At 37.1% G+C, this 57,671-nt stretch carries 64 protein-coding genes and 1 tRNA gene (1 of these 65 running past the window's edge); 50 read left to right on the top strand and 15 right to left on the bottom strand.

The genetic code is table 11. The features are described 5' to 3' along the window. The 3 genes from DBX25_RS06625 to DBX25_RS06615 form a co-directional block, all read left to right on the top strand. Positions 1-117 carry the 3' end of a hypothetical protein gene (locus tag DBX25_RS06625; protein ID WP_108669997.1) on the top strand. Its footprint begins 378 nt before the window's first position, so 117 of the gene's 495 nt are visible here — the last part of the coding sequence; its start codon lies off the left edge, out of view; it ends in the stop codon at positions 115-117. 94 nt (positions 118-211) lie between these two features. After that, positions 212-284 (top strand) — tRNA-Val (locus DBX25_RS06620). A gap of 129 nt (positions 285-413) precedes the next feature. Further along, positions 414-1,001, top strand: coding sequence for a type II toxin-antitoxin system HicB family antitoxin (locus DBX25_RS06615; protein ID WP_240620190.1), 588 nt, complete (start codon positions 414-416; stop codon positions 999-1,001). 89 nt (positions 1,002-1,090) lie between these two features. Here DBX25_RS06615 and DBX25_RS06610 read toward each other — a convergent pair whose 3' ends face one another. After that, complete coding sequence (locus DBX25_RS06610; protein WP_108669996.1) at positions 1,091-1,453, bottom strand: DUF779 domain-containing protein; 363 nt, start codon at positions 1,451-1,453, stop codon at positions 1,091-1,093. Positions 1,454-1,474: 21 nt separating this feature from the next. Further along, on the bottom strand, positions 1,475-2,992 hold the full coding sequence (gene exaC / locus DBX25_RS06605; protein ID WP_108669995.1) for an acetaldehyde dehydrogenase ExaC: 1,518 nt from the start codon (positions 2,990-2,992) through the stop codon (positions 1,475-1,477). A gap of 558 nt (positions 2,993-3,550) precedes the next feature. Between exaC and hexR the strand changes: the two genes are divergently transcribed. The 8 genes from hexR (at position 3,551) to DBX25_RS06565 (ending at position 10,685) form a co-directional block, all read left to right on the top strand. After that, positions 3,551-4,423, top strand: coding sequence for a transcriptional regulator HexR (gene hexR, locus DBX25_RS06600; protein ID WP_108669994.1), 873 nt, complete (start codon positions 3,551-3,553; stop codon positions 4,421-4,423). Then, complete coding sequence (locus DBX25_RS06595) at positions 4,420-4,947, top strand: TRAP transporter small permease (RefSeq protein ID WP_108669993.1); 528 nt, start codon at positions 4,420-4,422, stop codon at positions 4,945-4,947. The genes hexR and DBX25_RS06595 overlap by 4 nt, the downstream gene beginning before the upstream one ends. Further along, positions 4,944-6,233: a TRAP transporter large permease gene (locus DBX25_RS06590; RefSeq protein WP_108669992.1), complete on the top strand. Its 1,290-nt coding sequence runs from the start codon at positions 4,944-4,946 to the stop codon at positions 6,231-6,233. The genes DBX25_RS06595 and DBX25_RS06590 overlap by 4 nt, the downstream gene beginning before the upstream one ends. 95 nt (positions 6,234-6,328) lie before the next feature. Continuing rightward, entirely contained in the window at positions 6,329-7,408 is a 1,080-nt protein-coding gene (locus tag DBX25_RS06585) for a DctP family TRAP transporter solute-binding subunit (RefSeq protein WP_108669991.1), read from the top strand. A gap of 42 nt (positions 7,409-7,450) precedes the next feature. Next, on the top strand, positions 7,451-8,425 hold the full coding sequence (locus DBX25_RS06580; RefSeq protein WP_108669990.1) for a C-terminal binding protein: 975 nt from the start codon (positions 7,451-7,453) through the stop codon (positions 8,423-8,425). Positions 8,426-8,428: 3 nt separating this feature from the next. Next, positions 8,429-9,076, top strand: a complete 648-nt coding sequence (locus DBX25_RS06575; RefSeq protein WP_157950896.1) for a bifunctional 4-hydroxy-2-oxoglutarate aldolase/2-dehydro-3-deoxy-phosphogluconate aldolase — start codon at positions 8,429-8,431, stop codon at positions 9,074-9,076. A gap of 13 nt (positions 9,077-9,089) precedes the next feature. After that, entirely contained in the window at positions 9,090-9,746 is a 657-nt protein-coding gene (locus DBX25_RS06570; RefSeq protein WP_108669988.1) for an RraA family protein, read from the top strand. Positions 9,747-9,761: 15 nt separating this feature from the next. Next, a complete protein-coding gene (locus DBX25_RS06565; protein WP_205685184.1) occupies positions 9,762-10,685 on the top strand; it encodes a sugar kinase in 924 nt (307 codons plus the stop codon). Positions 10,686-10,726: 41 nt separating this feature from the next. On the opposite strand, the gene DBX25_RS06560 is transcribed toward DBX25_RS06565, so the two are convergent. The 3 genes from DBX25_RS06560 to DBX25_RS06550 all read right to left on the bottom strand — a co-directional run bounded on the left by DBX25_RS06560 (position 10,727) and on the right by DBX25_RS06550 (position 12,345). After that, the gene (locus DBX25_RS06560) at positions 10,727-11,251 is read right to left on the bottom strand and encodes an NAD(P)H-dependent oxidoreductase (protein WP_108669987.1); all 525 of its coding nucleotides are present in this window, start codon (positions 11,249-11,251) and stop codon (positions 10,727-10,729) included. Positions 11,252-11,276: 25 nt separating this feature from the next. Next, entirely contained in the window at positions 11,277-11,819 is a 543-nt protein-coding gene (locus DBX25_RS06555) for an NAD(P)H-dependent oxidoreductase (protein ID WP_108669986.1), read from the bottom strand. Positions 11,820-11,922: 103 nt separating this feature from the next. Beyond that, a complete protein-coding gene (locus DBX25_RS06550; protein ID WP_108669985.1) occupies positions 11,923-12,345 on the bottom strand; it encodes a MarR family winged helix-turn-helix transcriptional regulator in 423 nt (140 codons plus the stop codon). A gap of 426 nt (positions 12,346-12,771) precedes the next feature. Here DBX25_RS06550 and DBX25_RS06545 point away from each other — a divergent pair, with 426 nt between their 5' ends. The 6 genes from DBX25_RS06545 to DBX25_RS06520 all read left to right on the top strand — a co-directional run bounded on the left by DBX25_RS06545 (position 12,772) and on the right by DBX25_RS06520 (position 18,073). Beyond that, positions 12,772-13,470 carry an SDR family oxidoreductase gene (locus DBX25_RS06545; RefSeq protein ID WP_205685183.1) on the top strand — a complete coding sequence of 233 codons (699 nt, stop codon included), beginning with the start codon at positions 12,772-12,774 and terminating at the stop codon, positions 13,468-13,470. Between the two features lie 39 nt (positions 13,471-13,509). After that, complete coding sequence (locus DBX25_RS21610; RefSeq protein ID WP_108669983.1) at positions 13,510-14,337, top strand: methyl-accepting chemotaxis protein; 828 nt, start codon at positions 13,510-13,512, stop codon at positions 14,335-14,337. Positions 14,338-14,361: 24 nt separating this feature from the next. Next, positions 14,362-15,198, top strand: a complete 837-nt coding sequence (locus DBX25_RS06535) for an SDR family oxidoreductase (RefSeq protein WP_108669982.1) — start codon at positions 14,362-14,364, stop codon at positions 15,196-15,198. Between the two features lie 25 nt (positions 15,199-15,223). Continuing rightward, complete coding sequence (locus tag DBX25_RS06530) at positions 15,224-16,255, top strand: aldo/keto reductase (protein WP_108669981.1); 1,032 nt, start codon at positions 15,224-15,226, stop codon at positions 16,253-16,255. A 243-nt stretch (positions 16,256-16,498) separates the two neighbouring features. Further along, complete coding sequence (locus tag DBX25_RS06525; protein WP_108669980.1) at positions 16,499-17,485, top strand: aldo/keto reductase; 987 nt, start codon at positions 16,499-16,501, stop codon at positions 17,483-17,485. Between the two features lie 6 nt (positions 17,486-17,491). After that, entirely contained in the window at positions 17,492-18,073 is a 582-nt protein-coding gene (locus DBX25_RS06520) for a TetR/AcrR family transcriptional regulator (protein WP_108669979.1), read from the top strand. Positions 18,074-18,201: 128 nt separating this feature from the next. Here DBX25_RS06520 and DBX25_RS06515 read toward each other — a convergent pair whose 3' ends face one another. Next, complete coding sequence (locus DBX25_RS06515) at positions 18,202-19,089, bottom strand: hypothetical protein (RefSeq protein WP_157950895.1); 888 nt, start codon at positions 19,087-19,089, stop codon at positions 18,202-18,204. 295 nt (positions 19,090-19,384) lie between these two features. Between DBX25_RS06515 and DBX25_RS06510 the strand changes: the two genes are divergently transcribed. The 11 genes from DBX25_RS06510 (at position 19,385) to DBX25_RS06460 (ending at position 33,916) form a co-directional block, all read left to right on the top strand. Beyond that, the gene (locus DBX25_RS06510) at positions 19,385-19,711 is read left to right on the top strand and encodes a nucleoside triphosphate pyrophosphohydrolase (protein WP_108669977.1); all 327 of its coding nucleotides are present in this window, start codon (positions 19,385-19,387) and stop codon (positions 19,709-19,711) included. Then, a complete protein-coding gene (locus DBX25_RS06505; RefSeq protein WP_108669976.1) occupies positions 19,704-22,124 on the top strand; it encodes a DEAD/DEAH box helicase family protein in 2,421 nt (806 codons plus the stop codon). The genes DBX25_RS06510 and DBX25_RS06505 overlap by 8 nt, the downstream gene beginning before the upstream one ends. A gap of 197 nt (positions 22,125-22,321) precedes the next feature. Then, entirely contained in the window at positions 22,322-23,884 is a 1,563-nt protein-coding gene (locus DBX25_RS06500; protein WP_108669975.1) for a DUF262 domain-containing protein, read from the top strand. 146 nt (positions 23,885-24,030) lie between these two features. Then, a complete protein-coding gene (locus tag DBX25_RS06495; protein ID WP_108669974.1) occupies positions 24,031-24,303 on the top strand; it encodes a hypothetical protein in 273 nt (90 codons plus the stop codon). Positions 24,304-24,387: 84 nt separating this feature from the next. Next, positions 24,388-24,873 (top strand): STAS domain-containing protein, encoded by a 486-nt coding sequence (locus DBX25_RS06490; RefSeq protein ID WP_108669973.1) that lies wholly within the window; start codon positions 24,388-24,390, stop codon positions 24,871-24,873. A 464-nt stretch (positions 24,874-25,337) separates the two neighbouring features. Continuing rightward, on the top strand, positions 25,338-26,780 hold the full coding sequence (locus tag DBX25_RS06485) for a GntP family permease (protein WP_108669972.1): 1,443 nt from the start codon (positions 25,338-25,340) through the stop codon (positions 26,778-26,780). 36 nt (positions 26,781-26,816) lie between these two features. Continuing rightward, positions 26,817-27,602 carry a 3-hydroxybutyrate dehydrogenase gene (locus tag DBX25_RS06480; protein ID WP_108669971.1) on the top strand — a complete coding sequence of 262 codons (786 nt, stop codon included), beginning with the start codon at positions 26,817-26,819 and terminating at the stop codon, positions 27,600-27,602. Between the two features lie 134 nt (positions 27,603-27,736). Then, positions 27,737-29,146: a sigma-54 interaction domain-containing protein gene (locus tag DBX25_RS06475; RefSeq protein WP_108669970.1), complete on the top strand. Its 1,410-nt coding sequence runs from the start codon at positions 27,737-27,739 to the stop codon at positions 29,144-29,146. 139 nt (positions 29,147-29,285) lie between these two features. Continuing rightward, positions 29,286-29,477, top strand: a complete 192-nt coding sequence (locus DBX25_RS06470; protein WP_108669969.1) for a hypothetical protein — start codon at positions 29,286-29,288, stop codon at positions 29,475-29,477. 181 nt (positions 29,478-29,658) lie between these two features. Then, on the top strand, positions 29,659-32,073 hold the full coding sequence (locus tag DBX25_RS06465; protein ID WP_108669968.1) for an immune inhibitor A domain-containing protein: 2,415 nt from the start codon (positions 29,659-29,661) through the stop codon (positions 32,071-32,073). A gap of 145 nt (positions 32,074-32,218) precedes the next feature. Then, positions 32,219-33,916, top strand: coding sequence for an SH3 domain-containing protein (locus tag DBX25_RS06460; protein WP_108669967.1), 1,698 nt, complete (start codon positions 32,219-32,221; stop codon positions 33,914-33,916). Between the two features lie 37 nt (positions 33,917-33,953). On the opposite strand, the gene DBX25_RS06455 is transcribed toward DBX25_RS06460, so the two are convergent. Next, positions 33,954-34,385: a cell wall hydrolase gene (locus DBX25_RS06455; protein ID WP_108669966.1), complete on the bottom strand. Its 432-nt coding sequence runs from the start codon at positions 34,383-34,385 to the stop codon at positions 33,954-33,956. 74 nt (positions 34,386-34,459) lie between these two features. Further along, on the bottom strand, positions 34,460-35,707 hold the full coding sequence (locus tag DBX25_RS06450; RefSeq protein ID WP_108670134.1) for a sensor histidine kinase: 1,248 nt from the start codon (positions 35,705-35,707) through the stop codon (positions 34,460-34,462). A gap of 239 nt (positions 35,708-35,946) precedes the next feature. Between DBX25_RS06450 and DBX25_RS06445 the strand changes: the two genes are divergently transcribed. From DBX25_RS06445 to DBX25_RS06405, 9 genes are all read left to right on the top strand, one after another. After that, the gene (locus DBX25_RS06445; RefSeq protein ID WP_108669965.1) at positions 35,947-36,360 is read left to right on the top strand and encodes an SRPBCC family protein; all 414 of its coding nucleotides are present in this window, start codon (positions 35,947-35,949) and stop codon (positions 36,358-36,360) included. 1 nt (position 36,361) lies between these two features. Then, a complete protein-coding gene (locus tag DBX25_RS06440; RefSeq protein WP_240620189.1) occupies positions 36,362-36,688 on the top strand; it encodes an ArsR/SmtB family transcription factor in 327 nt (108 codons plus the stop codon). Between the two features lie 72 nt (positions 36,689-36,760). Then, positions 36,761-37,240, top strand: coding sequence for a GyrI-like domain-containing protein (locus tag DBX25_RS06435; protein ID WP_108669963.1), 480 nt, complete (start codon positions 36,761-36,763; stop codon positions 37,238-37,240). A gap of 18 nt (positions 37,241-37,258) precedes the next feature. Beyond that, entirely contained in the window at positions 37,259-37,690 is a 432-nt protein-coding gene (locus DBX25_RS06430; protein WP_108669962.1) for a VOC family protein, read from the top strand. 215 nt (positions 37,691-37,905) lie between these two features. Further along, on the top strand, positions 37,906-38,562 hold the full coding sequence (locus DBX25_RS06425; protein ID WP_108669961.1) for a 5-bromo-4-chloroindolyl phosphate hydrolysis family protein: 657 nt from the start codon (positions 37,906-37,908) through the stop codon (positions 38,560-38,562). Then, the gene (locus tag DBX25_RS06420) at positions 38,559-39,722 is read left to right on the top strand and encodes a toxic anion resistance protein (RefSeq protein ID WP_108669960.1); all 1,164 of its coding nucleotides are present in this window, start codon (positions 38,559-38,561) and stop codon (positions 39,720-39,722) included. Before DBX25_RS06425 ends, DBX25_RS06420 begins: the two co-directional genes overlap by 4 nt. A 369-nt stretch (positions 39,723-40,091) precedes the next feature. Beyond that, positions 40,092-40,775 carry a beta-phosphoglucomutase gene (pgmB, locus tag DBX25_RS06415; RefSeq protein WP_108669959.1) on the top strand — a complete coding sequence of 228 codons (684 nt, stop codon included), beginning with the start codon at positions 40,092-40,094 and terminating at the stop codon, positions 40,773-40,775. Further along, a complete protein-coding gene (locus tag DBX25_RS06410; RefSeq protein WP_108669958.1) occupies positions 40,762-41,502 on the top strand; it encodes a hypothetical protein in 741 nt (246 codons plus the stop codon). The genes pgmB and DBX25_RS06410 overlap by 14 nt, the downstream gene beginning before the upstream one ends. A gap of 17 nt (positions 41,503-41,519) precedes the next feature. After that, positions 41,520-42,506: a BadF/BadG/BcrA/BcrD ATPase family protein gene (locus DBX25_RS06405; RefSeq protein WP_157950894.1), complete on the top strand. Its 987-nt coding sequence runs from the start codon at positions 41,520-41,522 to the stop codon at positions 42,504-42,506. Between the two features lie 81 nt (positions 42,507-42,587). Here DBX25_RS06405 and DBX25_RS06400 read toward each other — a convergent pair whose 3' ends face one another. Further along, complete coding sequence (locus DBX25_RS06400; RefSeq protein ID WP_108669956.1) at positions 42,588-43,025, bottom strand: hypothetical protein; 438 nt, start codon at positions 43,023-43,025, stop codon at positions 42,588-42,590. 128 nt (positions 43,026-43,153) lie between these two features. Further along, the gene (locus DBX25_RS21220; protein WP_240620197.1) at positions 43,154-43,768 is read right to left on the bottom strand and encodes a peroxiredoxin; all 615 of its coding nucleotides are present in this window, start codon (positions 43,766-43,768) and stop codon (positions 43,154-43,156) included. A gap of 137 nt (positions 43,769-43,905) precedes the next feature. Between DBX25_RS21220 and DBX25_RS06385 the strand changes: the two genes are divergently transcribed. Then, positions 43,906-44,277 carry a DUF454 family protein gene (locus DBX25_RS06385; RefSeq protein ID WP_108669953.1) on the top strand — a complete coding sequence of 124 codons (372 nt, stop codon included), beginning with the start codon at positions 43,906-43,908 and terminating at the stop codon, positions 44,275-44,277. 24 nt (positions 44,278-44,301) lie between these two features. On the opposite strand, the gene DBX25_RS06380 is transcribed toward DBX25_RS06385, so the two are convergent. Together DBX25_RS06380 and DBX25_RS06375 are read right to left on the bottom strand one after the other, a co-directional pair. Beyond that, complete coding sequence (locus DBX25_RS06380) at positions 44,302-44,742, bottom strand: hypothetical protein (RefSeq protein ID WP_108669952.1); 441 nt, start codon at positions 44,740-44,742, stop codon at positions 44,302-44,304. Positions 44,743-44,744: 2 nt separating this feature from the next. Next, positions 44,745-45,095: an ASCH domain-containing protein gene (locus DBX25_RS06375; protein ID WP_108669951.1), complete on the bottom strand. Its 351-nt coding sequence runs from the start codon at positions 45,093-45,095 to the stop codon at positions 44,745-44,747. 159 nt (positions 45,096-45,254) lie between these two features. On the opposite strand from DBX25_RS06375, the gene DBX25_RS06370 reads away from it, so the two are divergent. Next, a complete protein-coding gene (locus tag DBX25_RS06370; RefSeq protein WP_108669950.1) occupies positions 45,255-46,715 on the top strand; it encodes a PAS domain-containing sensor histidine kinase in 1,461 nt (486 codons plus the stop codon). Positions 46,716-46,766: 51 nt separating this feature from the next. Here DBX25_RS06370 and DBX25_RS06365 read toward each other — a convergent pair whose 3' ends face one another. Then, on the bottom strand, positions 46,767-47,504 hold the full coding sequence (locus tag DBX25_RS06365; RefSeq protein ID WP_157950893.1) for a hypothetical protein: 738 nt from the start codon (positions 47,502-47,504) through the stop codon (positions 46,767-46,769). Between the two features lie 253 nt (positions 47,505-47,757). On the opposite strand from DBX25_RS06365, the gene DBX25_RS06360 reads away from it, so the two are divergent. From DBX25_RS06360 to DBX25_RS06340, 5 genes are all read left to right on the top strand, one after another. Then, positions 47,758-48,222, top strand: coding sequence for a hypothetical protein (locus DBX25_RS06360; RefSeq protein WP_108669948.1), 465 nt, complete (start codon positions 47,758-47,760; stop codon positions 48,220-48,222). 7 nt (positions 48,223-48,229) lie between these two features. Continuing rightward, positions 48,230-48,724: a CBO0543 family protein gene (locus DBX25_RS06355; RefSeq protein WP_108669947.1), complete on the top strand. Its 495-nt coding sequence runs from the start codon at positions 48,230-48,232 to the stop codon at positions 48,722-48,724. Positions 48,725-49,095: 371 nt separating this feature from the next. Then, positions 49,096-50,451 carry an arsenic transporter gene (locus DBX25_RS06350; RefSeq protein ID WP_108669946.1) on the top strand — a complete coding sequence of 452 codons (1,356 nt, stop codon included), beginning with the start codon at positions 49,096-49,098 and terminating at the stop codon, positions 50,449-50,451. A 21-nt stretch (positions 50,452-50,472) separates the two neighbouring features. Then, positions 50,473-51,138, top strand: coding sequence for a DUF2642 domain-containing protein (locus DBX25_RS06345; RefSeq protein ID WP_108670133.1), 666 nt, complete (start codon positions 50,473-50,475; stop codon positions 51,136-51,138). A gap of 24 nt (positions 51,139-51,162) precedes the next feature. Beyond that, complete coding sequence (locus tag DBX25_RS06340; protein WP_108669945.1) at positions 51,163-51,558, top strand: Gmad2 immunoglobulin-like domain-containing protein; 396 nt, start codon at positions 51,163-51,165, stop codon at positions 51,556-51,558. 47 nt (positions 51,559-51,605) lie between these two features. Here DBX25_RS06340 and DBX25_RS06335 read toward each other — a convergent pair whose 3' ends face one another. After that, entirely contained in the window at positions 51,606-52,181 is a 576-nt protein-coding gene (locus tag DBX25_RS06335) for a CBO0543 family protein (RefSeq protein ID WP_108669944.1), read from the bottom strand. Between the two features lie 121 nt (positions 52,182-52,302). On the opposite strand from DBX25_RS06335, the gene DBX25_RS06330 reads away from it, so the two are divergent. After that, the gene (locus DBX25_RS06330) at positions 52,303-52,755 is read left to right on the top strand and encodes an HIT family protein (RefSeq protein WP_108669943.1); all 453 of its coding nucleotides are present in this window, start codon (positions 52,303-52,305) and stop codon (positions 52,753-52,755) included. Then, entirely contained in the window at positions 52,748-53,548 is an 801-nt protein-coding gene (locus DBX25_RS06325) for a PP2C family serine/threonine-protein phosphatase (RefSeq protein WP_108669942.1), read from the top strand. Before DBX25_RS06330 ends, DBX25_RS06325 begins: the two co-directional genes overlap by 8 nt. A gap of 551 nt (positions 53,549-54,099) precedes the next feature. On the opposite strand, the gene DBX25_RS06320 is transcribed toward DBX25_RS06325, so the two are convergent. After that, complete coding sequence (locus DBX25_RS06320; RefSeq protein WP_108669941.1) at positions 54,100-54,570, bottom strand: GNAT family N-acetyltransferase; 471 nt, start codon at positions 54,568-54,570, stop codon at positions 54,100-54,102. A 159-nt stretch (positions 54,571-54,729) separates the two neighbouring features. Between DBX25_RS06320 and paaK the strand changes: the two genes are divergently transcribed. The 4 genes from paaK to DBX25_RS21215 form a co-directional block, all read left to right on the top strand. Beyond that, a complete protein-coding gene (gene paaK / locus DBX25_RS06315) occupies positions 54,730-56,058 on the top strand; it encodes a phenylacetate--CoA ligase PaaK (protein WP_108669940.1) in 1,329 nt (442 codons plus the stop codon). A gap of 84 nt (positions 56,059-56,142) precedes the next feature. After that, complete coding sequence (gene paaA / locus DBX25_RS06310; RefSeq protein ID WP_108669939.1) at positions 56,143-57,102, top strand: 1,2-phenylacetyl-CoA epoxidase subunit PaaA; 960 nt, start codon at positions 56,143-56,145, stop codon at positions 57,100-57,102. A gap of 24 nt (positions 57,103-57,126) precedes the next feature. Then, entirely contained in the window at positions 57,127-57,468 is a 342-nt protein-coding gene (gene paaB, locus DBX25_RS06305) for a 1,2-phenylacetyl-CoA epoxidase subunit PaaB (protein ID WP_108669938.1), read from the top strand. Beyond that, the coding region (locus DBX25_RS21215) for a Phenylacetic acid catabolic protein (protein ID WP_420812925.1) at positions 57,444-57,671 on the top strand (228 nt) is incomplete at its 3' end. The genes paaB and DBX25_RS21215, both read left to right, overlap by 25 nt.

The raw sequence follows: 57,671 nt of genomic DNA, 5'->3' as shown, positions 1-57,671 counted from the left end.
AAAGAAATGTTTCCAGACCGCTATGAATCACAAGTTTTTTCAGATTCAGGCCATTTGGGTGAGTTAGAAGAGGAGATGAATAAAAAGGTTGAGAAGTGGTTAGAGGAATTGAAATAACCATTTTAATAGGGTACATAATAGCTGTTTATGAAGAAAAATAATTGACTTACTACGATTTTAATATTATATTAATAAGTGTCTTACATATCCCGATTCCGTAGCTCAGCTGGGAGAGCGCTACCTTGACAGGGTAGAGGTCGCTGGTTCGATCCCAGTCGGAATCATACTAAAAAGCCGTAAACCTTACAACAAAAGGATTACGGCTTTTTTTCTATTTATAATGTAAAAAAATAGTTGAATATTCATTTTTAAGATGTTACTGAATATCTGGAATAATAGGAGAGTTGATATAAATGGATATAGAAGGAAGCATTGTTAAACAATCATTAAATAAGGCAATGATAAGTTTCGGAAAATTAGTGTATCCAGCATTTATTCAACAGGAAGAGAAAGAAGTTTTTTGTGTTTTTTTCCCTACTCTTTTTCCTGAATCTGGGTGGGAGTATCCGTTATCACGTGGAAAAACCAAACGTGATGCGAAAAAAAATGCACAAAAGGATTTAGCATACTCTTTAGCAGGGTTCTTATATGACAATGAGGAACTTCCTAAACCTATTCCTATTGATGATAATAAGCTTTCTTCTGAAATGGAATTAATCGATATAGAGACATCCTTTGAACCGTATGCGGAAGAAATACAGGAGCATTTAAAAGGTCGCCATTGGCATATTGGCTATTACGTCGAAGAAAATGATGAATATATAGAAGCAATTGGTTTTAAAAATGACAATGGAACATGGGATATTTTTTATGAAGATTATTCAGAGGAAGAGGACCATCCTGATCATACTTTGCTCTTTACCGTTAAACTACATTCTGAAGCCGAGGAAAAATTCAAACAATTTGTTGAAGAAGTAATTCTAAAGCGTCGAGGTCATTGAGGTAAAAGATTGACTTCTTTATGAAGGGATAAAGTGGATTTGGAAGAATAAAGGGCTGTCCACATGTTAGCTGGACAGCCCTTTTGGAATTAAAGAAGCTTCTTCACTTCTTCATATTCTTCGTCTGTATAAACGCGTGATTCAGTAATGAAATGTTGATCTTCTATGCTATCAAGGGAAAAGGTTGCACCTCGACCGTCAATAGCGTTAATAATCAGTTGGGTGTGTTTCCAGTACTCATACTGACTTTTGTGCATGTAGAAGGGGGTATTGCCAATGAGTCCGAGAAGTATGTCCGAACTCCCAAGCATAAAATCTCCCTCTTTATAGCACATTGGAGCAGATCCATCACAGCAACCACCTGATTGATAAAACATGATAGAGCCGTGCGTCTTTTTAATGGACTCTATTAATGTAAGTGCCGCGTCAGTAGCTACCACACGTTCTACCATTTTTTCATCCAACCTTTCGATTTAGAAGAATCCTTGAGCGTCTTTATCGTAGCTTACTAACAAACATTTAGTTTGTTGGTAGTGTTCTAGCATCATAGCGTGGTTTTCACGGCCGATTCCTGACATTTTGAAACCACCGAATGCAGCACCTGCTGGATATTGGTGATAAGTATTTGTCCATACACGACCAGCTTCAATAGCACGACCCGCACGGTAAGCAAGATCACCACTACGTGACCAAACACCTGCACCTAAGCCGTAAAGTGTGTCGTTAGCAATTTCCATTGCCTCATCGAAGTCTTTGAACGTAGTAACACCTAGTACTGGTCCGAAGATCTCTTCTTGGAAGATTCGCATTTTATTATGACCTTTAAAGACTGTTGGTTTGATGTAGTGACCATTTTCAAGGCCTTCAATCGTGTTTTCTTCACCACCGATTAAGCACTCAGCGCCTTCTTCTTTACCAAGTTTGATATAAGAAAGGATTTTTTCTTTTTGCTCGTTAGAAGCTTGAGCACCCATCATTACTTCAGTATCAAGTGGATTACCGATTTTAATAGCTTTCACACGCTCTAATGCACGTTCCATGAACTTATCATAAATGGATTCTTGGATTAGTGCACGAGAAGGACACGTACAAACTTCGCCTGAATTTAGGGCGAACATCACAAAACCTTCAATTGCTTTATCTAAATAGGAATCATCTTGGTTCATTACGTCTTCAAAGAATACGTTTGGTGATTTTCCACCAAGTTCAAGAGTTACTGGGATGATGTTTTCAGTTGCATATTGCATAATTTGACGACCTACAGCAGTAGAACCAGTGAATGCGATTTTCGCAATACGAGGGTTCGTCGCAAGTGGTTTACCAACTTCGATACCAAAACCATTTACAATGTTTAGAACACCTGCAGGAAGTAAGTCTTGGATTAATTCCATGACTACCATGATAGAAACAGGAGTTTGTTCTGCTGGCTTTAATACGATACAGTTACCTGCAGCTAATGCTGGAGCGATTTTCCAAGCAGCCATAAGGATAGGGAAGTTCCAAGGAATGATTTGTCCAACCACACCTAGTGGCTCGTGGAAATGGTAAGCTACTGTATCATTGTTTAATTGAGTAGTACGTCCTTCTTGTGCACGAATTACACCTGCAAAATAACGGAAGTGGTCGATTGCTAATGGAATATCAGCATTCAATGTTTCACGAACTGCTTTACCATTTTCCCAAGTTTCTGCTACAGCGATCATCTCTAAATTCTCTTCAAGACGATCAGCAATTTTATTTAATATACGAGCACGTTCAGTTGAAGACGTTTTGCCCCAAGCAGATTTTGCTGCGTGTGCTGCATCCAAAGCTAGTTCAATATCTTCTACTGAAGAACGAGCTGCCTTCGTAAATACGTTGCCATCTACTGGAGACTTATTTTCAAAATATTGACCTTTAACTGGGGCAACCCACTCGCCACCGATAAAGTTATCGTATTTTTCTTTGAAATGAATAACTGAACCTTCTGTATTAGGATTTGCGTAAATCATAGTTGTATCTCTCCTTAATTATGTAGTGAAAACTAAACCAATGAAAACGATTGCATTAAAAATAACAATTACTCACCTAGGTATGTTGTTTTCTTTTACAATAATGTTCCATTTTGCAGGAAATATCAAGGGGATTTAGCTAGATTTATACAAAAATTTTATATATTACTATAGTAATAAATGGGTTTATAGCTATGCATTCTCTGTGAAAATATTTTTTTCGAAAAATTTGCAACTACTTGTTGGAATAGCTATAACTGCATAGAGTTCACTAGCATGTGTACTAGATAAAGAAGTTCTATCTTTGTTTTCTCTATATCTATCTAAATGGTATAAGCCCTCAAAAAGTTCTCAAAACTTCGCTTTGTGACTGACTCTGCTATTAAATGTAGTTTTACTAACCAGCTTAACTCCTCCAAGTCTAGTATTTTCGTCAGATTACTAGAAAAACCCCTTTAAAATAATTTTTTGGAACCGCTTGCAAACCAATAAAGTTTTTGTTAATCTTTAAATAATCAGAAAATAGTAAATTTACTACATTTTTAAGGTTGTGAGTGTATGGAGAATTGTCATGATATCTTATGTCGTGTACAAAATGAATTGAACGAATATAGCAAAGCAGATCGTAGGATTGGTGAGATTATTTTAGAGGATCCGAATGAAGTGGTGAATTTGAGTATAGGGAAGTTCGCTGCACTCGCAGAGGTCAGTGATCCAACGATAGTAAGGTTTTGTCGCTCTTTAGGGTTTGATGGATTCAAGGAATTTAAGCTGCAACTTGTAAGGGAATTGGCCACTGGAACGCCATTTGTTCACAGGGAAGTCAAGCCTGGAGATACAGCAGTGGACTATATCCAAAAGGTTGGTCATTCTACCATAGAAAATTTATCAAATGTAGTAAATAAACTAGATTCTACAGGAATTGACAAAGCAAGTTTGACTTTAGCTAATGCAAGTTGGATAGAATTTTGGGGCTTTGGTGCCTCGGCTGCAGTTGCAGCGGATGCCTATCATAAGTTTTTCCGTTTAGGTATTCCTTGTAATTCCTATTCAGATTCTCATATGCAAAGTATGTCAGCGAGTGTAGTAAGGCAGGACTCGGTGGTAGTGGCCATTTCACATACGGGTAGATCAAGAGAATTAATTAAAAATGTGCGTTTGGCAAAAGAGTCAGGGGCCTATGTTATTGGGATTACTTCACCGGGATCACCTCTTGCAAACGAATGCTCACAAGCTCTTTGTGTGGATCTGGATGAAGATACAAATGTATTCACTCCACTAATCTCGAGACTTGCTCATCTATTAATCTTAGATATTTTAGTGGTGGGGGTATCCCTGCTGCGTGGTCAGAAAGTGACAGATCGTCTAAAGCGGATGAAAAAAGCGTTAGCGCAAAAAAGATTGCAAGAATGGGGTGATTATGAATCATGATTAAGCGATTAGAACAAGGATTTATCAAGGTTAATCATTTTGCATTAGGTTTAATGATGTTTGGAATGTTCGTCCTTGTTTTCACCAATATTATCACGAGATACTTTTTTAGCTACTCCATCAACTGGGCAGAAGAATTGGCACGATATCTAATGGTTTGGACTGCCTTTCTTGGGGCAGGGCTTGGTATGCGTGAAGGTAGGCATGTTGCGATTGAAGTCCTACATGATTATTTGCCAAAGCAAGTAAGACCTTTCTTGCGTGCGTTCGTCGGATTGATCATCATTACATTCATGGCAATCTTAGCCTACATCGGCTACAAGTACGCTTCAGTGACTATGGTACAACAAAGTCCAGTATTAAGGTGGCCAATAGGACTCGTCTATATGGTGATCCCAATCGGTGCTATTATTTTTATCCTTCAGTTTATTACGGTTTTTAGAGATTACATGGAACAACCTGCTATAGATACAGTTTCTGATACGGATATGGATGATGAAGAGGAAGGAGGGAAAAAAGAATGACAGTCGTATTGATGACGGTATTTTTCATCGGAATTATAATCGGCATTCCTATTGCTCTTGTAATGGGGATTGCTACCTTGGCTGCGATATTTGCGGATGGGATGCTACCACTAGAAGTATTACCACAAACATTATTTAGTGGAATCGATTCTTTTCCTATGATGACTATTCCTTTCTTTATGCTAGCGTCTGACTTAATGACGGGTGGACGTTTGACGGATATGCTAATCAAGTTTTCGAAAGATCTATTCGGTCACATTCGAGGAGGTTTAGGTCATGCGAATGTACTAGTAAGCGTCATGTTTGCGGGTATTAGTGGATCTGCTTTAGCAGATGCTGCTGGTCCAGGCGCAGTCATCATGAAAATGATGCGGAAAGAGGGATATGACAAATATTATGCCGGAGCTTTAAGTGCAGCTTCCTCAGTAATTGGGCCCATCATTCCTCCTAGTATCCTAATGGTCATATACGCCTTAACGGACGGAAAAACAACGGTCACAGGTTTGTTTTTGGCCGGAGTATTACCAGGTGTTCTTTTAGGTTTAGTATTAATGGCTGCAAACCATATCATTTGTGTGAAAAAAGGATATTCAAATCCATCTAAAAGAGTTTCTATGAAACAACTTTTAAAAAGTTTTTTGAATGCGCTTCCAGCTTTGGTAGTACCCATCATTATATTAGGTGGAATTCGAATTGGAATCTTCACTGTAACTGAGGCTGCTGCTGTTGCTGTTGCTTACGCATTATTTGTTGGCTTGTTTGTAACAAAGGCTTTAACGATTAAGAACATCCCTGGAATCGTGGTGAAAAGTGCCATTATCACTTCATCAGTTCTATTAGTTATTGCAATGGGTTCTGCTTTTTCATGGGCACTTACATATGCTCAGGTCCCTCAGCATGTTGCAAGCTGGATGATTGGATTGACAGATAATAGATTAATAGTTCTATTCTTAATTGCTCTGTTTGCATTAATCACTGGAATGTTCGTTGATACAATTCCAGCCATGATTATTCTAGCTCCTATCTTATCGCCAGTGGCAGCCCAGTATGGCGCTGATCCTCTTCAAGTAGCCATGATCATTGTATTAAGTTTGGCAGTAGGTATGTTAACACCGCCATCCGCTCCATTATTGTTTGTCATAAGTTCGGTAGGACGACTCAACTTCAGTCGCCTTTCTATAGCAGTACTTCCTTTAATACTTGCCGAATTAGTTGTCATTTTACTCATCATCTTGATTCCGGAGGTCAGCACAGCGATCCCCAATCTATTTGGGTATTTACAATGAGTTACGTTTTTCTCAATGGGGGTGATGTGTTAAGAAACATATATAAAAATCATTTGGCTAATACTTATTTTTCTATTAAAAAGGGGGATATTTGAATGCGTAAGCCTTTAATGATGGTCATGATGGTTATTGCATTAATAGGGATGATTTTAACGGGATGTAAGGATTCTGAAACAGCATCAACGAAGGAGCCAGCAAGTAAGCCAGCATCGGGAACAAAGACTAATAAAGATGCAGTGGTTATACGTTATGCGCATTTCCAGCCTGCTGGGTTGGATCAACCAAAACAAGCAGCAGCACTAGCGTTTGAATCATATGTAGAGTCACATACAAATGGGGAAGTTCAAGTTGAAATTTATCCTGCTAGCCAGCTAGGTGATGCGGATACAGTGTTAGAAGGTCTTAAATTAGGCTCCATTCAAATGGGAGTAGTTCATGATGGTCCAATCTCCTCTTTGTATCCTCCAATGGGTGTATACAATATGCCGTTCTTATTCAAGAATCAAGGGGAAGCATGGTCAGTATTTGATGGGGACTATACAAAAAATCTAGCTGAAGATATGAAGAAGCAGACGGGTATTCGTTTACTAGGTCTCGCTGACAATGGTATTCGTCAATTTACCAACAGCAAAAAAGAGATTAAGAGTGTTGCAGATATGAAGGGACTTAAAATGCGTGTACAACCAAGTCCGCTATATGAAAAGTTAGTGCAAGGTACTGGTGCTAGCCCATCAGCGATTGCTTGGACAGAGTTACCAACAGCTCTTCAACAAAAAGTGGTGGATGGTCAAGAAAACGGTGTAACGAACATTTTGGCAGCAAGCTTATTCCAGACACAAAAACACGTAACGTTAAGTAACCATGTTTACAGCTTCCATGCTTACATGATTAGTGATGCCTTCTTCTCTAAGTTAACACAAGAGCAGCAAAAGGTTGTGCAAGAAGGTGTTGATATTGCGAAATGGATTCACAGAGGGATGACTGCGAACCAAGATATGAATGCAGGAGCGATCCTGTCAGAAAAAGGGATGAAGGTAACAACTCTAACACCTGAAGCAGTTGAGGAATTCCGACAAGCTACTCAACCTGCAGTTGCAGACTGGATGAAAGAAACAGTTGGAGAGAAATGGGTAGAAGATTTACTAGCAGAAGTTGAAGCATTAAGAAACGAATAATACAAATCTACTAAGTTTGAAAATTGGAAGGATGGAAGAGATTTGGCTGAGAACCCTCGTTTAAAAATCGTAATCATTAATGCCAACTATCCTAATTATGAAGCAGAGAAGGAAGAGCTTTCTTCCTTCCCTGTTGATATTACTCATATTAACACTAGTTGGAATTCAGAAGATATCATTCCTGCAGTAAGATTGGCTGATGCCATTTTAGTACGTGAAACACCGTTAAATGCAGAAGTGATTCAAACCATGGAAAAATGTAAGGTCATTGTTCGTTATGGTGTTGGTGTAGATAATATTGATTTATCCGCGGCTCGTGATAAAAAAATCTTTGTCGCCAATGTACCAGATTATGGTAGTGAAGAAGTAGCTGATCATGCCGTTGCGCTCATGTTTGCTGTTGCTCGTAGAGTAGTAACACGAGATCGGGATGTACGAAAAGGAAGATGGAACGTAGGAGACCAAGAACCAGTCTTTTCGTTCAATGGAAAAACCCTAGGTGTTGTAGGATTTGGAAGGATAGGTCAAACTTTTTGCCGAAAAGTTTCAGGACTTGGATTTGGACGAATTTTGGTAAACGATCCTTTTGCTCAAGAACAGAAAGATTCTATTGAACTTGTGGACCTTGAAACACTGTGTCGTGAAGCCGATATTATCTCTTTACATGCTCCACTCATGAAAGAAAACTATCATTTGATTGATAGTGGTAAGCTGACTTTAATGAAACCAAATACAGTCCTCATTAATACATCAAGGGGTGGACTGATAGATGAAAATGCCTTAACGGAAGCGCTATTACAAAAGCAAATATTTGGAGCAGGCATCGATGTTTTTGAAACAGAACCTCCTAATTTAGACAATCCACTTTTCAATCTCGATAATGTGGTCGTCACTGATCATACAGGCTGGTATTCAAGAGAATCTCTTCAAGATTTACAAAAGAAAGCGGCTCGGGAAATAGTTAGAGTCCTTTCAGGGGATACACCAAAATCTTGGGTTAACCGTTGGGAGGATTGAATAGTGCAAACATATGGAGTGTCTGATGTATTAGAAAAGCTATCTGATTATAAAATCGTACCCGTAATAAGAGCTAACTCTTCAGACATTGCTTATACGGCGATTAAGTTATTAAAAAGTGTAGGATTTCAAACCGCTGAAATTACTATGACTGTTCCAGGGGCAACTGATTTAATGAAGGAATTTTCAAAGGATCAAGACTTACTGATCGGTGCAGGAACAGTTGTGGATCTTCGTGCAGCAGAAGAGTGTATTAACGCTGGTGCACGATATATTATTTCCCCTTTTATCGTTGAAGGACTTCCAGAACTATGTAGGGAAGCGGGAGTAGCTTGCATTATGAGTGGATTAACACCTACCGAGATTCATACGGCGTGGAGTCGGGGGAGCTCGGCTGTAAAGGTATTCCCTGCTAATTCGATTGGAGGACCCGGACATTTAAAGGCGATGAAAACGGTACTCCCTACCATCCCATTAGTTCCGACTGGTGGAGTTAATTTAAGTAATATCAATGAATACCTAGGAGCTGGCGCATCTTTCGTAGGTGTGGGAAATGACTTAGTGAATACAAGCATGTTGGAACAAGGAAATTTTGAATATATAGCTGAATTAGGAAGTAAATTCATTCGTAAAGTAGATAGACAGAACTAAAGGAGGAATAAACATGAGTTATTCAAAAGAGGTTATTGAAAAATTTTACGGAGTGGCATCAGCATCCGTGGCAGATGCAGTCGATCAAGTAGTGGGAAAAACAGGATATATGGATTTTGAAATTAAGCCTAGAATTAATGACCGCAAAGTTGTTGGTCCTGCAGTAACAGTGAAAGAAGTATTTACAGAGGAAAAATTACCGCCGGTACATGCGTTAGAAGCAATCGATGAATCTCCAGAAGGCAGTGTTGTTGTTATTGGTCTTGAGGGGAGTGATCGAAACGTTGCGGTATGGGGCGGATTAATGACAGCTGGAGCTTATGTCAATAACTTAGCTGGCGCGATTTTAGACGCTGGAGTTCGCGATGTGACGGAGATTAAAAGAGACTATGGGTTCCCAGTCTATTCTAGAAGCATCTCTCCAGGGACAACAGTCGGAAGATACAAAACAGAAGCACTAAATGTTCCTGTTGAATGTGGTGGAATCACGGTTCATCCTGGTGACTTGATTGTTGCGGATCTAGATGGTGTCGTTGTTGTGCCAAAAGCCCATGTTGAAGAAGTTCTTGAAAAAGCGATTGAAATTGAAGTAAGAGAAGCAGAGCAAACGAAGCTAATTAAAAGTGCCAAATCTCTTAGAGCTGGCATTGAGCAGTATAACAGAATCTAGGAAGGAGGATATACCTTGGATATTCTCGCAATTGGTGAACCATTAATGGAATTTAGTGAGATGATTGGTTCTGAAAAAAACAGCTATTTACCTGGCTATGGTGGTGATACATCTAATTTTGCCATTGCTGCAGCACGTCAAGGAGCGAGTGTAGGTTATCTGACAAAGGTAGGAAAGGATACATTTGGTGATCAGTTCCTTCAATTATGGAAGGAAGAAGGAGTGGACACAACCTTCGTAAGGCAAGACGCTAATGCGAGCACCGGTATTTACTTTATCACCCACACTCCGGAAGGTCATCAGTTTGCTTATTACCGAAAGGGGTCAGCGGCTAGTCTGCTAAAACCGGAGGAAATAACGGAGGAAGCCATTCTCCAGTGTAAACTGCTTCATGTTTCTGGAATTAGCCAAGCAATCAGTGAATCGAGCTGTGATGCGATATTCAAAGCAATTGAAATTGCCCGTGCCAATAATATCTTAATTTCTTACGATGCGAACCTTCGATTGAAGTTATGGCCTCTTGCAAGAGCAAAAGCAGTTATTCATGCAACGGCACCACTAGCGGATGTTTTCCTCCCGAGTTTGGAGGATGTTCAGCAACTGACTGGCTTAGAGGACCCTAATGAAATTGTAGATTATTACCTTGGATTAGGGGTTAAATTAGTGGTCTTAAAACTAGGTAAAAATGGAGTGATGGTGGCGGATTCTATTGAACGACATCTAGTACATGGCTTTTCAGTCGATACTGTCGACGCTACAGGAGCAGGTGATACCTTTGACGGTGCTTTTATTACCAAGTATTTGAGCGGAACAACCGCAGTGGAAGCTGCTAAGTATGCTAATGCGGCAGCAGCTTTATCGACAACGGGATTTGGTGCAGTATCTCCTATTCCGGACAAAGAAGAAGTAATGGCATTTTTAATGCATGAAACGAAATAAATGAAAAAAACAGCCTGGATAAATCTCCAGGCTGAACTTATTTAATCCGCTTTTAACACATATTTAGCATATTGATCTGAGACCTGTTCCAATTCATCTTGGGTAAGTAATCTCACACCATGAACGGTAAATGGAGTCTTATAGATAGTTCCAATCAAGTTGCTAGTTGCTTGGAACGGTCTAAGCAATTCACTCATTGTATAATGGTTGTATCCTCCTGCAGCATAGGCCATTGTAGGGCCCCCCGTAGAAGTGGCAACGATTAATTGCTTGCCGTGAAGCTTGTCTCCCCCTGATCCATAAGCCCAACCATAAGCTAAAACATGATCCATCCATTTTTTTAATAGGGAGGGAGCACTGTACCAGTAGAATGGAAATTGGAAAACAATACGATCATGAGCTAGAAGTAGTTCCTGTTCACGCACGATATCAATGGTTTCATCTGGATAAACATCATATAAACGATGAACGGTAACATTTTCATACTTTTCGATTACTTCTGCTAAGTGCTTGTTTACACGTGATTGTTCCAGGTTTGGGTGAGCAACAATGACTAATGTTTTCACTTTGTTACCTTCTTTCAGATGGTTTTTAAGCTTTCACTAATGTGGGTGTAGGTTGAAGAACGTAATCTACGTATGCCTTCGCGTTTGCTGCTAATTCCTCATCTGAGACATGCATCACGCCATTCAACACAAATAATGGCATAAAACGTGTGCCAATAAGGTTACTTGTTTGTTGCAATGGAGTTGTTAAAGTTTCCATCGTAAAGTGATTGTATCCAGTTGGCTGGTAGGAATCTTTTGGACCAAAAGTAGAAATCGCAAGACCTAACTCTTTACCGTGAAGCTTGTCTCCGCCTTCTCCATATGCCCATCCGTAAGAAAGCACTTCATCCTGCCATTGCTTTAATAAAGCAGGTGTGCTGTACCAGTAGAATGGGAACTGAAGGATAATTCGATCATGAGACTCTAATAAGCTTTGTTCGTGTTGAACATCAATTTTTCCGTCTGGATATGCACCATATAAAGAATGGATCGTAATTTCTTCGTGTTTTTTCAATTCCTCCATCCATGTACGATTGATGCGGGATTGTTCAATATTTGGATGTGTAATGATTACAAGAGTTTTCATTCGTATGACTCCTTTAGAGTAAGTGTTGTTTGTACAAGCAAATATAAAAAGGTAGATCACTTTGCTAAATACCCTTTTAGTATTCATCAAAGGATCAATCTGATTACTTTTCTAATTTGTTGCCTGCTTCATTAATTAATTTGTTTAGTGATTTACCTTCTTCTTCGCCTAAAATATCAGAATAAGAGCGGAATAAGATTTTCCAGCCTTCTTTAATATCCTTAAGGATGGCTTCACCATTTTCAGTTGGGAAATTTAATGATCTCTTCCCCTCTGTTTTTCGTTCAATGTACCCTTTCTCAACCAGCTTATCGACAAAACGAGTGATAGTAGAAGGCTTTAAATGAAGAGCTTCAGCTAACTCAGATTGGGATATACCAGGCTTTTCAATTACCAGCATCATTAAAAAGGCATGAGTAGGCGATAAACCTGTGATTTTAAAAGATTCCTCTGCCATTTTTGTTATGGCACGAGAGAGTTTATTCACTGTAAAATACAGGCAGTTATTAAAAAAATCATCAATCATAATAAAAAGCTCCTTTTATTTTGCTTGTACATACAAACTACAATAATCCTATTCGAATTGTCAAATGTCATTTGTAAGTATTTTTTTCCAACGATTAATTAAACCATAACAAAAAAATGTCGTTATTTGAAGGAAGAAATAATAAAGAAAAAAATTGATTTATCAAAAATTTTAATTTACTATTATTGTATGTACAAACAACAAAAAAGTTGTTACTATAACTTCACAATGATACAGGTTACTTAGAAAGGATCTGAAATTCCAAACGGTCCATGCTACATCTTTTATAGACAATAGTGGAAATGCATTTGGGATTTTTGAAAACATTAAACCCGATGCAGCAGAAGATTCTTACAGTCATATAAACAAATTTTTTTTAGAATAAAATTGTATGTACAAACAAATAAATATTGAAGGGTGGCTACGATGATGAAGGAAAAGAAAATAGCACTTATTACTGGAGCCAGTAGGGGTATTGGATTGGAATTAAGTAAGCAATTAGCTGAGAAAGACTTTCATGTTATTTTAGGAAGTCGAAACAAAGAAAAAGGACAAATGGCTGTTCAACAACTTGGATATGAGATGTCAGTAATGGAGCTTGATGTAGATGATCTTAGTAGCATCCAAAATGCAGTGGAGTATGTTCGACAAACATTTGGTCACATAGATGTGTTGATTAACAATGCAGGTGTTTATTTGGATAAAACCGATAGGATGTCAGAAGAGGATACAACGATCTTAGAACAAACCTTAAAGACTAACTTATTAGGTCCCTACCACTTAATTCGATCATTTCTTCCATTAATGAAAGAAAACAACTATGGGAGGATTATCAATGTTTCGTCAGGATATGGACAAACGGATGGTATGGATCAAATAGGGCCAGGTTCGTACAAATTATCGAAGTTTGCATTAAATGGGCTAACACGCCAATTGGCAGCTGAAATAGATGGGAATATCAAAATTAATGCGGTATGTCCTGGATGGGTACGTACCGATATGGGTGGTCCGCATGCACCAAGGAGTGTTGAGCAGGCTGCACAATCAATAGTGTGGCTTACAGAGATAGAGGAAGATGGACCAAATGGTGGGTTTTTTAGAGATGGACAATCCATTAAATGGTGAATTTTATCAAGAGAATATTACACGAATTGAGGGTTATCATTGTCAAAGTATCACTCCTTACTTGAATCAATATTAGCAGCAGCTCCAATTTTTCAGACTGCCATTCCGACAGACGTTTCAATTGCGATTGGAGATACAGATAAGATTATTGCCTATTTTCCTGGCGAAAAAATAAATCTTCGCTTAAAAGCAGGGATGAACATTCAACCTGACACACCAGCGGATACGGTATTAAAAAATGGTGAAGCTATTCGGACAGTCGTTCCATCCAGCCTGCATGGGGTGGAGTTCACTGCTAATCTACTTCCATTAAAGGATGAGTTTGGGCAAGTGATTGGAGTGATGTCTCTCGGTATTATGCATCAAAACGAGGAAGAATTATTAAAGATTTCAAATGAAATGATCGATTCCCTGGATGTGGTCAATGAAAATGTGGGGAATGTCTCAGATGGTGCTGTTTCATTGTCCTCACATACTCGAGATTTATTAGAAGTTTCAGAGGAAGCAAGCCAACAAGTGCAAAGAACCAAAGAGGTTATTACTTTTATTAAACAAGTTGCTGATAAAACCAATCTTTTAGGATTAAATGCTGCAATTGAAGCAGCAAGGGCAAATGAATATGGAAGAGGATTTAGCGTTGTAGCCAATGAAATTCGAAAGCTGTCACAGCACACTCGCTCATCAACGGAAACCATTCAAGACACACTCGAGAATATCCGAATATCTATGGAAAATATCAATCAAATGGTGCAAAAAATCTCGAATGTGGGAGAAATTCAGAAAGAGAACATTATACAAATTCATGAGTCTGTAGAAGAAATACAGAGGATGTCTAAGAGACTTAATGAATTTGCCAACCTAATATGATTTTAATAGAAAAGGGGAAAGAAAATGGAGAATAAAGTATGTTTAATTACTGGAGGAAATTCAGGGATTGGAAAAGCAACAGCTCTTGAATTAGCAAAAAATGGCGCAACGGTAGTAATTTTATGTCGTAGTAAAGAAAGAGGAAATGAAGCAGTAAAGGATATTATCCAACATACGGGGAATAAGAATGTTCATTTACTAGTTGCGGATCTTTCTTCCCAAAAGATGGTTCGACAAGCAGCAGAAGAGTTTAAACAAAAATTCGATAAGTTAGATGTATTAATTAACAATGCAGCTGTTTTCTTACCTACAAGGTCTGAAACGGAGGATGGGATTGAGACTACCTTTGCAACAAACTATTTATCTCATTTCTTACTTACTCATCTTTTACTAGATTCATTGGAAGCTAGTGGAGAAGGTAGAATTATTAACGTTGCTTCTAAGCATACTGGAATAAAGATAAACTTTGATGATTTGATGGTGAAAAACAATTATGCATTCTATAAAGCTGTAGGTCCTACAAAGCTTGCATTAATTCTCTTTACTAAGGAATTGGCAACGAAATTAGAGGGTAGACCCATTACGGTAAATAGCCTACACCCTGGAATCATCAAATCAAACATTATGCATCAACTACCATGGATTCTTCGTACGATTTTCGGATTCATGTCAGCAAAAACAGAAAAAGGAGCTAAAACTCCAGTATTTCTTGCAAGTTCACCAGAGGTAAAAGGAGTAAGTGGACAATTCTTTAATAATTGTAAACCTGAAAAGACAACAAAAGAAGCAAACGATCCAGAAGCGGCAAAAAAATTATGGGAAATTAGCATGAGCCTATTAAAGCCTGGAATTTTAAACTAGGTTAAACAAGTAGAAGGAGATAATTATGAGATATAAATTACTTGGTAAAAGTGGATTAAGAGTTTCAGAACTTGCTCTTGGGACTATGACCTTTGGAGAAGACTGGGGTTTCGGGGCTTCAATGGAAGAAAGCAAAAAAATCTTTTCCCAGTTTGTCGATGCAGGTGGCAATTTCATCGATACAGCCTGCAATTATACAAATGGAACGAGTGAAAAGTTTATTGGGGAATTTATTCAAGGCAATCGTGAGCAATTTGTCATTGCAACAAAATATTCGCTCTCTACTCGCCCAAATGATCCCAATGGTGGGGGTAATCATCGTAAAAATCTTGTACAAACCGTTGAAGGAAGTCTTAAAAGATTGAATACAGACTATATCGATCTATTATGGCTGCATGCTTGGGATTTTACGACACCTGTCGAAGAAGTGATGCGTGCATTAGACGATTTAGTTCGAGCAGGTAAAGTTTTATATGTAGGAGTCTCAGACACCCCAGCTTGGATTGTATCCCAAGCGAATACATTAGCCATGCTGCGTGGATGGACACCATTTATTGGCCTGCAAGTGGAATATAGTCTACTACAACGTGCACCAGAACGTGATTTATTGCCAATGGCTAAAGCCTTTGATATTGGAGTAACGGCTTGGGCTCCAATAGCTGGGGGTGCTTTATCAGGAAAGTACTTACATGAAACAAAGGATGAAGTGAAGCGATTAGCCCCAGAAAGCAAACGTTTAAATGAACATAATAAAAAGATCGCTATGGAAGTCTTGAATCTCGCGGATGAAATCGGTAGAACGCCTGCTCAAGTTGCTCTCAATTGGGTACGCCAACAATCTGGGGTCATCATTCCACTTGTTGGTGCAAGAAAAGAAGCACAAATGAAAGATAATCTTAGTGCATTAGAGTTCTCATTATCAAATGAACACCTTCAACGCTTAGAACAAGTAAGCCAGATTGAGCTAGGTTTCCCACATGATTTCTTATCTTCTGATCCAGTAAGAAATGCTTTATTTGGGACTACATTTAAGAAAATCGATAACCATAGAATATAAATAAAAAATCAATGCCTCGAGCGATTTGTTCGAGACATTGGTTTTAATTTTTTTTTCAAAATAATGAACGAGTAATGATAAGAGAGTCAATTTTAAGCTAATAATGCATCTATTGGTTGGTAAATCTATGTGCTTTATAAACTATCTTTAAATAACAAATGACAAAAAATAAAATTTGTCACTTGTTATTCGTTAGTGACCTGTGCTAAGATGAATTCATCAAATGAATGGAGGAATTGTATTATGGAACATAGAAAAATTGGTCAAAACGGTTCGGTTTCTGCTATTGGTTTAGGTTGTATGGGAATGTCTGATTTATACGGTGCAGCAGATCGTAAAGAAAGCATTGCTACGATTCATGAGGCTTTAGAAAAAGGAATTACTTTATTAGATACAGGAGATTTCTACGGAGTGGGTCATAATGAACTTCTATTAAGTGAAGCCCTTCAAGGAAACAAACGTGAGAACGCATTTATTGCGGTTAAAACTGGAGTGTTAAGATCACCAGGTGGTGGATGGATTGGCATGAACAATCGTCCAGAAGCTATTAAGAATAATTTAGCTTATACGTTGCAACGTCTGGGAGTGGATTATATCGATTTATACCAACCAGCTCGAGTTGACCCTAGTGTACCTATTGAAGAAACAGTTGGAGCGATTGCGGATATGGTGAAGGCGGGATATGTAAAACATATCGGCCTATCAGAAGCGAATGCAGAAACGGTTCGTCGTGCTCATACTGTTCATCCAATCAGCTGGTTACAAATTGAGTATTCACTGTTCAGTCGTGGAATCGAGAAAGAAATCTTGCCTACTTTACGTGAACTAGGCATCAGCCTTTCAGCATACGGAGTCCTTTCACGTGGATTATTAAGTGGCAAGTGGACAAAGGACCGTCAAGGAGCACCAGATTTCCGTTCCTTCGCACCACGTTTCATGGGAGAGAATTTGGATAAAAACCTAACTCTTGTAGAGGCTTTAAGAGAAATTGCAGAAGAAAAACAATGTAATGTCGCACAACTAGCGATTGCTTGGGTTCTTTCTCGTGGTGAAGATGTGATACCATTGATTGGAGCACGTAAACGTACCCAATTACAGGATGCATTGGCAGCAGTGAACCTTGAACTTAGCCCTTCAGATATTGAACGAATTGAAGCAGCTGTTCCAGCAGAAGCTGTAGCTGGTACTCGATATGCTGCTGATCAAATGGCAATCTTAGGAGTTGAATAATACCAATTGGCTGATCAACCATTAACAAAGGAAACAATCTTAGACACAGCAGAGCAAGTTCTACGTCGATTTGGCCCAGAAAAAACGAGTGTAGTCGATGTGGCAAGAGCACTCAATGTAAGTCACGGAACGATTTACCGTCACTATCCGAGCAAGGCATCCTTGAGAGAAGCCGTTGCAAAGAGATGGTTACATGAAATTATCGTACCTTTAGAAAAAGTATTTAAACAAGAATGTACACCTACAGAGCGATTGCGACTATGGGTTAAGACTTTGATTAACATCAAACATACAAAGGTTCAAGAAGATCCAGAACTATTTACCATGTACACCACACTGGTGGAAGAATCCGTTGATGCCGTCACTGCACATATCGAGGAATTAATCGGTCAAATCGTTCCAATCGTAGAAGAAGGATTGGCAAAAGAAGAATTCAAGTCAGGAGATGCTATCAAATTAGCAACGGGAGTCTTTATCGCCACGGCCAAATTTCATCACCCAGCACATGCAAAGGAATGGGCGTCAGCTACAATCGACCAAGAGTTTGAGATGGTGTGGGATTTGATTATGGGTGGGATGTTGCAATAAGTTTTTGTTTCATTGCAGACAAAAGGCATTTCGAGAGTTCCATTTCGGAATGCCTTTTGTTAATAGAGAGTGGCTTGTATATTCATCAAGTGTAATAGTGTACTTAATAGCTTTAATAAAAATCTATACTATAAATCTCCAATTCTAACTATTTGGCAGATGGAAAGTATTGAACTATTCTGACCTGCACGTACCTTAACTACACCATCTACTACATCATTTGCAGTTGGTATTACTCCGTTTTCTACCTTGTTTCCATCGGTCAATAAATAGTCGGCTGTTTCCCCTGTTCCTGCTAAAGAATCAAGGAAGTTTTTTAATCCCTCTTCACAACAATCACAACCCTCTAAATCTGGAACGACTGCTCCTGGAGTTATTTGAGAAATGGTTCCATTTGCCTGTTGATCTTCTATTTCCGTTACTTGACAAAGTGAAACTAAAATTGCCTGATTATTTGGTCCAACAATCTTTACAACCCCATCTACCACATCTGAAGTACTATTTACAGTTGAATTTGTAAAATTGATATTTCCTTTTGCGTTCAAGACAAATCTATCATTTACAATATTAGCAAGAGCTAAAAAAATAAACTTCAATGCTGCTTCACAGCAGTCGCAATCCTCCAATTCCGGAACGATATCAGTAAGGGTTAAATTTGCGATTTGGATATTATTAGTATTGATAGGACCTTTATTTTGGTCCTGGACAGCGGAAATCTCACAAATATTAATATTTTCAATAGTTCCATTCTTGGAGACCTTTACTATAGTATCATTAAAAACATTTACAATTGTAACCCCTTGTACTGAACCCGATTCAACATTCGTAGTTAGAAAAAAATCAAATGTACTTGTGGAACCTGCAAGTTGTCTTAATAACAAGGCCATAGCTCGTACACAACATGGGCAGTTAATACATGGTTTTGGTGGCTCTGGTTTATCGGGACAACAACAATCCCAGCACCCACATTTTGTGCAACCGGAAGGGAAGCCCCATTTTTCATGGTGAATATCCATAATTCATCTCCTTAAACGTCTTTATAGCTATCATATGAAAATATTTTCAGTGGGGAATGGTGAAATCATGGAGTTTTTATAGGAAAGATTAACTTTTTTAAAAACATTAATTATATTCTGTAATTCCAAAATCAAAAATTCATTTGAAAATAACAACTGGGTAACATTTGATTCCGACAATTAAATTAAAAAAGTAAGGTGAAAGTTTTTATAGGAAACTATTTCTATTAACCAAATAATTCACTTTTGATATATCATATTAGTAGATATTGTAAATTATTTTGGAGGAATAAAAATGCCAATCTATAACAAATTAGTACGTGATTTAATACCTGATGTTATTACGAAAACAGGAAAGAAATTTACAACAAGAATATTAAATGACGAAGAATACATAAGAGAATTAAAAGCTAAGAGTTTTGAAGAGTTAAATGAGTATATAGAGACGAATACCAAGGAAGATTCTATAGAGGAGCTAGCGGATTTGCTAGAAATTATTCATGCTTTTGCTGAGTTTCATGGATCTTCGATTGAAGAAGTAGAAAAAGTGCGGCAGCAGAAAGCTGAGAAACGTGGTGGCTTCAAAGAAAAAATTTACTTAATAGAGGTTGAAGATGAGTAATGTTAGGCTGATTACTAGCCAACTTGGTAGTCACATAATAAAAAACATTGAATCTGCTTCTTCTATCTGTATTTTAACTTCTTTTGTAATGAAGTCTGGTGTGGAGTATTTGAGAGATTCGCTGATAAAAGCATCTCTTAGGGGAGCTGAGATTAAAATTTGTACAGGTGATTATTTATTTGTGACTCAACCAGATGCTCTTGAAATGCTTCTTGATATTTCTTCCGATTTTGAGATTCGATTATGGAATAGCAATGGAGTTTCTTTTCATCCAAAGGCATACCTTTTTCAAGATGAAGTTCAAGATACTTTGTTTGTAGGATCATCTAACTTATCAAGGTCAGCTCTGCATCATGGAGTGGAATGGAATGTTGCTATCAGTGATGAGAGGGAAGTATTCGAAGAAGGAGTTCAGCAATTTTTAGACACCTTTTATTCCATTAGGACTGTTCCGTTAAACAGGGAAACGCTAGAGGATTATAGGAAACGTTACACAGAATACCATCAAAAAAACCAAAACTTCATTCAAAATTGGACAAAGGCAGAAGAAATGGATTTAATGCTTCCTACCGAAAAGGAGTATATGCCCGTCAGTGAGGTAATTCATGAATCCTCTGTATCATATGGACAGATTCAACCGAGATTTGCACAGTTAGAAGCACTCGATGAACTGAATAAAACCGTGGAAGAAGAATACAACAAGGCATTAGTTGTTATGGCAACGGGATTGGGAAAAACCTATTTGGCTGGATTTTTTGCAATGAACTATAATAGGGTTCTGTTTATTGCACATTTGGAAGAAATATTGTACCAGGCAAAAAAGTCATTTCAAAACATTATGCCGGATAAAAATTACACGATCTACAATGGTAAGCAAAAAGAAAATGACGGTGATGCTGTGTTTGCATCCATTCAAACGCTAAGTTTGCAAAAGCATTTACAGGTGTTTGATCCAGAAGAATTTGATCTAATTGTAGTGGATGAATTCCACCATGCTGCTGCAAATTCTTATCAAAGAGTTCTAGATTATTTTAAACCAAAGTTTTTATTAGGAATAACGGCCATTCCAGACCGAAATGACAATAAAGATGTGTATGCAATCTGTGATGGAAATGTAGCGTTTCGCCTAGATTTCCTCGATGCAATAGAAAGAAAGTGGTTAGCTCCTTTTAAATATTTTGGAGTGTATGATGATACAGACTATAGTTCCATTACATGGCTTGGTAATCGTTATGATGAGCAAGAGCTTTTACAAGTTCAATTACGCGATGAAATGGCTGAAAACATTTTACTAGCATGGCTTGATAAAAGGCAAACGAGGACAATTGGATTCTGTTCATCTATTAGACAAGCCAATTTTTTATCATCCTATTTTAGTAGTAAAGGATTTAAAACAGTTAGCCTTCACTCACTACAGTTTGAAGTTGGCAGACAAGAGTCGATTGAAAAGCTAGCAAAAGGTGAACTAGAAATCATATTTACTGTCGATTTATTTAATGAAGGTGTAGATATCCCTGAAGTAGATACACTTCTTTTTGTTAGACCTACAGAATCATTAACGGTATTTACCCAACAAATCGGGCGTGGGTTACGTTTGCATGATTCGAAAAATTTTTGTGTCGTTATTGATTTAATAGGGAACTACCGTAACGCTGATGTGAAACTTAGTTTATTTGATAAAACAGAACAGGGCAATAAGAGAGGAATTCAACCAGTTGTACCAGAGCTGTGTGAGTTAAATCTGGATACTCGTGTTATTCAACTACTTTCAGAAATGCGAAAGAAAAAACAGCCTCGAAAAGATAAATTGTACAATGATTACATAGATCTAAAGTTAGAGCTTGGAAGAAGGCCTACGTATTTAGAACTCCATTTAAAAGGTGCTTCTGATTCAGTTCAATATAGACAGGAATTTTCATCTTATTTAGGTTTTCTCTCATGGGCAGAGGAGTTATCGGATAATGAAAATGAAGTATATGAGCGGTATAGAGATTGGTTTGAAGAAGTCGAAAAAACTGGTATGACAAAGAGTTACAAGATGGTGGTACTTCACGCAATGTTAGAAAGAGGACCAAGAAAGTGGTTCACAGATATCACACCTAAACAAGTCGCACCATTATTTCATCAATATTTAATGGAGAAAGAATATCGAAAACGGATTGATTTCTCCGATAAAGGTGCAAAGAATCTCTGGGAATACAATGAATCTGGTGTTAGCAAACTTATTTCTACAATGCCTATGACAAAGTGGAGTGGGAGTTCTAAAGGCTTAATTACATTTACAAGTGATACTTTTCATATAAATATAGATGTAAATCATGAAGAAGAACAATTACTTTTTAACTGGACAAGGGAGATTTGTGAATATAGGTTGCATTATCATTTTGAGAGAAAAGGGAAGAGAGAAATTTAAACAACTTTTTTATAGTTAAAAATGCTAAAGAATCAAGCTACCATGTTAGGATTCTTTAGCATTTTTTTGGTTTTTACAGTATTTACAATTGTCCATTCTTAATTTTTGAACGGTATAATAATTCATAGACTACTAATTATATAGCAATTAAATAATTTTATAGATTAATTCTAGGATAAAAAGGCGATGAATACATTATGACACACACAGATATAAACAAACACCAATTCAGTCATTTCATCTTGAAAATTGAAGAAGGGGTAATAAAAATACCTAAATTTCAAAGGAAATATGTTTGGACGAAAAAACAAGCTGCGAGCTTACTAGATTCCATTTTTAGAGGCTTACCAGTAGGAGTTGCAACAATCTGGAGGACAAACTATGAAATGAAAACCCTCAGAGGAATTGGTGGTTTTTCTTTTCCAAACCCACAGCCATTGAATTCGATAGACTATGTATTAGATGGTCAACAGCGTTTGACCAGTCTTTATTGTGCCCTAAATGGACTAAAAGTGATAACAGGTAAGAAGGAAGAAGATTTTTCTGAGATATATGTAAATTTAGATGCTGTAGGGATGGATCAAATCGTCTACACATCTACTGATGATTTACAGCAAGGAAAGTTTATTAAAGTTTGTGAATTATATAAATTTAGTATCAATGTAATAGCTCGATATGATGAGACATTGTTTTCGATATTGCAAACATATAGTGATAGATTAAAGACTTACAATTTTGGTGCCATTATCCTTGAAGGGGCTAGTTTAGAAGAAGCAACACTTGCATACGAGCGAGCAAATACAGAAGGAAAGAAGTTAGACCCGTTTGAAGTAATGATTGCTCATACCTTCAAAGAAGGTGTATTTGACCTAGAGGAGCAAGCAGCGGAATTCTTAAGTCAGCTAAAAGAACGCCAATATAATACTATTAAACATAATACGCTTCTATATACAGTCTCTACAATTTTAACTAAAGAATGTACATCCAAGGCTATTTATAGCATTCAAAAAGATGACTTCATAAAAATCTGGCCAAAAGCAATGGATGCATTAGCCTATGCTGTAGATTTTTTAAGGAATGATTTGAAAATTAAGGTATCAAGTATTTTGCCTTATGATTACTTACTTGTACCATTAGCTTATTTTTTCTATCATCATGGAATGATTAATAACATTAAAACACAAGCTTTACTACAGGACTTTTTCTGGAAAACAGCTCTATCTGAAAGATATACAGCTGGTCAACCTAGTAAAATTGCACAGGATATTATTAAGATAGAGAAAATAATGGCTGGTGAACAACCTGAATATGATAGTCCAATAGTTAATCCTGAATTTATTAAAGAAAAGGGAAGGAATTTCGATCCAAAGAAAGCCCTTCATAAAACTTTCCTTTGTTTATTAGCTTCTAAGAGTCCAATGAGGTTAAATACAGGGGCCGATGTAGTTTTGGATAACAGTAATCTCAAAAGTAAAAATAGCAAAAACTATCATCACTTTTATCCAAAAGCATTTCTAAAAGATAAAGTGAATAGTAGTGAAATTAATCATATTTGCAATATTGTTCTTTTAGATGCATATACAAATCAAGAAATCATAAGAGATAAATCGCCAAATGTATATATGGATGAGTTTGAGTTATCTCAAAATAAGCTCGATTCACATTTGATTCCAGAAATATATGATGACTATAAGGCTTTTATAAATGCTAGGGCAGAACTGTTGGCTTCTGAATTTAATAAGGTTTTGCTATTGACTTAAATTTTCAATATCCGACATATAAGACATATAATAGGTATAAAGAATTAAACTTCAAATAATGTAGAAATTACGAGAAAAGTAATAAATCTACTTTTTTCTTATTTATTTCAACATATTCGAATTCTAAAATAAACAGAGGAAATACAATGAAAACAATCATATTCGCATTAATTGGTTCTTTGTTTATCCATATTATCTACATCTTCACCCCAATATTTATAGGTTTTGTTCAAACCAAATCCTATTTCCCTAAAGTAACTCAAGATTATGAATCCGTACATTCTCTTCAAAATGAAGTAGCTTTTGGTCGAACAGTGGAGATGAATTATTTTTATTTGGGTGTTTCGTTTGTAGTTGTTACTATTATTTTGTGGTGGATTATTAAAATCGTTAACAGGCTCAGTAGAAAAAGCTTGTAATGAATCATTTTCAATAGACTTAAGACTTGTTAATCAAGTATAGTGAATTCAACAAAAGATTTTAAGGGTTTTGGGGGACATTGAATGAGCGACTTACGTAGTCTTGAACAAGAAAATGCGCAACTAAAAGAGAAAATTAGGCAATATGAAACGTTAATTAATGAACTTTCGGCTCCTATCATTCCATCAATCATACCGAATACAATACTTATTCCATTAATGGGAGCTATGACGGATAGTAGATTTTCATCTATTCAGACAAATATTTTGTTAAATATACAGCCTCAGGATGCGGACACAGTATTGGTAGATTTTACGGGGATTAGCCTTTCAGGTTTAGATGAGCATGGGATTAGGGTGCTTAGTCATAAAATTTACCAATTGAAGGATTCTCTAGAGTTAATGGGTGTTGAGGTTATTTTCACTGGTTTCTCTCCCGAGTTTGCACAAGGAATTATTCAAGCGGATATTGATACTAGTAAGCTTACTATTCATTCCACTTTCCGGACAGGATTGCAGTATTTAATGAAGAAAAAAGGCTTAAAATTTATTAATGGCAAGCAACTTTAAAACACCCTCGACTGGTAATGATCATCCTTCATTGCCAGTTTTTTTTATAAAAAAATCATCATTGGCTGGATTTGCAGAGTTGTCGGCTTCAGTGAGTTGAAATGCAAATACGGCGATTCAATTGACAATTAAGTTAAAGTTGAATTTCCGGAAAACCGGAAATTTCCGATAAAACGGAAAAAATAGATTGTTGTTTTTCCGGAAATACGGAATCACCTTTCTCTTTCTAAAGATAATCCAATCTATCGAATAGACTAATTAATATATTTATAGGAAAAATGAGTAGATATTGATTTGTTTTTAGATAATTCAGAATTAATAATTGTTTTGGCACGGAACTTGCAAAACAAATAATAGTAGCGAAAGCATTTTTTGAAAAGGAGGCCCATGTTTATTTTGTAAACGCTTACTTTAGGGGATCTGCAAGGGGATAGGGAGAAAAGAATTTCACAAGGGGGATTATCATGGATTTAATAGTGATTTTGTTGGCGCTCGGACTTTTAATGTTTGTTGCTTACAGAGGATTTTCTGTCATTTTATTTGCGCCTATTTGTGCACTTTTTGCTGTTTTATTAACGGAACCTAGTTATGTCATGCCGTTTTTCTCTAGTATATTCATGGAGAAAATGGTGGGTTTTATTAAGAACTACTTCCCGGTCTTTTTACTAGGGGCTATTTTTGGGAAAGTGGTAGAAATGTCTGGTCTTGCTGAATCTATTGCGAAAACGATTGTCCGCTCAATTGGAGCAAAAAGAGCAATTCTTGCAATCGTCTTATTAGGAGCGATTTTAACTTATAGTGGTGTGAGTTTGTTCGTAGCAGTATTTGCGATCTATCCGTTTGCGGCTCAACTTTTTAGACAAGCCAATATTCCTAAAAGGCTTATTCCTGGAACCATTGCATTAGGTGCCTTTACGTTTACAATGGATGCACTTCCTGGTACACCTCAAATTCAAAACGTTATACCAACTTCGTTCTTTAAAACCGATATATATGCTGCGCCTATTTTAGGGGTATTAGGTGGAGTTTTCGTCCTACTTATTGGTCTTTTCTATTTGGAATCCCGTCGTAAAAAAGCGGAAAGAGCAGGAGAAGGCTATTTTGGATTTGGCTCTGAAACCGCTGCAGCTGCGGAGGCGCAGAAATTAGAAGAAAAAGATGAGCCTATTGCTGATTTATCAACAAAACAATCTCTTGGCCGTCAAATTCTAGCATTTGTTCCTCTAATTCTAGTGGGAGTTATGAATAAAGTGTTTGTTACATACATACCTATTTGGTATCCAAATGGTTTTGACTTTACAAAAATAGGGATGGATGCTCTTGGTGTAGTCGATGTTGCAACCGTTAAAGGAATTTGGGCTGTTGAATTAGCGTTAATAATCGGTATTGTTGCAACTTTATTATTTGACTGGAATCGAGTTATGCAAAACTTTAAAGAAGGAATCAATACTAGTATTGGTGGTTCATTATTAGCAACTATGAATACCGCCGCTGAATACGGATTTGGTGGTGTGATTGCAGCTCTTCCTGGCTTTGCTGTAATCAGCAATGGTATTTCTGGTACTTTCACAAATCCGTTAGTAAATGGAGCTGTTACAACGACGACCCTTGCTGGTATTACGGGTTCTGCCTCTGGTGGGATGGGGATTGCGTTGAGTGCAATGGCTGAAACGTATAATAAAGCAATTGCAGCTGCTAATATTCCACCAGAAGTTATGCACCGCGTTATCTCAATGGCATCTGGTGGTATGGATACACTTCCTCATAACGGAGCAGTTATCACATTGTTAGCCGTTACTGGGTTAACACATAAGCAATCTTATCGAGATATTTTCGCAATCACGATCATCAAGACTGTAGCAGTTTTCTTTATCATTGCATTGTATACGCTATTTGGACTTGTTTAATGAATGTTTTTTTATTAAATCAAGGGGGGAATAGAAATGGATAAGCTACTTGAAGGAAAAACAGCCTTTATTACTGGAGCGGCAAGTGGGATTGGATTGGAGATTGCGAAAACATTTGCTTTAGAGGGAGCAAAGGTTGTTATTTCCGATATGAACAAAGAAAATAGTGAGCTAGCAGCTTCAAAGTTAATTGAAGATGGATTCGAAGCATTGGCAACGACCTGTGATGTAACGGACGAGGCTGCATTTAAAAATAGTCTAGAGCTTGCTTATAAAACCTTTGGTAGTGTTGATATTCTAGTAAATAATGCAGGACTTCAATATGTGTCACCATTAGAAGATTTTCCTACAGAAAAATTTGAACTGTTGGTCAAAGTTATGCTTACAGCACCATTTGTAGGAATTAAGCATGTATTCCCAATGATGAAAAAGCAAGGGTTTGGTAGAGTCATTAATATCGCTTCTATTAATGGCCTAGTCGGTTTTGCTGGAAAAGCGGCCTATAATAGTGCCAAGCATGGAGTCATCGGGTTAACGAAGGTTGCTGCTTTAGAAGGAGCCCAGCACGGAATCACTGTTAATGCATTGTGTCCGGGCTATGTCGATACTGCGCTCGTTCGAAATCAGTTGAAAGATCTAGCAACAACAAGAAACGTTCCGCTTGAAAGAGTTTTAGAGGACGTCATTTATCCACTGGTTCCTCAAAAACGACTTCTATCTGTTTCTGAAATTGCAGATTATGCCGTTTTCTTGGCAAGTGAAAAAGCAAGAGGAGTTACTGGACAAGCAGTGGTTTTAGACGGTGGATATACAGTTCAATAAATATACCAAAACCCTATTTGTTATTTGCAAATAGGGTTCTTTTATAGGTAATTATTTGAAATTTCTAACTCTTAATATTTCATCTGTTATAATAATTGCAAATACATTTAGCAAAGGTGCATAGGATGATAAACATGGGAATTGATAACATCCCTTATAAATGGCTACAGGAAATTATTAATCTAACAGCAGAACGGATTGTTATTGTCGATCGTAATGGAATCATAATTTATATCAATTCAACCTATTGTGAGTTCTTAGGAACAATTGTGGAACAAGCAATGGGACGTCATGTTAAGGACGTTATCGAAAATACAAGAATGCATATAGTCGCTACGACAGGCCAGGCAGAACCAGCTTCAGTGCAGTCCATTAATGGTAGTGAAATGATTGCTAATCGTTTTCCTCTTATAGTAGATGGGGAATTAGTGGGGGCAGTTGGAACGGTAATGTTTAGAACACCTGAAGATTGGTGGGATTACCAAAGAAAAATTGAACCTCTCTTGGAAGAGCTGAAATACTATAAAACAAAATATGAAAAAGAATTAAAGAGTAAGTATAGCTTTAAAGATTTGGTTGGAAAAAGTAAAGACTTTCAATTGGCAAAGAGTTTAGCGGAAAGAATTTCTGGAAGTCAGTCTGCTGTATTGTTACTTGGTGAATCAGGTACTGGAAAAGAATTGTTTGCTCATGCTATCCATGACAATAGTACGAGAGCCACTTTTCCGTTTGTTCCCATAAACTGTGCATCTATCCCAGAGCATTTATTAGAATCCGAATTGTTTGGGTATGAAGATGGTGCTTTCACTGGTGCAAAAAAGGGTGGGAAAAAGGGACAGTTTCAAATTGCTAATTATGGGACGATTTTTCTAGATGAAGTAGGTGATATGCCACTTTCCATGCAAAGTAAACTTCTACGCGTATTGCAGGAAAAAGAAATCCAACGTGTTGGGGGGCAAACCTCAATTCCAGTAGATGTAAGGGTGATTGCGGCTACACATAGAGATTTAGAAAAGATGGTGGAGGAAGGGAAGTTCCGTAAGGACTTATATTATCGCCTCAACGTAATCAAAATCGAGATTCCACCTCTAAGAAATCGTAAGGAAGATATTCAATCAATAGCGAATGGACTTTTGAAGAAGTTAGAAAAAAAGTTTTACCGTCATGGAACATTACTGTCGGAGGAAGTAATTGAATGTCTTGTTCATTATACTTGGCCTGGAAATATACGTGAATTGGAAAATGTGTTAGAAAGAGCGATTAATGTACTTGATGGAAAACGGATTGAATTAACTCATCTCCCTCTCTATCTTCGGGATCATGATAAAAATAATGATCAGTCCATAGAATCGATAAATAGAAGTGCAATGGCACCTAGTCAAACGTTGGTACAACCATTAAAGGAAACGCTTGCACAAGTCGAAAAGCAAGCGATCCTGCAAGCTCTTGCAACAGCCAAGGGGAACAAACAGGAGGCTGCAAAAATATTGCAAATAGGGAAAACAAGATTCTATGAGAAATGCAAAATATATAATATTCAATAAGAGCGAGTTTTATATAGAAAAGTTAAAACAACACTGAATACTTAATGTTCAGTGTCGTTTTTGATTACTCTTCTATTTGTTTTTTTTCCATTTTGGTAAAATGTATTATGGTAAAATTTTCTTTTAAGGGTGATGAAAAATGAAAAAAAATTATATTTGGTTGCTGTTGTCATTATTCTTCTCAGTATTAGGGATTTACCAGGTTTCTTCTTTTGATTCAACTATGCCGGCAACATCCATTGTCTCTGCGTTCATTCCATTAATAGCTTCCATTACGACACTTTGGCGATTTTTAAAAGGGAAAGATTCAATATCAAATGTTCGAAAATAAAAGATTTAAGGTAGGATATTGGTTGTTTCTTTTTACCTATTAAATTAGCCCTAAATTCTACTAATTACCTAATTCCAAGGGAGAATTACAATTTCCGGAAGTGACTATGTACCCTTGTTATTTTTGAATATTCGGAATATTATGTTTCTACGGCCGAAATATTTGGAAAAGAGGGAAACATTTGAATAAGTTCATAAAAACTAGTCTATCTTCCGTTGTGCTTGCAGGCTCATTATTCGCAGGTTTTCCGGGAACATATACTTCATTTAAAGATGGAGATATCTTAAGAAAAGCAGAAACGAATGTTCATGAAAAGCATTCTGCTCATTATCATGGTTCGCTAGATTTAGCGATTATTAATGATGAAAAATTAATAGAGTCATTTATTAATAGAGGACTTCTTTCAAAAGATGCTTCAGAGGCTCAAAAGCAAAACTTTCTCAAAAACTATCTTGATGTGAAAGGGAAACAAGTTTCCACTAAGGGTCACGATCCTCTTGCCGCTAAGGTTAAGGCGGCTGAGTCAGCGAAACAGAAAAAAGCTAAGGACTTCACTAACGGTCTTTTAAAAGGTAATGGCCAAAAAAACGGACACCTTAAAGGGAATCCCGATCCAGTCAGTGAAGGACAATCTCCTGGTATTAATAAAAAAGGGAAAGTTTTGACTCTGATGGTAGAGTTCGATAATTATAAGCACAATAGCATTCAGCCGGGTGAAACGGATAATTATTATAAGGATTATAATACAGAGCATTTCCAAGACATGATTTATGGTGATGATGGTGTAACCGGTCCTAACGGGGAAAACTTTGTTTCACAAAAGCAATTTTATGAAGAGCAATCGGGTGGAACGTATACGATTGAAGGACAAGCATATGGCTGGTTACAGGTTCCAGGTTCAGCTGAATTTTATGGTGCTGATAGAGAAGGTGGCGGCCATGACAATGTTACGCCAGGAGGTTCTAAACAGTTAGTAGTTGATACATATAAAGCTGCAAAAGCTGCTGGTGTTCCTCTACAAGATTATGATTTGGAGGATCCACATGATTTAGATGGTGATGGGAACTATTGGGAGTCTGATGGTTTAGTCGATCACCTACAAATTATTCATGCTGGTATGGGACAAGAAGCAGGTGGTGGTTCCTTAGGGGATAACGCGATCTGGTCACATCGTTCAGCAAAATTCCATGATGAAGATGGGCTAGGTAAAGGCTTACCAGGCTTCTACGATTATACGATGATGCCAGAGGACGGAGCGACTGGAGTTTTCGCACATGAGTATGGTCATGACTTAGGGTTACCGGATGAATACGATACGATTTATTCTGGTACAGGTGAAGCAGTAGGTTATTGGTCTATCATGGCTAGTGGTTCTTGGGCTGGTAAAGTGCCAGGTACTGAACCAACAGGTTTTTCACCATGGGCTAAACAATACTTACAATCGACACTTGGTGGAAAATGGACGACTCCCGCTGTTGTGAACTGGGAAGATGTATCCACAAAAGGAGTTCAATTCTTATTGGATCAAGCCAATTCACCTCTAGGTAAAAATAATCAAGCGGTTAGAGTAAATCTTCCGAAGAAGAAAACCCCTGTAAACGTGCCAGCAGCAGGAAGCTATGAATATTGGGGCGGCGAGGCAGATGAGCTGGATAGCAGTATGGTAACTTCTGTTGATTTAACAAGTACAAAAACATCTGCAACACTATCATTCGATGCTTGGTATGACATTGAAGAGCAATGGGATTTCGCATTTGTACAAGTATCTGAAGATGGTGGAAACACGTGGAAGTCACTAGGTAACAGCGATACACGTTCCGATGTGGTTCCTGAAGGCTATCCAACTATTTTGAATTCAATGCCTGGTTTTACAGGGAAATCAGATGGGTGGCAAGCTCAATCTTTTGATTTATCCGCTTATGCAGGAAAGAAAATCGATCTTCGATTACGCTATGCAACCGATTGGGGAACAGCACATGTTGGTTTCTTTGCAGACAACATAAAAGTGGTAGCAGATGGAAAGACTGTATTAGAAGATGGAGCTGAAGGTGAAACTTCCTCATTTGGATTAGATGGATTCAAGAAAATGGATGGAAACAAGCTTACTGACCATTACTATTTACTAGAATGGCGTAACCATCAAGGTGTTGACGAAGGTCTTAAGAACATTAAGCGTGGTCAATCCCTGATGAGCTATGATGGTGGATTAATCGTTTGGTATGTAGATGACAGCTATACAAATAACTGGACAGGAGAACATCCTGGTGATGGCTACCTTGGTGTCGTAGATGCGCACTTAGGATCAAGCTTGAAGTGGAATGTATTAGATGGTGCACCGGTTGAAGCTTCATCTCGTTATCATATCGCAGATGCGGCGTTTGGTTTGAATCCAACAACAGGCATGGATTTGGTATACCCTACACAAACGCTATCATTAACAAGCCAAGAGGCAGTATCACTCTTTAACGACAGCAACAACTATAACAATACATTCATGCCAGACGCAGGCCGTAACCTAGGCAAATATGGACTAAAAATTCGAGTAAACGGGCAATCCAAAGATAAAACAGTAGGATCAATCGTACTCTATAAGTAATCGACAAAAATCGGGGCGTGACAGGCACGCCCCGATTTTTTGTGTTCGAAATGAAGGGGAATATGTTATGATATTGGGAATATATAACTATACATAAAAAATTTAATAAGATTACTAGATAAAATGATTCGAAGGAGAACTAGAGTTGAAAAAACATATTAGCATCATACTATTGTTAAATCTGATGATTGTTTTGCTATTCCCAGGAAGTTCTTTTGCTGCAATCAACGCAGAAAAAGCGGTGAAGGATGCAGAGGTTGCTGGAAACGCATTGAGGGCAGTTAGTGTCTATAGCGGAAAAGGGAAGCCTGTTAGTCCAGATAAACAGATAGCTAACGCTAACGCGAAGCTAAAAGTTGCAAAGGGTACTGTCGGTAAGCTACCAGCTAAGCAAAAACAGACTTTTTCAAAAAGGCTAAATGCCATAGCTCAAAATATCACTATTGGAACAAATTTTAGTAATGCTATTAAACGAGGGGAAACGATCTCTGTGATCAGAAATAAAGGAGATCAAGCTACTACCGTTGTCAACGCAGTTACAGCTTATAATACCTTAACAAAGGAACTTATAAACGTTTCTATATTTGAGAAGGTGACGCCTGCTGCATCTCGCACGAATCTTACAAACTATTATTTAAAACCTGCTCAAGCTACTGTCCAGAAACTAGCTCCAGTCGTTCAAGCAAATTCACTCGTCAATCAATTGAATATGCAGTTGAACCCACTTACTGATTCTGAGGACCTTGCGAAAACTTATAAAGCAATGGTCATACAGTATTCATCTGTAACACAGGCAGCTTTGAAAAAAGAACTTAGTGGCAAAATTATAGCTGTTGAAAATAGAATTCCGTTAGAGTTAGTCTCAGGTAGCCTCCTACAAATTCTTGAATTCGAATCGAAACTAAGAAACCTAGATTCAGAGGTACAGCCTCGGAAATCTAGTCCAGTTGTACCAAGCCTTTTTCAAGAAATAACTACCACCATCTCTAGTAATCTATTCGTTCCTACTGAGAGAGTTATTTTACAAAACCGCCTGAAAACTATTATGTCAAAGCTAGTGATTCAGCCAAAGGAATTAAAAGATTTACTTACTCAAAAAGCAATAGAAAAAGGCATTCCACCTGAAATTGTCAAGGGAATTGTTTTAACTGAGAATGCTAAAATGACGCAATTTCAAGCGAATGGAGAGGTTTTCAAAAGCCTCGATGGTGGATTTGGGATTATGCAGGTCACTCCTATGTCAGAAAAAGATAATTCGTTTGATTGGGATTTTGTAAAATATGACTTACATGCCAATATTGATGCGGGATTATCCGTTTTGTTGGAAAAATGGAATAAGGCGGGAAAATTGTACCCACTCATTAATAAACAGAACAAACTTGTTTTGGAGGATTGGTACTTTGCACTTTGGGCTTATAATGGTTTATCTAACTTTAATGACCCATCCAATCCGAACGCGAAAGAAAAAGTTTACCAAGAAAAAGTGTATAAAAATATCGAGGACTACGTTGGTGTCACACCGTCTTTCATTACATCTACTGAGCTAAAGGTGAATAATATTGACGGTTGGCCGTCCTTTACAGAAAAGATAAACTATGTGACCAAGTCTTCCACTATGTCATCTCAGATGCATAAAGAAGGGACACAGCTTGTTCTTAAGAAGAAGGCTAGGTTCAGAACAGCGCCTTCGACTAGTGGAACTCCTACAGAGCTTCTAGCAGGAACAAAGATTCAAATAGTGAAGCGTGTGGAAGACGTAGGACTAGCTAATTTCTTCTCTTGGTATTTAGTCAAATTACCAAATGGAAAGCAAGGCTATATTGCTTCGGTTAATTTATATTAAAAACAAAGGACCTTACGTAATGAAGGTCCTTTTCCTTTTATGCAAAAGTATTATAAATGTTATCACATTCTTTTCCAGTTGGCTGGTAAAAACAGTGTAATTTGTAGCGGCCAACGAGAGGTTGATTATACCAAGTTTGTGGGCAATCTGCTGGTGGCCTAAAATACCATAATGAGAATTTTGCAGGCCATTGTCTTTCACCTTTGACTGCTCGACGAGCTAACCTTCTTTCACTTTCTCTAGCCCGTTGATAGAAGTATCCTTTTTGCACAGCTTCAAATGCATGAGGTTGATAAATCATTTGTGGGATTGTTCGCAAGTTTTTAAAATCTGAGCAATTGGCTCGTATACGATTAATCCCCACGTTTCCAACAAGCATCATCCCTCTTTCACCTTCACCTTCAGCTTCTGCTCTAAGCAATCTAGCTAAAAGGTTAATATCTGCTGATGTATGCTTTACAACTGCCATGATGTCACCTCCATTTAATATCTTATTACTTTTAGGCAATAGTGATGACATGATGGACAACTGATCAGAAAAATTTATGCAACACTTTTTGGTATTTGAATGGTAAAAGTAGTTCCTTTTCCGATTTCACTACTTACCAAAATGGTCCCTTTCATTGATTGAATGATTTGATACGATATGGTCAGGCCAACACCGGTCCCTTTTTCTTTCGTAGAATAAAATGGAGTTCCCAACTGTTTCAGCTGTGTTTTTGTCATGCCTTTCCCGTTATCTTTCACTTCTATACATATGGTGTTTTCTTTTTCAAAGGCATTCACCGTTATGGCTCCACCAGCTTCCATCGCTTCGATCCCATTCTTCATAATATTGACTAATACTTGCTTGATTTCGGCTTTATTTCCTTTAACGAATAGTGCATCTTCCAGGGAAGACTGAATACTGATGTTTTGTATATTAGAATAAGAGCTCATTAGCTCGATTATGTTCTTTAATTCTTCTGAGACATTTATCCAGGTTAGTCCTTCTGTATGTGGTTTTGCCAAGGAAAGATAATCATTAATAATAGATTGAGCGTGATCAAGTTCATTGAGTGCAATTCGAATGTAGTTTTTCTGAGAGGGTAGCAAATTGCTGTCATCATTCATTAATTGTAAAAATCCTCTCACAGACGTCATAGGATTCCGTACTTCATGTGCCACTGAAGCAGCCAGTTGACTGATGACATTCAATTTATCTGCTCGTTGTAGTTCTTGGCGGATCGCCTGTTGTTCGTTCACGTTTTCAATGAGGAACACCACCATCACTAATGTGATCCAAGTAATCATTGAGAAAGTTAACATAAATGGGAGTTGATCGATTTGATTCATTTTGACAAGTGTGATGCCTCTAGTAAGTGCAATGAACCAATAGACAAGACTGACAATCCTCACTTTTGTTGCTACCTGTACTTTGTCGTATTTTCGAACGACAAATGAAAGAATCACTGTGATGATTGAATAATTCAGCAATGTTACATAAAAACCTGGTCCTCCAATGCTAAACCTAAAAACTAAAAGAACTACGATCAACAGGAGGCCTGGCATCGTTCCACCGTATACAAAAGCGATAATGATTGGAATGACCCTGAAGTCATACATAAAACCTTTGGCGTATTCTACTGGGAATGACATAGTTAGCATCAAAATCATGAGTAGAATGATAATCAGTTTTGAATATGGCTTTTTTCTTCTAATTTTCGTTTCGGAAAAATATAAGTGGTAGATCAAAATAGGAAATAATACGACTAAAATGTGAAATAAAACTGGACCAACTTGGTTAAACATACCCACCCAAACCCCCACAAAAAAGGACAATTTTTCTCTGTAATTAACATTTCGCTAAATGGTTCAAATTACCTTCTTTATTCACCTAATTTCCACAAATTTCCCTTGGGCGTGCCTGTCACGCCCCGAATATTGTCGATTAAATTGGGGGAGTGTTGACATGAAACCATTAGGTGTTATATGATTTTTATATGAAACTAATTGGTTTCATTTAATTCATTTTTGTAGGAGACTTCATAATGGAAAAACTATCAGATATTAAAAAGACTGTTATTTTTAATGCGCCTATAGAAAAAGTATGGAATGCTGTTTCAACCTCTGAAGCAATTGCAGAATGGTTTATGCCAAATGATTTTCAACCGATAGAAGGGCACGAGTTTCATTTGCAATCCCCTTTTGGTCCATCTCCATGTAAAGTGATAGCGGTCGATCCTCCAAATCGACTAGAATTTACTTGGGATACTGAAGGTTGGTTTGTAACGTTTAACCTGAAGGAAGTAGAAGGGAAAACAGAGTTCACCCTGATTCACGGTGGTTGGAAACATCCTGAGGAAATCCTTCCAAAAGCAAATGTTAAGAGCTCAGATGTTCGAGATAAAATGGATTATGGTTGGACAGGAATCGTGGATAAATTACGAAAGGTTGTTGAATAAATTGGCATCTACATCAGCACAAAGGCATGATGTATTTCAAGCTATTGCTGACCCTACCCGGAGGGAAGTACTTCGACTTCTTTCAATCAAAGAATTGCCTATTTCAGAAATAACTTCACATTTCCCTATATCCCGTACCGCAGTTGCTAAGCATCTTCATATTCTCAGTGAAGCAAAGCTTGTCAGTGGAAAAAAGGTCGGCAGAGAAAAAATTTATCAATTGCACTATGAACCATTGAATGAATTGAAACAATGGCTAGCTTATTATGAACGGTTTTGGGACAATAAACTTTCTATGCTTCAGCATTACGTAGAGGAAGGTAAATAGTTGAATTTTGAAGAATATTAAGACCTTAAGTGGTCTTTTTTTATTTAAAGTTTTTTTGGGAGGGATTTAGGGATGCAAGTTAGAATCGAAGAAAAAGAATCATTTATTATTGTGGGAAAAGGAATTCGAGTTACGACTACTAATGGTGAACAAAATAAACGTATTCCAAAGTTCTGGAACGAATCCTTCGAAAATGGATTTTGTCAAAACCTAACTTCTACTGCTGGAGCGTTAGGTGTATTAGGAGCCTGCATGGATTTTAAAATGGAATCTGGGGAATTCACCTATATGATTGCAGCGGAAAAAACAGAAGGGAACTCTTCTCTTAACTTAGAGGAAAGGGAAGTACCAGCTTCGACTTGGGCAATTTTTGAATCAATTGGGCCACTACCTGATGCGATTCAAAAAGTATGGCATAATATTTATACAGAGTGGTTCCCTACATCTGGTTATGAACATGCTATTGGACCTGAGCTTGAAATCTATTATCCTGGTAATCCTAGTGATGAAGACTATAAGAGCGAAGTTTGGATACCGGTAAGACAAAAATAGAATGGGGAGGCGCTATTGATGGTTCCACAAAGAGTCAGTTTATTAACTATTGGAGCTTTTGATTTACCATTACTACGAACTTTTTATAAAAAATTAGGATGGGAAGAAACTGAATTTAGTTCAGATACTTATGCAGCTTTCAAAACAGCTGGAGTAATGCTATCCATTTTTCCGATAGAGGAATTGGCGAAGGATGCAGGTGTTGAATTTAGTCTTTCTCCTGATACATATCGTGGTGTCACGTTCGCAATCAATGTGGAAGAACCAGAACTGGTTGATTCTACAATCACAAATATTAGGGAGTTAGGGGGCAAAATTTTGCGTGAACCAAGCGACGCATTCTGGGGAGGCAGAACAGCCTACTTTAGTGACCCTGAGAATAATCTTTGGGAGGTTGCTTGGAATCCAAGTGCCGTGTTTGATGAACGGGGTGCCATGATTTCCTTTTAACTTTTGAAAAGAAAAAAGCTTCGAATTTTCGAGGCTTTTTTTCATGGATATACGCCTCAAGGCTTAGTTTAGTTTACATTCCGAGGTCAATAGAATGAATATAAGAGATTGTGTATGATTAACCTTGAGTAAAGTAACTTTTTCTTTTAGAAATGAAACCCATTCCACATACATACGTATGTTTAGTAAGACATTATGTCAGGAGTCGATTTCCAATGAATCCATTTGTATCTTTCTTCTTAAAAATATTGATTGTCACCCCGACAGCAGGAACGGTTTGGCTAGTAAATTTTGTGGCTTTTGACCAATCCTTTTGGATATCATCGCTAAATGCCACGCTTAGTGCAATTATCACTTATTGGTTAAGCTCCGTATATTTAAAACGGAAATTTTTAAAATTACACCGTATCACAGGAAAAGAATATGCATATATCAAGAAAAATTTAAAGGAAGCTAAACCTAAGTTGTTTAGACTGCAAAAGTCACTGTTAAGGATTAAACATATTCCTTCTTTAAAACAGAGGATAGAGCTGATTCGTGTAACAAAGAAAATCTATAGTTTGACGAAACGCGAGCCTAAGCGATTTTACAAGGCAGAGCAGTTTTATTTTTCGCATTTAGATTCGGCAGTAGAGCTAGCTGAGAAATATGTATTTTTATCAGCTCAACCGAAAAAGAATTTAGAATTAGATCATTCCTTAAATGAAAGTCGTCGATTGTTAGACCAACTTTCCAAATCGATTGAAGAAGATTTGTATCAGGTTCTTTCAGATGATATCGATCAGTTAAATTTTGAAATAGACGTTGCAAAGTATTCCATCAAAAATAAAAAAGATTCTAAAATAAATGAAGAAAGCTGGAGATTGAAATGAACGAAAATAAAGTTACGAACACTTCAGATTTAATGGATGATTTACTCTCCAATCCATTCGGTGACAGCAGTAGTAAGACGCCGAATCTCCATACGGAACAAGCGAAGCCTGTAAAATTGATTGATGTGATTCCTGAAGAGAATAGAGCTAAAGCATATCAGCTAGCAGCTCAGATTGATCCTAAAAATCACGAAGCAATGATTTCATACGGGACTCCTGCTCAATCGAAGCTATTGTCTTTTTCCAATACGATGCTAGAGCATGTTCAAAAGAAGGATGTCGGGCAGGTTGGAGATATCATTAATGACTTAATGAAGAAGCTAAGCGATGTGAATCCGGATGATTTAAAAGCGGAAAAACCTTCATTACTGAAGCGCGTATTTGGAAAAATTCCTGGTTCTGTACAAGAGGTTTTATCAAAATATCAAAAAACTGGAGCTCAAATCGATCGAATTAGCGTGAAGCTTGAGGGAAGCAAAAATTACCTATTATCTGATATAGGGATGTTAGAGAAGCTCTATGAAAATAATAAAGAGTATTTTCAAGCGTTAAATGTGTATATTGCGGCTGGGGAATTAAAGCTTGAAGAATTGCAGCAAGTGACGATACCTGCTCTTCAAAAGCAAGCGGAAGCTACGAACGATCATATGAAATTTCAAGAAGTGAATGACATGATTCAGTTTGCCGACCGTTTAGATAAACGTTTGTACGATTTGAAACTGAGCCGTGAAATCACTATTCAAAGTGCACCGCAAATCCGCTTAATTCAAAATACTAACCAAGCGTTAGTGGAAAAAATTCAGTCATCCATCATGACTGCTATTCCCTTATGGAAGAATCAAGTTGCGATTGCACTGACTCTTCTTAGACAGCATCATGCAGTCGAAGCCCAAAAGAAGGTATCCCAAACGACGAATGAGCTTTTGCTGAAGAACGCAGAAATGCTGAAGACGAATACAATTGAAACAGCACGTGAAAATGAACGTGGCCTAGTGGATATTGAAACTCTTAAGAAAACGCAAGAAACTCTATTATCCACACTAGAAGAAACGTTGCGAATTCAAGAGGAAGGGCGCATGAAACGACGCCAAGCCGAAAATGAACTAGCTTCAATGGAAAGTAGTTTAAGACATAAGTTGTTGGAGATAAAAGGGGAATAAATTTAGAGGAAAACGACAGTGGGTGCTGTCGTTTTTTTGTTTTTGTACATGATTAGAACCCAGGATTTAGTTGCCAATACAGAAACAATACCATTCAATTTCTAATCTGTTTTATCTCAATTTTTTAAAATTTTCCTGTTAGATTATCTACTAAATTGATCAGAATTCCTTCGCTTTAAATATAACATTAAGTATATTAGTATTATCCTATACCTAATAGACAATCATAATTCACCGGCTTCAAAAAATCTATCATCTTACTAAATACTATTTTTATTTTAATAGCACCATAAATTCTTTGATCTTAAACGAATGTGGGTGCGCTCTTATAAGACAACAAAATGTGGTAATAGAGGGAGGAACAATTAATTGAGTACGTCCGTAAAGGCAGTGATTTTTGATTTAGATGGTGTAATTGCTGATACATTCGAGTTTTATTACATTACAAATAAAACAGTAGCTGACAAATTAGGAATTCCATTCACTAGAAAAGATAATGAAAGGTATAGAGGAATCGGAAGATATGAGATTATTAATTCCTTAGTTAAACTTTCTAAAAAAGAATTAAGTGAAATTGAAAAATTTGAATTAGCGGAAAGTAAAAATGAGCAGTATCAACACCTTATCGAAAACATGAATGAAACTTCTATATTACCAGGTATGAAAAAATTCATTTTAGACTTAAAATCACATGATATTAAAATAGGTTTGGCATCTTCAAGTACTAATGGTCAAACTGTATTGAAGAAAATTGGTCTATACAATTATTTTGATTGTATTGTTAATCCAAAGTCACTAAAAAAAGGAAAGCCGGACCCAGAAATATTCTTAAAAGCTGCAGAGAATCTTAAAGTGGACATTGAAAATTGTGTTGCTATTGAAGACGGTGAAGCAGGTATAAAGGCCATAAAAAAAACCAAAATGTTTTCGATTGGAATAGGCAATGGAAGCGAACTTGAAACTGCTGATTGGCATGTGCTAAGGACAGAAGAAATTACTTATCCAGAATTGATCAAGCGTTTTGAAAGGAAAAATTACAATGGAACAAAATAATGATAAACAGATTGAATTTCAATTAAAATGGTTTGATATTGTCATTGGGGAGTATAATTCCTTACGAAATGAGTCAGCAGATTCACTTAAAAATCAGCAATCCATTATAAACTATGGTTTGACGGCCATTGGGGTATTAATCGCTTTTAGTGCAAATCTATGGGGGAAAGAAAGTATCGTTGAGGCTATTTATGTTATATTTATTCCCTTTATGTGTAACTTAATTATACTTATTTGGAATGGTGAAGTAAGAAGAATGTCTCGGGCGGGACAATATATCAAACAAATTGAAGATAAAATACATAATGAAATATCTATTCGATCAAATATTATGGAGCGATCATTAAATTGGGAGACATTTCTCCGAGCACCTAAAGACGTGGAAATAAAAGAGGAAAATCAGACAAGAATAAAAAGAATAATTAGTTCAATCGAAGGCTTTTTTTCTTTTATATTCCAGAAAGAGCAAGAGAAAAACAATAAAATTAAAAGCAACTATATCGCAATCATTATTATGTTTGGTACTCTTAGCATATTGTCCATCCTATTAGGTATTGGACACAACTTCAGTATGTTTGAAAAAGACTCGCTTCTTAATGGAACGGGATTATTTGAAAAATGGATGACCACAAAAAAATGGTGGCTAATCATATACTGCTCTTTATTGGTAATCAATTATTTATTCTTTGTTTATCATTATCGATATTTCCAAAAAGTAAAAAAGTAGACAAAAGGAGAAGACTTTTGGATAAACGAATTGTAGTGGGTATTGATGGAGGAGGAACATATACTAGGGTTGTTATTGCTGATTTAGAAGGAAACATCCTGGCCTTTTCAAAGAAAGCAGGTTCACATCCTGGAAAAAATAAAGAGCCTGAAAAAAATGTTGAGTCTGCAATAATGGAAGCCTTAGGAAAGGCAAATTATACATTGGAATCTATTCAATGTATCGTAGCCGGATTTGCGGGTCTAAACGGTCCTAAAGATATGGAGTGGGCAGAAAAGTACTTGTCTATTACGGGGTTAAAAAGTTCAAAGGTCATATTAAATGATGCTGAAGTTGCTCATTATGGTGCTTTCTTAGGGAAAGTTGGAATATTGGCTATTGCGGGGACAGGATCGATTGTTGTAGGTAAAATTGAAAGTGGAAAAATGATTAGGAATTACGATTTCCATCATGATTCTGAAGCCGCTTCAAGATTTCTAACCTACTCTGTAATTTACGATTTAATATCTCAAAAAAGCCTCCTAAGAGAAGAATCTTTAGTTGAATCCGTATTAAATTATTGGAACGTGAAAGATATTGAAGAATTACGGCAACTTGCAGCTAGAGGATTCAATAGTGAGAAGATAAGGGCATTAAAAATGCTAAGTGGTATGGGTTCGATTGTTACTGAGGAGGCATCTAAAGGTAGTGAAATTGCGAATAATGCTTGTGAAAAAGTAGTAACTTCTTTAGTTACAGGTATACAACTTGTATCATCAATGTTCGTAAAAGATAGTGTTTCATTGTCATTTGTTGGTGGTGTCGTAAATCATTCTTATGTGCTTTCAATGGTCGAAAGGGTATTGAAAGGTAGCAATTCATTAAAAACATTCTCTATACAAAAGCCTAATTTGTCACCAGTATTAGGTGCAGTTTTATATGCTTATAACGAGTTAGGACTTTCAAACAACCAAGATATTCTAGAAAAATTAATAAGCACTGAAAGTACCAACGATTTTTATTAGAATTCTTAAATAAATTATCGCTACTAACCATAAAACAACAAAGAAGCATGGACAAACTCCTGCTTCTTTGTTGTTTCTTTATTAAAACCCATCCTCAGCATAAAACGGGATGTTCAATCTGTTCTCAACAGCACGTAGTCTTTGATTCAAGCGATTTAAGCGGCGAGTATGGCGCTCGTCATTTTGGTTGAGGCGAGCAACTTCACGGTTTAAACGACCAATTTCTTGGTTTTGGCGATTCAATTCCTGACTTAGGCGTCTTAGTTCTTGTTGCTGTTGCTGGTTTTCTCTTTCCAGTTCGCGTATTCTTCTTTCAAGGTTAGGTTGTCTATCAATATCGGCTTGTTCTTCTTGGTAGGATTCGAATCCTTCTAATGAATCTAATGGTTGATAATGTTCTGGTTGTTGATAAAATTCTGGTTGTTGACGGTAAAAGTCTTGCTGTTGTTGATAAGGGTTTTGAGTATATGGATTTACAGATTGCGGAATATATCCAGGATAAAATTGATAAGGGTTCATCACGGAATCGCTCCTCTTTTATATATGGTCGGGATGAATACTTTAACAACATATGAAAAAGTAGGCAAAGTGACAGGGCTAATGCCCAGAAACAATTAAGGCACGCAAGTTCTTAATAAATGTAGTAATTAGATTTTCCCAATATATTTCGGATCCCTTATTATACCTGGCTGCCCTGGTACCCAATTGGCAGGTATTCCTTGTCCGGTACTGCGTCCATATTGTATGCCTTGTATGATTCTCAATATTTCATATATATTCCTGCCGACTTCAGAAGGGTTAATAAATCTGCTTACAATTATTCCTTCAGGGTCAATGATGACGGTGGCACGAAAAGTTGCGCCAGTCTTCTCATTGAGGACTCTGTAAGCTTTACTTATAGAATGGTTCCGGTCACTCACTAATGGAAAGTTGACCTTGGAAGCAGATGGGGACACCTCAGTAAATACTTTGTGCGAGTATACACTGTCTGTGCTTATTGCGAGAACTTCAGAATTAATTGCTATAAATTGATCATAAATAGCAGCGACCGCCGCTAATTCTGTCGGTCAAACGAAGGTGAAATCACTAGAATAAAAAAATAAAATGACCCATTTTCCTTGATAAGATTCTAGACGTACTTCTTTTATTTTCTTTTCGATATTGTCATATGCCTCAGCGGAGAATACAGGTGCTTTATCGGTTGTTTGTGCACAAAAAGGTAAATGGCAACTTTTTGACTCTTTATTTTCTCTGTCCTGCATATTTTCTACTCACCTCCAACAAATTCAAACTCCAAGGAACATGGTTATTTTATGAAGGTTGTTTTGTCCAGTTGAATCTAATATACTCTTAAAATAGTACTAAATTTCATAATAAGTAGAGTGGACGGGGATTTGTTATTAATAAAATCATAAAAATCATATATATTATTGTTGGTTTTTTATCCATAGGTTTAGGGATTCTAGGCATTATATTGCCGGTCTTGCCGACAACGCCATTTTTATTGTTAGCGTCTTTTTGTTTTGTGAAGGGTTCTGAGCGCTTTGAGAAGTGGTTTAAAGGGACTTCTTTATATAAAAAGCATTTGGAGAGTTTTGTGAAGCAGAAAGGGATGACCTTAAGACAAAAACTTTCGATTCTTTTGTTTGCAAATGCGATGATGGCGATACCATTCATCTTCATGGATAGTTTAGGAGTAAAAATACTATTAATACTTATTGTGATTTACCAATATTATTATTTCTTTACTAAAATCAAAACCTTGTCTTAATTTGACAAGGTTTTGATTTTTCTATTACCACAAACTTGGCTTTACAACCATAAACCATAGCATGGCGATGAGTAGTATGATGTAAATCCATATTGAACGCTTTAATTTTTCTGCTAATTCTAAACGATTATGTACTTCTTCTTGGTATTTCCTTAATTTAGGAGAAAAAGCTCTGGCCAAAAAAAATAGCGATGCAAACATGATCAGGAGTGTCATAACGATCCAAGGTGTACTCCATGTCCATGGTCCGTATATCACTAACAAGACACCTGAACCAACGAGTACATGTCCTGCGTGTTTTGTAAGCCGAACTACAAATCGGAATGTTTCTAAGTGTGCCCCTACTTCTTCTTCCTTCACCATTTTAAGTTTTTTTACGATAGGAAGTAGAATGAAGAAAGGCCCAATGGAAACTATGACACTAAGAACATGGATGAATATTAGGCTACGGTACAATAAATCCATTTTTATTCACTGACAGCACTAAATTCATGAACCCAGACTCTCATTTGTGGAAGCCATGGCATGCCAGGATGATAAGAAAGAATGGCTTCTTTATACTCTTCGACCGTGTTGAAGCCTTCATGCTGGGCGTGTTCATCTGTTAATTCTCCTAGAGACTGTGAATAGACACGGTTTACTTCGAATTTTTTATCTCCTAAAACCATGATTTCACCTACATCTGCATATCGTCCATTTCTGCGCGTTGCAGTTTTTTTGCCTTCTAGTACTTTTTGTACATCTTCAGGCATTGTAACCAGGCGTTCTATCGAACAAGTTTTGGGTGGTAAAGTATTTTGTGCTTCTTGATTATTCATTAAATTAATCTCCCTTCAAATTTCAAAGTACCTTTTTACTGTACCATACTTATCCACTAATAAAAAAAGCTATTCAAAAAAAGTAAATTTAGTCTATTATTTATCGAAAAATTCTGTAAAATAGAGAGAAGGACATATGATAAGTTGGGAGAGAGCTCGATGATTAATAGTTTCCCGATAATGGGTAAGGAAAATGAATCATTCTTATATAATTCTGATGAACTATTCGATTTATTTCTCAATTGTACTGCAGATGGGTTTGCGATTGTGGATATGGACGATCGGTTTATTCGAGTGAACGCGATGTATACGAAAATTTTTGGATACACTCCAGAAGAGATACTCGGTAGGAAATTTATTGAATTTTCTAACCCAAAAATCGTAAATGATATCATTGAATCCGTTAAACATGGAAAAGTATATTCTAATATGATTACCCAGCGTTACCATAAGAATGGATCAGTCCTGGATATCGCCGTTTCCTATTCACCTTTTCGGAATGCAAGTGGAGAAATCATAGCGATTATTGCTATTTTCAGAGATATTACTGAACTAAAAAAAATGGAAAGAGAATTAGGAAAATTCCGTGAGCTTTATAAACTCATTACGGAAAATACTTCTGATATGATTAAGGTATTTACCTTTGATAAAAAAATTATATATGCTTCACCATCGCATCAACAAGTAATGGGACTTTCTCCAGAAGAAATGGTTGGCCGAAAAGTGTATGATTTCATGCTGCCTGGGGAAGAAGAGCACTTTAATTCAATTTTTCAAACGTTATTGGAGACGGAAGAACCTCAGTTAATCCAATTAAAAGTTAGAACATCAAAAGGTGATGCAATTTACTTGGAATCCAATATTTCGCCTATTTATAATGATCAAAAAGAGATAGAGGCTTTTGTAACAGTCGGTAGAAATATTTCGGATCGAATCAAAAATGATGCTGCCCTTCGCAATCTAGATCGACTATCTATTATCGGTCAACTCGCAGCAGGTGTAGCACATGAAATTAGGAATCCATTGACTTCATTAAAAGGGTTTTCTAAGCTCTTACGTAGTAATACTGATGCTTATAAACAAGATCAGTATTTGTCAATCATCATGAATGAATTGGACCGAATCGACATCATCGTGAATGAATTTATGTCACTAGCTAAGCCCCAGGCTATTCTTTTTGAAAGAGAAAAGTTATTTTCCATTTTACATAGCACAATTAATGTACTTCATCCACAAGCCCTATTACATAACGTCCAAATTATTTTGGAAGATTTAGTTGAAGATGTCGAGTTATTATGTAGCCCTCATCAATTGAAGCAGGTCTTTGTTAATTTTCTTAAAAATGCGATTGAATCCATGCCAAATGGAGGAATCGTTCAAATCACTGTCCGAAAGGCAGAAAACAAGAAGGTCTTGATAACATTTAAGGATGAAGGGACCGGTATAGAAGAGAACCTCTTAAGACATCTAGGAACTCCTTTTTATACTACGAAAGATAAAGGAATTGGGTTAGGACTGACGGTAAGCAATAAAATTATTCAAGAACATAACGGTTCTATGAGCATTGAGAGCCACGTAGGAAAAGGGACAGCAGTGAAGGTAGAGTTGGAATATATTTAAGGGAACTACAAGCGAAAAAAGGACCTTCAGATTTATTAATTGAAGGTCTTTTTATATTTTCCAGTATTTTCTAATGTGCTTGTATGAATACTCGCCAATTGCTAATTGAACGAAGTGAATCGGAAGAAAAGCAAAGACTGACCAATTCTTTGGTTGAATGATTCTCGATTTATATAAGAGTTGATCAGATAGGTGGATTGTTAAGAAGCCAAGAATTTTGCTTGATTTATGTTGGCATAAGGATGTAAGGGTTCCAATGATTGATAAATAAAACGTGTACAAAGGCGCCACGATAAAAGTATCTGAGTATTTATCCTTCGCAAAACCAGCACGCAGTATCAATTTTTTAAAGGAGGCAACTAGGAAAAAATAGATGTTACAGTAATTTACCCAATAAATAAAGAATAAGGTAAATTTTGATAGCAAATCTTTTCTTTTTCCCTCCATGGCATCCCACCATTTTTCTATTAACCAAAAATAAATGGGTAATGCAGTTATGGTAAATAATGTATTCCAGGTTCTATTTTTAAAAAGTCCCCATCGCAAAAATATGCGTTCAATCAGCCCATAGAACAAACCCGCTCCAATTCTCCATTTCCACCCTAATTTGAAAGCAACTAGAAAAGTAGCCATGATTGGAATAAAGACTGCTTGGGACAACATCCCACCAAAAAATGAATCAACCACTTTATTTTTAAATACCTTTGGATAATAACAGTACATTCTCCAGATGTCCAAAACGAAATATTCAAAAATATATCCTAATCCTATACCGCTAAATAATATCAAAAATATCGACTGCTTTTTTTTATAGAGGGTGTGTCCTAGAAGTAAAAAATGAAGTATAGATAATATCACAAAAGGAATCGTTTTATTTCTCATTTTAGTCCTTTCTGAAATGAAGGATATAATGTATATTCTCCAAAAATGAATCGGTTTATTTAATATGGATAGTACAAAAGTGGGGGATAAATCCTAGTATTTCATCTCACATTGGGACAATCTATATTTAGGACTTCGATATGTAGAAGGAGAGGGCCGAATGATTTTTATTTTTTATCTATTTATAAATCTGTTCTTAACCCTCTATGTGTTCAAATATAAGAGGAGTAACCTAACCTTATTAGAGTTGATTGTTTACTGGCTGCTAGGTTCTCTATTCATCCAAAACTTTTCTGCTTTAAATCATTTGAATTTTAATTTCATCCGTATTCCTGATCAGTTTCTTATAGAAATTACTCATGTTATGAATCGGTTAGTTCTTTATCCATTATTTTTAGTCTGGTTTTTAAATGACTTTGTGGCAATAAAAGGCATATTAAAGAAAGTCTTGTTGGTATTGGTATTTCTAATGATTAATGCAGGATTAGAATGGTTGGCAGATTGGTTTGACATACTCAATCATGTGAAGTGGAAAGTTTGGTGGACTTTTGCATTTTGGTTATCCTATCTTTTGCTTTCCGTAGTTTTTTTGAAAATCTTTCGGAAGATGCTTTTGAGGAAGTGAATACTAGATGAACTACACATTTGATTGGAATGATTGGTTTATGATCATTACCGGTATCGCATCACTGAGTCTGTTCTTTTTGATTCGAAAATATTTTCATCCCGTCATTAATATAAGCATCTGGATTTATAATGTTTTCCTAGTAGAAACCATTGACTATTTCTTAGTTGGAACACCTTATCAGTTGTATTATTTTTCTGATAATCCTACATATGAACCCTCTTCTGCATTTTTCCATCTAACTGTATATCCAGCATCAGCTCTTATCTTTCTTTATGTGTATGATAAATGGGAAATCAAAGGGAGGAAGTCAGTGCTGTATATCCTATTTTGGACTTGCTTTTCCATCCTTTTTGAATGGGTATGTATCAAAAATAATGTACTAACTTATACAGGGTGGAAATTATTATATTCCGTCCCGACTTATCCTATTGCGGCCATTCTATTAATTTGCTTCTTCCGATTTATCCAAAAACATATGAACGACCCGCTACCGAGATAGTAGAAGGGTCAGCTCGAATTCCTTAACCACAGTCACTCGGCTGTGGTTTTTACTTTAGGAGTATAAATTAGCAGCAAAGAAGTAAGTCGAAGTAGTGGCCAATATTAGGAATATTGTATAAGTGCAAATTAGCAAATGCCGACTCTTTGGGATTGGTGCAAGCCAAGTTTTCTAATGGTGCAAGCCAAGTTTTCTAATGGTGCAAGCACAATGATAGTTGTCTATTGGGGGTACCAGCCCTAGATGGACAAACATACATTTTTGCTTGTGTTGGACGAGTATCCATGCCTTATCTCTTTGGGGCGAATATGTATATAGGGAATTGGACATGCAGGGGCAAATGTAGGAAACCTCAAGAAAGGAGCATGGTAATGACTTTCGAAATAGGAATGACAATACTGGTTTTCAGTTTGACTATGCTGGTCATATTCTGGAGACCGAGGGGAATCAATGAAGCTTGGCCAGCTTCGATTGGTGCGGTGCTGATCTTACTTACAGGCATCGTATCAAGAGAAGATATTTTTGATATTATCAGCAAAATCGGTGGAGCCTCAATAACAATCATAAGTACCATCGTCATGGCGGTTATATTAGAGAGCTTTGGTTTTTTTCACTGGTCAGCGGCTAGGCTAGCGACTTTATCTAAAGGATCGGGTTATCGGTTATATTGGAATATCCAATTGTTATGTTTTTTGATGACACTATTATTTAATAATGATGGTAGTATTTTAATTACAACTCCTATCTTAATAATGCTAACAAAAAACCTTCGACTTAAACCTCACGAACAAATTCCATATCTATTAAGTGGTGCATTGATTGCTACGGCTGCGAGTACCCCAATAGGAGTAAGTAACATTGTTAACTTGATCGGACTGAAAATTGTGGACATGACGCTCTATATGCAAACCGCAATGATGTTCGTACCAGCGACACTAGGCCTTTTATTTATGAGTGGGCTAATGTTTATGGTAGTAAGGAACCATTTGCCGAAAAAATTGCCAATCTCATCATATGATATAGAAGAAATGTTTTTTATTAAAAATTTTCATCCATTAAAGAGTAGCATTTCTGTTGAAACAAAACGTAAAAGGACCATATTCATGTTGAAAGTGTTGATTTTTGTCTTCATCATGAGGTGCTTGTTATTTGTGGCTTCATTCTTTTCAATACCTATTGAAATTGTTGCGGTATTGGGGTCTTTAGCATTACTGATATGGCGATGGTACCATATACGCACCAATCCTGTGGATATATTGAAGAAGACCCCGTGGCATATTTTTGTTTTTGCTTTTTCCATGTATGTCATCATATATGGACTTCAGAATGCTGGATTGACGGATATATTAGTCGGTATATGTGAACCTATTGTAAATCAAGGCTTATTTTATGCAAGCTTGGTAATGGGCGGATTAGTTTCAGTATTATCCAATATTTTCAATAACCATCCTGCTTTAATGATTGGGACGATTACCTTGACTCAAATGGGGCTGGAACCACTGACGTTAAAAACCATTTATTTGGCGAATATAATTGGCAGCGATATGGGGGCATTGTTATTACCCATCGGAACATTAGCGTCTCTTATTTGGATGCATATTTTACGACAACATAAGATTCAAATCACATGGAAGGATTATCTAAGTGTATCAATTGTAGTCATCCCCTTAACAACAATTGTCACACTACTATTATTGTTCTACTGGGTAGACATGTTTTTTAGTTAATTTTATAAGGAGGAGATTATGTTGAGTGATATCAATACGTTAATGGGAAAACAAGTTTCAATATTATTATCGGGAAAAACCTCTTTCAAGGGAGTCTTGACTGATTTAGGGCAGGATATACTAGTGCTGTATAATGGTAATCAGTTTATCTATATCCCGTTTTTACATGTTCATCGAATAAAAAAAACCATTGATAAAAATGAGTTTGTAAGTAATCCAACTGAGTCAGCTTTTCCAGATGAAATGGACGCTATATCCTATCGCAAAATATTGACGAACGCCAAAGGTACCTTTTCTGAAATTTACGTAACTGGAAACCTGACTTTTCATGGGTATATCACTAGTGTGTTAAATGATTATTTTGTGTTCTACTCACCGGTATATAAAACGATGTTCATCTCCATGAGCCATTTGAAATGGCTAACCCCTTACAATCAAACCATCACACCATATTCTTTGAGTAATGAAAGTCTCCCTGTTAATCCCTCTAGCGTTCCTTTACAACGTTCATTAGAGGAGCAATTAAAAAGAGAAGTTGGAAAGCTAGTCGTGTTTGATGCAGGGAGTGATCCAATGAAAATAGGAAAATTACTCAACGTGAACAATAACCTTGTCGAACTAGCATTGGCCAATGGGGACACTGTATATTTAAAACTATCTCATATCAAGTCAATTCATTTGCCTTAGTACAGAAATGAGGAGGGCAATTCAATGATGTATAAATCTTTCTTCTTATTTATAGTATCAGCATTTTTAGTCGTATTAACTTCCTGCAGTCCAGTAGAAGATGTCAATAATCCCGTCCCAACAAAAGAGCAAAGATACGAGAATCAAGCGTTTAAAGAAATCCAGGTCAATCAAAAGGAAGATAACGTTATCGTTACTGGTAAAGCTAGAGTGTTTGAAGGTGTTTTTCAATATGCAATCATAAAAGGCAATACCATCGTAAAAGAAGACTATTATCAAACGGATGGAGCACCTGCATGGGGTGAGTTCGAGATCACAATTGATAAGGGGCTTCAGGCCACCGAACTGGAGTTGTTTGTATATTCAGCAAAAGATGGCTCCAAAATCGATGTTCTTAAAATTCCGATTACAAATCATTGAAGGAGAAGTGTTCAAGCACTTCTCTTTATTGTTGTTTGTTACAAGCGTCATACTGATTCAAAGTGTTTGGATTGACTAAGCCTATGGGCAATCAAAAACAGCACAAAGTATATCGGAAAAGAATATAACATACTCCATTTATTCAATACATAAAAACCTAACCACCAAAATAGTGGCTCTCCAATAAAACTTGAAAAAGACGCAAAAAATAATGCTTTTTTCCATGCTGCAACATGTGGCTTATATTGGATTATGAGCATAACAAGAACCGGGAAAATGCAAAAATCCCATGGAATATAGGAGGGAAGGGTTGGAAGGACTTTTCCTGTGTAGTACCACAATCCATAAATCGTCCCTAAAAAGTCAAGCCAGCTTGTTATCACTGTGATGAATAACCCTGCAACTAATAGCCTCATTCTGCTTTCTTTTTTATGTACCTTCCACCAGATAATCGGCGGAATTATGGTAAACGCAAGGGAAAGTAAAAAATCCCAGTGAAGAAAGGTAGCCTCTTTCCAGTAGTGGTAATAGTCGATATGAACTTTAGTGATTTCTTCATAAAATTTCCCGACTTTTTCTAATCGATCTTGACTTTGAATCGGTTTGATCAGTGAGAAAACCATGGATATACCTCATTCAGTCATTAGCATTATCCCTTATTTTGGCTAAAGCAAATCAAACTATGTATCTTGATGGAATAATTTGTATTATAATTATCTAAATATTATAAAAAGGATGATTAGTATGGGGGATTGCTTCATTTGTAACAAGCATGCTGGAAATATTCAAACCGCAGGTGTCATGATTTATGAGGATGAATTTGTATACGTAGGTCATATCGATAGGAATGGCGAGCCAAATTATCTAGGTCATATTATGATTGACTTAAAACGACACGCACCTACCTTAGGTGACATGACGATGGAAGAAGCTCAAGCGTTTGGAGTGACGATGGCAAACGTGAGTAAGGCACTAATGGAATCGGAAAAAGCAGAGCATATTTATTCTCTTGTTTCTGGTAACTCTGTTCCTCATCTTCATATGCATATTGTGGCACGATATCCGAATACCCCAGAAGATTATTGGGGACCTATGGCTGTCTATAACTGGCCGGAAGCTCCAATGGGAAACAATGATGAAGTTGTAAAGCTATGCGAACGTTTAAGATCCTATTTAGTGAATTCCAGTCATGAATAAGGAATTGATTTGGGTTGGAAGCCAACAAGATTTTGTCGATGTGATAGATATCCAGTCTATCGACACTATGGTCATTGGACGTTATGGAGGGAATTCGATAGCGGGTCAATATAAGAACGAAGACGGTTGCTTAGTATGGAAAGATCAAGAAGGTTCATGGGAATTTGCGATGATCCTTGATGCGCATAACACTGCCCAAAGTGCGGAAATAATCGTTGAACTATTTCAACAAAGAAAATCCGATATTCAGAGGATACTCGATCAACCTTTAAAGGTCATCTTCAAGGACTTGGAGACGTTCGTTTTGAACATATTTCAAGATGAGGATTTCCTATCAATATGTAGAAAGATTCAAGGAGAAACGGCTTGTTTAATTGTTGTTCGAAAAGATAAATACGTTTGGTGGTTTTCGGTGGGAGATTGCCTTTTATATCTGTTCCATCCAGAGTTAGCTGCTCTTGGACAGTATCATCTGAACCAGAGACATTTCTATGAATGGATAGGACAAGTCAATACGTTTGAACAGCTTGTACCTTGTTACAGCAGTGGAGTAAGGGAGTTAAGAAAGGGAGAAAATCATCTCTTCCTTACTACCGATGGTTTGATTGAATGCCCTGGTGAACCATATTCGAATCCCAAAAAGTTAAGTGATGTTCTCTTTAATTTAGAGAATGAACAGAATATAAAGAGCTTGTTAAAGGACATCCAGAATCGGAATGTAAGGGATAGCACCACCATCGTTTCATGGAAGGTTTATATCTCACAAGAAGTGACCCAGCCTAGTAACAGCTAAATGTAAAACGTCCGGTTATGATCCGGACGTTTTTATATTGGTTGATTGAATTGTAACGGGCAAGAGATCCACTAGAAACTCCAAAGGGGTAAGGTGCCGCCCTGAAAGTAGAAAGGCCCGGACCCCGTACAGACCGAGAAAGAAGGCTTCTTGCGTGTAACTGGCCAGCTTAGCAAGTCCATTCAAGTGAATCTTCATACAAAAGGACATAATGTTGATTAGGTTATGGTAAATCATAAAAAAGAAGATTAATTCTTTGCATTTTTATTGAAAATAATGTGCTTTTCTTCAATTTTCTGCTCTAATATGCATGTTCAGGATGATTTCTGATTCGAGACCCCATATTCATGTTGTTTTTTAGAAAGGATACTGAACCTATGATCTAAACTGGAAATTTAATATCGAAACTGGAAAAATACATTCGAAACCCGGAAAAATAAAATCGAAACTGGAAAAATACATTCGAAACCGAGAAAAATAAAATCGAAGCATACAAAAAATTATCAAAACGGCCCATTTATCGATTTTTCGACAAGGCTACGAATCAAAATTCAATACGTTTTCTTGTAATAAACGAGAGTGGTTCTATCATTGATTTTTTTCGTCACACCTGTTTGTTTGTATCCCATCTTCTCGTATAGATAACAATTACGTTCTTCCTCTAAAATAGTCGCCAATTCCCAACTAGTAGCTTGAGGGAAAAGCTCTTCGATTAAAAGGATTGCTTGTTGGGCAATCTTTTGTCCTTGGTATTTAGGCAAAATAAACATTGGGCTGATCCTAAATTTTGTTTCTTCTTTCCATACCACACATATAGCACCGACTACAATGTGGTCGGCTACTATTTTGAAAAATCCCCCATTAGAGTGATTAATCCTTTCCATGACTCGAGCAATGCTTTCATTCACAGGACTAGTTTCGTAATCTCGATATTTTTCCAACAATGGTTGGAAAGCTTTTATTTGGATATCAAAAATGGTTTCTGCATCGGTGTGGGTGGCTTTCTCTAATGTAATCTTCATGAATATTCTCCTAATTTTCTAATCAAAAGCTTTCCATAATAGTAACATGAAACTCGTTTTATTATTTGACTTTTCAGAAAATAAAAGGTAAATATGATAATAATATTACATATTATTTGTAAACGAAATATTATCGTCATATAAAAATGAGGTGAGAATATGATTTTACATGAGGAAGAAACGTTCAGTAGGGAACGGATGGAGAAATTGCAATTAGAAAGGTTAAAAGCTACAGCGAACACCGTATATGAAAAGGTCTCATTTTATCGAAAACAATGGGATGATGCAGGGATATCTCCACAAGACATTACGAATCTAGATGATATTAAGAGGTTACCTTTTACAACTAAAGGAGATTTAAGAGGTCAGTATCCATTCGGATTATTTGCTGTCGACAAAAGCGAGGTTGTGAGGATTCATGCTTCTTCTGGTACAAGCGGAAAGCCGACCGTTGTCGGATATACCCATAATGACATTAAAATGTGGGGGAGCCTGGTAGCCCGTGCCATATCGATGGCAGGTGGAAAACAAGGAGAAGTGTTACATAATGCGTATGGATATGGTTTATTTACAGGGGGATTAGGGCTTCATTATGGCAGCGAACAATTAGGTATGGCAACTGTCCCAGTTTCAGGTGGGAATACTGATCGGCAAATTTCGTTGATACAAGACTTTAAGCCTTCCGTTATTTGCGGTACTCCTTCTTATATTCTGACGATTGCTGAACGAATGGAGCAAATGGGTATTATTCCAAGTGGGAATTCTTTAAAGTTCGGTATTTTTGGGGCGGAGCCTTGGTCGGAAGAAATGCGAGGCTTATTAGAGAAAAAGCTTGGTATTAAAGCTTGTGATATTTATGGCTTGAGCGAAGTGTTAGGACCGGGTGTTTCGATGGAATGCTGTGAGGCGCAAAGAGGTCTACATGTTGCAGAAGACCATTTTTATGTGGAAGTGATAGATCCGGCTACCCTTCAGCCCCTACCTGATGGGGAAGAAGGGGAACTTGTTTTCACAAGCCTTACAAAGGAAGCCCTTCCCATCATCCGTTATCGGACAGGAGATATTGCATCGCTTTCTAGAGACAGGTGTGCCTGCGGCAGAACCACCACAAGAATGTCCAGAATCAAAGGACGGATTGATGATATGTTGATTGTACGTGGGGTGAATGTCTACCCTTCAGAAATCGAACATGTACTTTTGGGCTCTAATGACATCGTTCCCCACTATCAGTTACACGTAAAACGCACCGGTGCACTCGATACTGTGGAGCTTCATATTGAAATCAAGGAAGCTATATTTGGTGAACTAGGTCAAAACATTGAACACGAGCAAATCCAATTCCTTTCAGGGGAGATTCAGTATCGATTAAAAAACCAACTCCTCATTTCCATTGATGTAAAGGTGTGTCCACCGAAAACAATCCCAAGATCAGAGGGGAAAGCAGTCAGGATTGTGGATCATAGAAAATTTAGTATGACCAACACATAAATAGTCAGAACATTCTGTTGAATAGTATATTACATTATAATATAATTACGTTAAATAAACGTTATACATTAAGGTGGTGGGGAAATGTCAGGAATTGAAACTTTAACTCTAGAAGAAAAACATAAAAAATTCATAGAACGAATAGAGGCAGGAGAAAAAATCGAAGCGGACGATTGGATGCCAGATGAATATAGAAATGTCCTAATTAAACTTATTTCCATGCATGGAATCAGTGAAATTATGGGAGCGCTTCCAGAAAAGGAATGGGTACCGAAAGCGCCCACTTTAAAAAGAAAGCTAGGCATCATGGCGAAAGTACAGGATGAGATGGGGCACGGTCAGCTACTCCTTCGCGTGGCAGAAGATTTATTGAAACCGACTGGGAAAACACGTGGTGATATTTTAGAAGATTTATTATCGGGAGATTTGAAGTTTCATAATGTCTTCCATATGGAAGCACCTACTTGGGGAGATGCAGGTTTAATAGGATGGTTAGTAGATGGTGCCGCCATCATCACGCAAACGAATATGCTGGATGCATCTTATGGTCCTTATGCTCGAGCGTTGAAACGTATTTGTGCGGAGGAAGTATTCCATGCCCAGCATGGGGAAGCGATTATCATGGCTCTTGCAGAAGGTACTCCTGAGCAAAAAGATTTGATTCAAGACTCGATCAACCGCTGGTGGGAAGCATTGCTAATGTTTTTCGGACCAGGCGATGCGACTGCGACAGGAACATCGAAACAAGACGTGACAGCAAGATACCGAATCCGTTCGAAATCCAATGAAGAATTACGCCAAGATTTTTTCACCAAATATGTTCCAAGAATTCTTTCCCTTGGTTTGACGATTCCAGATTCTACGATGCATTTTGACAACGTACAAAAGATGTGGGTTTACCAACAGCCAGACTGGAAGAAATTTAAGGAAATCATTCAAAATAGAGGACCGAAATCAAAGGATCGCTTGAGATTAAGAGAGCTTGCGTATGAAAACAATGCTTGGGTTCGAGAAGCACTGAGCAAGAAAAGTGACAACGTTTAATTTTGAAAGAAAGGAGGGCCTTCCTTGAGTAGTTTTTATGAAGAATACGAGGTTTTTAGTAGGAGATCCGATACAGCTCCAATGCAATATCAGTTTAGTTTATTAGCGCCTAATGAAGAGCTGGCCCTAGTTATGGCACAGGAGAATTTTATGAGAAGAGAACCTGTTGCTGATATATGGGTGGTGAAGCGGTCAGATGTTAGGAAAATGACGCCAGAAGAAAGACAGTCTCTAGCTAGGCTAGATAATAAGGATTATCGAAATACAAAAGGATATGGCTATTTGAAGAAAAAATGGCGCCACTATGAGCAGGAGATGCTAGATGAAAAAGAAATTCTCTCATGGGGAGGGAAAATCGAAAAATGACGGAGCAATTTGAGCAAACTAATAAACTTCCATTAATAGAGTTATTGTATCAGCTTGCAGACGACGATTTTATCCTTGCCTATCGGGGTTCTGAATGGCTTGGATTAGCTCCACATATTGAAGAGGATGTCGCATATTCATCTATCAACCAAGACACGATGGGTCATGCGGTTATGTTTTATCGATTGTTAGAAGAATTAGGG

Origin of the sequence: Peribacillus acanthi, from assembly GCF_003073175.1 — a bacterium.
Classification (GTDB): Bacteria; Bacillota; Bacilli; order Bacillales; family DSM-1321; genus Bacillus_BN; species Bacillus_BN acanthi.
The sequence above is the reverse complement of the archived record's forward strand: the minus strand, read 5'-3'. Positions and strand labels throughout refer to the sequence as shown.

What these genes read in the sequence shown, in the direction of transcription:
- DBX25_RS06525 (WP_108669980.1), top strand. Translation starts at nt 16,499, where the DNA reads ATGGAACATAGAAAAATTGGTCAAAACGGTTCGGTTTCTGCTATTGGT.
- hexR (WP_108669994.1), top strand. Translation starts at nt 3,551, where the DNA reads ATGGAGAATTGTCATGATATCTTATGTCGTGTACAAAATGAATTGAAC.
- DBX25_RS06335 (WP_108669944.1), bottom strand. Translation starts at nt 52,181, where the DNA reads ATGGTTTTCTCACTGATCAAACCGATTCAAAGTCAAGATCGATTAGAA.
- DBX25_RS06430 (WP_108669962.1), top strand. Translation starts at nt 37,259, where the DNA reads ATGGTTCCACAAAGAGTCAGTTTATTAACTATTGGAGCTTTTGATTTA.
- DBX25_RS06435 (WP_108669963.1), top strand. Translation starts at nt 36,761, where the DNA reads ATGCAAGTTAGAATCGAAGAAAAAGAATCATTTATTATTGTGGGAAAA.
- DBX25_RS06590 (WP_108669992.1), top strand. Translation starts at nt 4,944, where the DNA reads ATGACAGTCGTATTGATGACGGTATTTTTCATCGGAATTATAATCGGC.
- DBX25_RS06340 (WP_108669945.1), top strand. Translation starts at nt 51,163, where the DNA reads ATGATGTATAAATCTTTCTTCTTATTTATAGTATCAGCATTTTTAGTC.
- DBX25_RS06595 (WP_108669993.1), top strand. Translation starts at nt 4,420, where the DNA reads ATGATTAAGCGATTAGAACAAGGATTTATCAAGGTTAATCATTTTGCA.
- DBX25_RS06470 (WP_108669969.1), top strand. Translation starts at nt 29,286, where the DNA reads ATGAAAAAAAATTATATTTGGTTGCTGTTGTCATTATTCTTCTCAGTA.
- DBX25_RS06535 (WP_108669982.1), top strand. Translation starts at nt 14,362, where the DNA reads ATGGAGAATAAAGTATGTTTAATTACTGGAGGAAATTCAGGGATTGGA.
- DBX25_RS06325 (WP_108669942.1), top strand. Translation starts at nt 52,748, where the DNA reads ATGAATAAGGAATTGATTTGGGTTGGAAGCCAACAAGATTTTGTCGAT.
- DBX25_RS06495 (WP_108669974.1), top strand. Translation starts at nt 24,031, where the DNA reads ATGAAAACAATCATATTCGCATTAATTGGTTCTTTGTTTATCCATATT.
- DBX25_RS06450 (WP_108670134.1), bottom strand. Translation starts at nt 35,707, where the DNA reads ATGTTTAACCAAGTTGGTCCAGTTTTATTTCACATTTTAGTCGTATTA.
- DBX25_RS06505 (WP_108669976.1), top strand. Translation starts at nt 19,704, where the DNA reads ATGAGTAATGTTAGGCTGATTACTAGCCAACTTGGTAGTCACATAATA.
- DBX25_RS06510 (WP_108669977.1), top strand. Translation starts at nt 19,385, where the DNA reads ATGCCAATCTATAACAAATTAGTACGTGATTTAATACCTGATGTTATT.
- DBX25_RS06380 (WP_108669952.1), bottom strand. Translation starts at nt 44,742, where the DNA reads ATGGATTTATTGTACCGTAGCCTAATATTCATCCATGTTCTTAGTGTC.
- DBX25_RS06485 (WP_108669972.1), top strand. Translation starts at nt 25,338, where the DNA reads ATGGATTTAATAGTGATTTTGTTGGCGCTCGGACTTTTAATGTTTGTT.
- DBX25_RS06350 (WP_108669946.1), top strand. Translation starts at nt 49,096, where the DNA reads ATGACTTTCGAAATAGGAATGACAATACTGGTTTTCAGTTTGACTATG.
- DBX25_RS06475 (WP_108669970.1), top strand. Translation starts at nt 27,737, where the DNA reads ATGGGAATTGATAACATCCCTTATAAATGGCTACAGGAAATTATTAAT.
- DBX25_RS06610 (WP_108669996.1), bottom strand. Translation starts at nt 1,453, where the DNA reads ATGGTAGAACGTGTGGTAGCTACTGACGCGGCACTTACATTAATAGAG.
- DBX25_RS06445 (WP_108669965.1), top strand. Translation starts at nt 35,947, where the DNA reads ATGGAAAAACTATCAGATATTAAAAAGACTGTTATTTTTAATGCGCCT.
- DBX25_RS06480 (WP_108669971.1), top strand. Translation starts at nt 26,817, where the DNA reads ATGGATAAGCTACTTGAAGGAAAAACAGCCTTTATTACTGGAGCGGCA.
- DBX25_RS06425 (WP_108669961.1), top strand. Translation starts at nt 37,906, where the DNA reads ATGAATCCATTTGTATCTTTCTTCTTAAAAATATTGATTGTCACCCCG.
- DBX25_RS06360 (WP_108669948.1), top strand. Translation starts at nt 47,758, where the DNA reads ATGATTTTTATTTTTTATCTATTTATAAATCTGTTCTTAACCCTCTAT.
- DBX25_RS06570 (WP_108669988.1), top strand. Translation starts at nt 9,090, where the DNA reads ATGAGTTATTCAAAAGAGGTTATTGAAAAATTTTACGGAGTGGCATCA.
- paaA (WP_108669939.1), top strand. Translation starts at nt 56,143, where the DNA reads ATGTCAGGAATTGAAACTTTAACTCTAGAAGAAAAACATAAAAAATTC.
- exaC (WP_108669995.1), bottom strand. Translation starts at nt 2,992, where the DNA reads ATGATTTACGCAAATCCTAATACAGAAGGTTCAGTTATTCATTTCAAA.
- DBX25_RS06375 (WP_108669951.1), bottom strand. Translation starts at nt 45,095, where the DNA reads ATGAATAATCAAGAAGCACAAAATACTTTACCACCCAAAACTTGTTCG.
- DBX25_RS06545 (WP_205685183.1), top strand. Translation starts at nt 12,772, where the DNA reads ATGATGAAGGAAAAGAAAATAGCACTTATTACTGGAGCCAGTAGGGGT.
- DBX25_RS06500 (WP_108669975.1), top strand. Translation starts at nt 22,322, where the DNA reads ATGACACACACAGATATAAACAAACACCAATTCAGTCATTTCATCTTG.
- DBX25_RS06355 (WP_108669947.1), top strand. Translation starts at nt 48,230, where the DNA reads ATGAACTACACATTTGATTGGAATGATTGGTTTATGATCATTACCGGT.
- DBX25_RS06320 (WP_108669941.1), bottom strand. Translation starts at nt 54,570, where the DNA reads ATGAAGATTACATTAGAGAAAGCCACCCACACCGATGCAGAAACCATT.
- DBX25_RS06585 (WP_108669991.1), top strand. Translation starts at nt 6,329, where the DNA reads ATGCGTAAGCCTTTAATGATGGTCATGATGGTTATTGCATTAATAGGG.
- DBX25_RS06420 (WP_108669960.1), top strand. Translation starts at nt 38,559, where the DNA reads ATGAACGAAAATAAAGTTACGAACACTTCAGATTTAATGGATGATTTA.
- DBX25_RS06370 (WP_108669950.1), top strand. Translation starts at nt 45,255, where the DNA reads ATGATTAATAGTTTCCCGATAATGGGTAAGGAAAATGAATCATTCTTA.
- DBX25_RS06490 (WP_108669973.1), top strand. Translation starts at nt 24,388, where the DNA reads ATGAGCGACTTACGTAGTCTTGAACAAGAAAATGCGCAACTAAAAGAG.
- DBX25_RS06515 (WP_157950895.1), bottom strand. Translation starts at nt 19,089, where the DNA reads ATGGATATTCACCATGAAAAATGGGGCTTCCCTTCCGGTTGCACAAAA.
- DBX25_RS06410 (WP_108669958.1), top strand. Translation starts at nt 40,762, where the DNA reads ATGGAACAAAATAATGATAAACAGATTGAATTTCAATTAAAATGGTTT.
- DBX25_RS06550 (WP_108669985.1), bottom strand. Translation starts at nt 12,345, where the DNA reads ATGATTGATGATTTTTTTAATAACTGCCTGTATTTTACAGTGAATAAA.
- paaK (WP_108669940.1), top strand. Translation starts at nt 54,730, where the DNA reads ATGATTTTACATGAGGAAGAAACGTTCAGTAGGGAACGGATGGAGAAA.
- DBX25_RS06400 (WP_108669956.1), bottom strand. Translation starts at nt 43,025, where the DNA reads ATGAACCCTTATCAATTTTATCCTGGATATATTCCGCAATCTGTAAAT.
- DBX25_RS06455 (WP_108669966.1), bottom strand. Translation starts at nt 34,385, where the DNA reads ATGGCAGTTGTAAAGCATACATCAGCAGATATTAACCTTTTAGCTAGA.
- DBX25_RS06555 (WP_108669986.1), bottom strand. Translation starts at nt 11,819, where the DNA reads ATGAAAACTCTTGTAATCATTACACATCCAAATATTGAACAATCCCGC.
- DBX25_RS06615 (WP_240620190.1), top strand. Translation starts at nt 414, where the DNA reads ATGGATATAGAAGGAAGCATTGTTAAACAATCATTAAATAAGGCAATG.
- DBX25_RS06530 (WP_108669981.1), top strand. Translation starts at nt 15,224, where the DNA reads ATGAGATATAAATTACTTGGTAAAAGTGGATTAAGAGTTTCAGAACTT.
- DBX25_RS06330 (WP_108669943.1), top strand. Translation starts at nt 52,303, where the DNA reads ATGGGGGATTGCTTCATTTGTAACAAGCATGCTGGAAATATTCAAACC.